44 protein-coding genes, 1 rRNA gene and 1 pseudogene are annotated in these 57,671 nt (G+C 53.9%); 23 read left to right on the forward strand and 23 right to left on the reverse strand.

Annotation, left to right across the window (positions count from 1 at the left end; all coding sequences use genetic code 11):
• The first annotated feature begins 40 nt into the window (after window positions 1–40).
• A 5S ribosomal RNA gene (rrf, locus tag N512_RS0104550) occupies window positions 41–156 on the forward strand.
• Between the two features lie 421 nt (window positions 157–577).
• Here the strand turns inward: rrf and N512_RS24625 are convergent.
• The 10 genes and pseudogenes from N512_RS24625 to nadC all read right to left on the reverse strand — a co-directional run.
• Window positions 578–829, reverse strand: a pseudogene (locus N512_RS24625) (transposase); the annotation flags it as partial.
• A 70-nt stretch (window positions 830–899) separates the two neighbouring features.
• Window positions 900–1,298: an 8-oxo-dGTP diphosphatase MutT gene (mutT, locus tag N512_RS0104565; RefSeq protein WP_028779561.1), complete on the reverse strand. Its 399-nt coding sequence runs from the start codon at window positions 1,296–1,298 to the stop codon at window positions 900–902.
• Window positions 1,298–1,510: a DNA gyrase inhibitor YacG gene (yacG, locus tag N512_RS0104570; RefSeq protein WP_025886789.1), complete on the reverse strand. Its 213-nt coding sequence runs from the start codon at window positions 1,508–1,510 to the stop codon at window positions 1,298–1,300. Before yacG ends, mutT begins: the two co-directional genes overlap by 1 nt.
• A 44-nt stretch (window positions 1,511–1,554) precedes the next feature.
• Window positions 1,555–2,295: a cell division protein ZapD gene (gene zapD / locus N512_RS0104575; protein ID WP_028779562.1), complete on the reverse strand. Its 741-nt coding sequence runs from the start codon at window positions 2,293–2,295 to the stop codon at window positions 1,555–1,557.
• A complete protein-coding gene (coaE, locus tag N512_RS0104580) occupies window positions 2,292–2,903 on the reverse strand; it encodes a dephospho-CoA kinase (RefSeq protein WP_028779563.1) in 612 nt (203 codons plus the stop codon). Before coaE ends, zapD begins: the two co-directional genes overlap by 4 nt.
• Window positions 2,904–3,818, reverse strand: coding sequence for a prepilin peptidase (locus N512_RS0104585; RefSeq protein ID WP_028779564.1), 915 nt, complete (start codon window positions 3,816–3,818; stop codon window positions 2,904–2,906).
• 69 nt (window positions 3,819–3,887) lie between these two features.
• Complete coding sequence (locus tag N512_RS0104590) at window positions 3,888–5,153, reverse strand: type II secretion system F family protein (RefSeq protein ID WP_028779565.1); 1,266 nt, start codon at window positions 5,151–5,153, stop codon at window positions 3,888–3,890.
• A gap of 149 nt (window positions 5,154–5,302) precedes the next feature.
• Entirely contained in the window at window positions 5,303–7,009 is a 1,707-nt protein-coding gene (gene pilB / locus N512_RS0104595; RefSeq protein WP_028779566.1) for a type IV-A pilus assembly ATPase PilB, read from the reverse strand.
• Window positions 7,010–7,055: 46 nt separating this feature from the next.
• Window positions 7,056–7,487 (reverse strand): prepilin-type N-terminal cleavage/methylation domain-containing protein, encoded by a 432-nt coding sequence (locus N512_RS0104600; protein WP_028779567.1) that lies wholly within the window; start codon window positions 7,485–7,487, stop codon window positions 7,056–7,058.
• An 870-nt stretch (window positions 7,488–8,357) separates the two neighbouring features.
• On the reverse strand, window positions 8,358–9,218 hold the full coding sequence (gene nadC / locus N512_RS0104605; RefSeq protein ID WP_025012052.1) for a carboxylating nicotinate-nucleotide diphosphorylase: 861 nt from the start codon (window positions 9,216–9,218) through the stop codon (window positions 8,358–8,360).
• A 158-nt stretch (window positions 9,219–9,376) separates the two neighbouring features.
• Between nadC and ampD the strand changes: the two genes are divergently transcribed.
• The 9 genes from ampD (at window position 9,377) to N512_RS0104650 (ending at window position 27,335) form a co-directional block, all read left to right on the forward strand.
• Window positions 9,377–9,955: a 1,6-anhydro-N-acetylmuramyl-L-alanine amidase AmpD gene (gene ampD, locus N512_RS0104610; protein ID WP_051472658.1), complete on the forward strand. Its 579-nt coding sequence runs from the start codon at window positions 9,377–9,379 to the stop codon at window positions 9,953–9,955.
• A gap of 53 nt (window positions 9,956–10,008) precedes the next feature.
• On the forward strand, window positions 10,009–10,860 hold the full coding sequence (ampE, locus tag N512_RS0104615) for a beta-lactamase regulator AmpE (RefSeq protein WP_025012050.1): 852 nt from the start codon (window positions 10,009–10,011) through the stop codon (window positions 10,858–10,860).
• A 274-nt stretch (window positions 10,861–11,134) separates the two neighbouring features.
• A complete protein-coding gene (pdhR, locus tag N512_RS0104620) occupies window positions 11,135–11,887 on the forward strand; it encodes a pyruvate dehydrogenase complex transcriptional repressor PdhR (RefSeq protein ID WP_025886793.1) in 753 nt (250 codons plus the stop codon).
• A 72-nt stretch (window positions 11,888–11,959) separates the two neighbouring features.
• Window positions 11,960–14,626 carry a pyruvate dehydrogenase (acetyl-transferring), homodimeric type gene (gene aceE, locus N512_RS0104625; protein WP_028779569.1) on the forward strand — a complete coding sequence of 889 codons (2,667 nt, stop codon included), beginning with the start codon at window positions 11,960–11,962 and terminating at the stop codon, window positions 14,624–14,626.
• A 13-nt stretch (window positions 14,627–14,639) separates the two neighbouring features.
• Window positions 14,640–16,622, forward strand: coding sequence for a dihydrolipoyllysine-residue acetyltransferase (gene aceF, locus N512_RS0104630; RefSeq protein WP_028779570.1), 1,983 nt, complete (start codon window positions 14,640–14,642; stop codon window positions 16,620–16,622).
• A gap of 157 nt (window positions 16,623–16,779) precedes the next feature.
• On the forward strand, window positions 16,780–18,210 hold the full coding sequence (lpdA, locus tag N512_RS0104635) for a dihydrolipoyl dehydrogenase (protein ID WP_025009237.1): 1,431 nt from the start codon (window positions 16,780–16,782) through the stop codon (window positions 18,208–18,210).
• Window positions 18,211–18,381: 171 nt separating this feature from the next.
• Complete coding sequence (locus N512_RS22255; RefSeq protein ID WP_037474276.1) at window positions 18,382–22,824, forward strand: EAL domain-containing protein; 4,443 nt, start codon at window positions 18,382–18,384, stop codon at window positions 22,822–22,824.
• Between the two features lie 88 nt (window positions 22,825–22,912).
• On the forward strand, window positions 22,913–25,129 hold the full coding sequence (locus N512_RS0104645; RefSeq protein WP_028779571.1) for a patatin-like phospholipase family protein: 2,217 nt from the start codon (window positions 22,913–22,915) through the stop codon (window positions 25,127–25,129).
• A 151-nt stretch (window positions 25,130–25,280) separates the two neighbouring features.
• Complete coding sequence (locus N512_RS0104650) at window positions 25,281–27,335, forward strand: M13 family metallopeptidase (RefSeq protein ID WP_028779572.1); 2,055 nt, start codon at window positions 25,281–25,283, stop codon at window positions 27,333–27,335.
• Between the two features lie 55 nt (window positions 27,336–27,390).
• On the opposite strand, the gene hxpB is transcribed toward N512_RS0104650, so the two are convergent.
• Window positions 27,391–28,053, reverse strand: coding sequence for a hexitol phosphatase HxpB (hxpB, locus tag N512_RS0104655; RefSeq protein WP_028779573.1), 663 nt, complete (start codon window positions 28,051–28,053; stop codon window positions 27,391–27,393).
• Between the two features lie 392 nt (window positions 28,054–28,445).
• Between hxpB and acnB the strand changes: the two genes are divergently transcribed.
• Window positions 28,446–31,043, forward strand: coding sequence for a bifunctional aconitate hydratase 2/2-methylisocitrate dehydratase (gene acnB, locus N512_RS0104660; protein WP_028779574.1), 2,598 nt, complete (start codon window positions 28,446–28,448; stop codon window positions 31,041–31,043).
• Window positions 31,044–31,159: 116 nt separating this feature from the next.
• Here the strand turns inward: acnB and N512_RS0104665 are convergent, their stop codons facing one another.
• A complete protein-coding gene (locus N512_RS0104665) occupies window positions 31,160–31,642 on the reverse strand; it encodes an Rsd/AlgQ family anti-sigma factor (protein ID WP_025009241.1) in 483 nt (160 codons plus the stop codon).
• A 634-nt stretch (window positions 31,643–32,276) separates the two neighbouring features.
• On the opposite strand from N512_RS0104665, the gene hemE reads away from it, so the two are divergent.
• Entirely contained in the window at window positions 32,277–33,341 is a 1,065-nt protein-coding gene (hemE, locus tag N512_RS0104670) for a uroporphyrinogen decarboxylase (RefSeq protein ID WP_028779575.1), read from the forward strand.
• Between the two features lie 49 nt (window positions 33,342–33,390).
• Here hemE and N512_RS0104675 read toward each other — a convergent pair whose 3' ends face one another.
• The 3 genes from N512_RS0104675 to N512_RS0104685 form a co-directional block, all read right to left on the reverse strand.
• Window positions 33,391–34,107, reverse strand: coding sequence for a response regulator transcription factor (locus N512_RS0104675; RefSeq protein WP_028779576.1), 717 nt, complete (start codon window positions 34,105–34,107; stop codon window positions 33,391–33,393).
• Between the two features lie 92 nt (window positions 34,108–34,199).
• The gene (locus N512_RS0104680; RefSeq protein ID WP_051472659.1) at window positions 34,200–34,943 is read right to left on the reverse strand and encodes a spondin domain-containing protein; all 744 of its coding nucleotides are present in this window, start codon (window positions 34,941–34,943) and stop codon (window positions 34,200–34,202) included.
• 11 nt (window positions 34,944–34,954) lie between these two features.
• Window positions 34,955–35,656: a spondin domain-containing protein gene (locus N512_RS0104685; protein WP_028779578.1), complete on the reverse strand. Its 702-nt coding sequence runs from the start codon at window positions 35,654–35,656 to the stop codon at window positions 34,955–34,957.
• 31 nt (window positions 35,657–35,687) lie between these two features.
• On the opposite strand from N512_RS0104685, the gene N512_RS0104690 reads away from it, so the two are divergent.
• From N512_RS0104690 to N512_RS0104700, 3 genes are all read left to right on the forward strand, one after another.
• The gene (locus N512_RS0104690) at window positions 35,688–35,915 is read left to right on the forward strand and encodes a hypothetical protein (RefSeq protein ID WP_133087278.1); all 228 of its coding nucleotides are present in this window, start codon (window positions 35,688–35,690) and stop codon (window positions 35,913–35,915) included.
• A 97-nt stretch (window positions 35,916–36,012) separates the two neighbouring features.
• Window positions 36,013–38,610 carry a putative bifunctional diguanylate cyclase/phosphodiesterase gene (locus tag N512_RS0104695; protein ID WP_028779579.1) on the forward strand — a complete coding sequence of 866 codons (2,598 nt, stop codon included), beginning with the start codon at window positions 36,013–36,015 and terminating at the stop codon, window positions 38,608–38,610.
• Window positions 38,611–38,636: 26 nt separating this feature from the next.
• Window positions 38,637–39,440, forward strand: a complete 804-nt coding sequence (locus N512_RS0104700) for an SDR family oxidoreductase (RefSeq protein ID WP_025009247.1) — start codon at window positions 38,637–38,639, stop codon at window positions 39,438–39,440.
• 52 nt (window positions 39,441–39,492) lie between these two features.
• On the opposite strand, the gene N512_RS0104705 is transcribed toward N512_RS0104700, so the two are convergent.
• Complete coding sequence (locus tag N512_RS0104705) at window positions 39,493–39,717, reverse strand: hypothetical protein (protein WP_025009248.1); 225 nt, start codon at window positions 39,715–39,717, stop codon at window positions 39,493–39,495.
• A gap of 74 nt (window positions 39,718–39,791) precedes the next feature.
• The gene (locus N512_RS0104710; protein ID WP_025886800.1) at window positions 39,792–41,435 is read right to left on the reverse strand and encodes a methyl-accepting chemotaxis protein; all 1,644 of its coding nucleotides are present in this window, start codon (window positions 41,433–41,435) and stop codon (window positions 39,792–39,794) included.
• 339 nt (window positions 41,436–41,774) lie between these two features.
• Here N512_RS0104710 and uvrD point away from each other — a divergent pair, with 339 nt between their 5' ends.
• The 5 genes from uvrD (at window position 41,775) to torT (ending at window position 47,839) form a co-directional block, all read left to right on the forward strand.
• Window positions 41,775–43,940: a DNA helicase II gene (gene uvrD / locus N512_RS0104715; protein WP_028779580.1), complete on the forward strand. Its 2,166-nt coding sequence runs from the start codon at window positions 41,775–41,777 to the stop codon at window positions 43,938–43,940.
• 102 nt (window positions 43,941–44,042) lie between these two features.
• Window positions 44,043–44,903, forward strand: coding sequence for a 4-hydroxybenzoate octaprenyltransferase (gene ubiA, locus N512_RS0104720; protein ID WP_028779581.1), 861 nt, complete (start codon window positions 44,043–44,045; stop codon window positions 44,901–44,903).
• A gap of 149 nt (window positions 44,904–45,052) precedes the next feature.
• Window positions 45,053–46,093: an NAD(P)H-dependent flavin oxidoreductase gene (locus N512_RS0104725; RefSeq protein ID WP_028779582.1), complete on the forward strand. Its 1,041-nt coding sequence runs from the start codon at window positions 45,053–45,055 to the stop codon at window positions 46,091–46,093.
• Window positions 46,094–46,232: 139 nt separating this feature from the next.
• Window positions 46,233–46,661, forward strand: coding sequence for a hypothetical protein (locus tag N512_RS0104730; protein ID WP_025009251.1), 429 nt, complete (start codon window positions 46,233–46,235; stop codon window positions 46,659–46,661).
• 155 nt (window positions 46,662–46,816) lie between these two features.
• Window positions 46,817–47,839, forward strand: a complete 1,023-nt coding sequence (torT, locus tag N512_RS0104735; protein WP_028779583.1) for a TMAO reductase system periplasmic protein TorT — start codon at window positions 46,817–46,819, stop codon at window positions 47,837–47,839.
• Here torT and N512_RS0104740 read toward each other — a convergent pair.
• The 5 genes from N512_RS0104740 to argS all read right to left on the reverse strand — a co-directional run bounded on the left by N512_RS0104740 (window position 47,823) and on the right by argS (window position 52,918).
• The gene (locus tag N512_RS0104740; protein WP_028779584.1) at window positions 47,823–48,395 is read right to left on the reverse strand and encodes a nucleoside triphosphate pyrophosphohydrolase family protein; all 573 of its coding nucleotides are present in this window, start codon (window positions 48,393–48,395) and stop codon (window positions 47,823–47,825) included. The genes torT and N512_RS0104740 overlap by 17 nt on opposite strands.
• 108 nt (window positions 48,396–48,503) lie before the next feature.
• On the reverse strand, window positions 48,504–49,829 hold the full coding sequence (gene hslU / locus N512_RS0104745) for an HslU--HslV peptidase ATPase subunit (protein WP_028779585.1): 1,326 nt from the start codon (window positions 49,827–49,829) through the stop codon (window positions 48,504–48,506).
• A 21-nt stretch (window positions 49,830–49,850) separates the two neighbouring features.
• Window positions 49,851–50,375, reverse strand: a complete 525-nt coding sequence (hslV, locus tag N512_RS0104750) for an ATP-dependent protease subunit HslV (protein ID WP_025009255.1) — start codon at window positions 50,373–50,375, stop codon at window positions 49,851–49,853.
• Window positions 50,376–50,599: 224 nt separating this feature from the next.
• Window positions 50,600–51,169, reverse strand: a complete 570-nt coding sequence (locus N512_RS0104755; protein ID WP_028779586.1) for an SPOR domain-containing protein — start codon at window positions 51,167–51,169, stop codon at window positions 50,600–50,602.
• 3 nt (window positions 51,170–51,172) lie between these two features.
• Window positions 51,173–52,918, reverse strand: a complete 1,746-nt coding sequence (gene argS, locus N512_RS0104760; RefSeq protein ID WP_028779587.1) for an arginine--tRNA ligase — start codon at window positions 52,916–52,918, stop codon at window positions 51,173–51,175.
• A gap of 281 nt (window positions 52,919–53,199) precedes the next feature.
• Between argS and N512_RS0104765 the strand changes: the two genes are divergently transcribed.
• Entirely contained in the window at window positions 53,200–53,877 is a 678-nt protein-coding gene (locus N512_RS0104765) for a DedA family protein (protein WP_028779588.1), read from the forward strand.
• A 54-nt stretch (window positions 53,878–53,931) separates the two neighbouring features.
• Here the strand turns inward: N512_RS0104765 and priA are convergent, their stop codons facing one another.
• Window positions 53,932–56,127 carry a primosomal protein N' gene (gene priA / locus N512_RS0104770; RefSeq protein WP_028779589.1) on the reverse strand — a complete coding sequence of 732 codons (2,196 nt, stop codon included), beginning with the start codon at window positions 56,125–56,127 and terminating at the stop codon, window positions 53,932–53,934.
• A gap of 227 nt (window positions 56,128–56,354) precedes the next feature.
• Here priA and N512_RS0104775 point away from each other — a divergent pair, with 227 nt between their 5' ends.
• Window positions 56,355–57,236 carry a FimV/HubP family polar landmark protein gene (locus N512_RS0104775; RefSeq protein WP_197021430.1) on the forward strand — a complete coding sequence of 294 codons (882 nt, stop codon included), beginning with the start codon at window positions 56,355–56,357 and terminating at the stop codon, window positions 57,234–57,236.
• Window positions 57,237–57,361: 125 nt separating this feature from the next.
• Complete coding sequence (rpmE, locus tag N512_RS0104780; protein WP_025009259.1) at window positions 57,362–57,574, forward strand: 50S ribosomal protein L31; 213 nt, start codon at window positions 57,362–57,364, stop codon at window positions 57,572–57,574.
• Window positions 57,575–57,671: the final 97 nt, after the last annotated feature.

Below are 57,671 nucleotides of genomic sequence, written 5' to 3' on the forward strand. Positions count from 1 at the left end.
AACAATACCGTCAGACGGACAATTAACCAGTAAGAATATGTCTGGTGACAATAGCATTGTGGTCCCACCTGATCCCATCCCGAACTCAGAAGTGAAACGCAATCGCGCCGATGGTAGTGTGGGGTCTCCCCATGTGAGAGTAGGTCATCGCCAGACGCCTAATAAAACGATGGATCCCCAACACTTTGTGTTGGGGATTTTTCGTTTTAATTGCATTTTGAAATGTCCACTCTCACATGGGGAAGATAAAGAGTCCGAACGTAGTGAGGCACAATCCCATGTGGAGTAGGGTGAGGTTGTCGCGTTCATCAAACTCAGTTTGATGCGACAGACGAACGCGGAGAGCTTGCTCGAAGCTGGCCATCGCCAGACGCCACTTTTGTCTCCAGCGAGCACGACTTAACATGCAGCCCAAAGCTGCTGGCGCAGTGTGTGCCCCTCAGCTCGCAGCCAAGCTGCTTCGCGCTACAGCCATCTATCAAGCTGTGCTTGATGAACAGATGTCTTTCGCCCCCATGTGAGATGGTGCTGTGGAGATATTGAGAATAGATTGACCCGCTTGTCTGGGCAGATTCATCCAGTCTCTGAAGCACAGAGATTTCACCCGACCAGTATCCTCAATGAAGGTATTCCAGGCTCGGGATACTTGCTCAACAATTTGCTCGTAGCAATCGAATACTCGGTTGGAAAGACAGTGTTGTCTGAGCCATTGCCAAACTTGCTCCATTGGGTTCAGCTCTGGGGAATAGGCGGGTAACTTAATCAAAGTGAGATTTGAGAAAGGTATTATCGTATCCATAGTATGCCAACCTGTGCCATCAACGATGAGGGGATTTGGGACATCTGAATCTGAAAGATAGGGATAACAAGAAAGCCAGCTTAGGCGGCTGGCTTAGGGGTTAGTTTGAAAACTCTGTAAGGATTTTATCAAGAATCGGTTGGTTGGCATCCGGGAAAGTATATTCCTGGAGTTTATCCAAGTGCACCCATTCGACTTCCTGTCCTTCTACGCCATAGGCATTGCCACTGAATTCAGTGACCAGGTGAATATCCAGTAACACTTGCTTATCTGGATAGTCATAAGACAACAGCATAAAAGGGGTAGAGGCGGCTATGTTAAGCCCGACTTCTTCTGTCAGTTCTCTGGCTAAGGCTTGGGTGACGGTTTCGCCGGTTTCGACTTTACCTCCTGGAAATTCCCATTTTCCTCCCTGGTGCAGATGCCCATGACGCTTGGCCAATAGGATCTGCTCGCCGGATTTAATGATACCGACCGCTACATGTACTCTTTTTGTCATTACTGATCCTTGAAGAAATTACCTTCATCGTAGCCCAGTTCATCCAGCAGTTGTTCATCAAACTCTGGCTTGACCGGGATGGCATGTTTTTCCGAGGCCCAATCACCGAGATCGATGAGTTTACAGCGCTCGCTACAGAAGGGCTTGAATTTGGATTCGGGGGCCCATTCCACCTCTTTTTGACAGGTGGGGCACTTAACAGTGATAGGCATTTTTGTATCTCTTGGGCTAACTGATGGCGCCCATGGTAAAGAGTTTAGCCGCAGGTCGCCAGTAGGAATTTGACGGTTTTGTCGGAATGCTTTTGTTGTTCGAACTGCACAAAATGAATGGCAAAGCGGTTTCTGTGACCACTAATGGTGGGGTAGCAGCCTTGCTCTGCATCCAGCTTGACTCTGACCAGCGACAAGCTTTGTTGGCTGTCGCCTTGGTAAAAGCCGGCATGGGCTACAGCATCACGATATTCACAGCTCATACGGGTAAGTTGCAACAGCAGACTGATGGGCTGTAGTAGGCTGCTGAAGTGACTGGTCCATTGGAGGTACTCCTGACAGCGTTCTTCCCAAGGCTTAGCCAGCCAAAAGTGCAGTTGTGGCAGATCGAAGTTACAGCAAGCACCAGGCATGCTGAATCTTTGTCTGAGCGCCGATATGAATCTGTCTTGCTTAAGCTGACTGCCGGGGCGCTGTGGACGTTGCAGTTCTTCTCTGGCATGGGAGAATTGCTCGAGATAGTACTGGAGTTGCTGCTGATCTACATCGTCCTGCTGTTGCCAGCTTTGCAGTTGGATTAATTGGCGGTCGATATCTTTGATGACTTCGCTGCGGTAATCACAGCGTTCGGTGAGTTCACAGAGGGAGAATAGTGGGTAGAAGCATCTATGTTGATGATCTTGCTGGAGGTTATTGTCCAATTGACGGGCGAGATATTCCAGACGCAAATAGCTGCGGATCTTTTCATTTAACGGCTGTTCGAATATCAGTTCTGTCGTGTTCATGGGTGTATAGGATCTGCCAGCTGTAAGTATTTATTATGCAGCGCCAGTACTTGAGCTTGTAGCGCAGTGATTTCTCCCTGATTGTCAATCACATCATCAGCTTTGTTGAGTCGGCTATTGCGGTCGCTCTGGCTATTGATAATGTTTTGAACCTGTTCCTTAGACACCTTGTCCCGCTCAATAGTTCGCTGTAACTGTAATTTGGGTGAAATATCTACCACCAGAGTGCGATTCACCAGTTTATCCAGGCCATTCTCAAAAAGCAGAGGCACCACCATGATGACATAAGGGGAGTTTGCCGCCTTAACCTGTGCCAACATGCGAGAGCGTATCATGGGATGCAACAGGGCATTGAGCCATTCCCTGTCTTCCGGATGATGAAATATCTGTTCCCTCAGCGCCGCTCTATTCAGATTGCCTTCGGGTGTCAGCATCTGAGGGCCAAATTTATCGCCAATTTGCCTGAGGCCATCAGAGCCTTTGGCGACCACCTCCCTGGCAATGATATCGGCATCGACCAAGACGATTCCCTGTTCGGCAAACAGATTGGCGACCGTAGTTTTGCCGCTGCCGATACCGCCGGTGAGCCCTACAATAAATTCGGCCATTTAGAGTGTTCCCAAATACCAGTCGACAATCTGTAGCCCCCACACCAAAGCGACCCAACCTGCGATAGCAATATAAGGGCCAAAGGGGATAGGGTTACCCCGATTAAGGTTCTTGAACAGAATAAGTAACACGCCTACTAGGGCACCGACCAGAGAAGAGAGCAGAATAATTAGAGGTAACATTTGCCAGCCAAGCCAGGCGCCAAACAATGCCATCAGTTTGAAATCGCCATAGCCCATGCCTTCCTTGCCGGTGAGCAGTTTAAATAGCCAGTAGACCGACCAGAGGCTTAAATAGCCGGCAGCGGTCCCTATGGTGGCATCGGTCAAATTAGTAAAGGTGCCTGAGATATTAACCAGTAAACCAAGCCACAGTAGCGGCAGGGTAATCTGATCCGGCAGCAGCATTTCATCCAAATCTATCCCGCTGAGGGCTATCAATCCAAAGGTGAGAATAGTGGCGTAAACAAACTGCAGTGTCGGGCCAAAATACCAACCTAGAGTACTGATAAGCAGGGCGGTCAGCAGCTCAAATATTGGGTATCTCGCGGAAATAGCTGTGTTGCAGGAGGCGCATTTACCGCCAAGCAACAAATAGCCGATTATGGGGAGGTTGTGCCAGGGTTTGATATGGGCGCCACATTTGGGGCAGGCAGACTTCGGCAGTATCAGATTGTATTTGGCCGGATAGTTATCTATCGGTGCATTAAGCTTGGCTTCACCCAGCTGTTTGGCGAATTCGGGTTGATATTCCTGCAGGTATTGATTGCATTCCTGCTGCCATTCGCGCTTCATCATTACCGGCAGGCGATGGATCACCACATTGAGAAAGCTGCCTATTACAGAGGCAAACAAAAAACAGAGAACAAGAAAGAGCCACTGGTTGTGGCTCAATACAGCAATAAATTCTGACATGCGATATTAAGCGACCCTAAAAACAGTTAAGTGTTGGTTTTATTATTACACTTCGGCGAATAGCCAGGCTTAACCTACCACTTTACCCAAATTGAAGATAGGCAGATACATGCCGACGATAAGTCCGCCGACTATAGTGCCGATAACGACCATCATAATAGGTTCTATCAGGCTGGAAAGGCCATCTACGGCATCGTCTACCTGCATCTCATAGATATTGGCGACTTTATTGAGCATATTATCCAATGAGCCGGATTCTTCACCTATCATCACCATTTGGATCAGCATGTCGGGAAAAAGCTTGGTAGTGCGCATAGCCACATTCATCTGCATACCGGCCATCACTTCGGTGCGCACATTCAACAGTGCCTTGCGGTAAACATAATTACCGGATGCGCCGGCGGCAGACTCCAAGCCATCAATCAGCGGCACCCCAGCAGCAAAAGTGGTGGCCAGAGTGCGGGCAAAACGGGCCATGGCTCCTTTATGGAGGATATCTCCTATCGCGGGGATCTTCAGCACTATTTCATCGATACGGTTGCGGAAATTTTCTGAATTTCGATGAGCACGGACAAACAGCCAGACACTGATAACGATACCGGCCAAAAATAGATACCAAGTGCTTTGCAAGCCTCTACTTAAACTAACAATGAATTGAGTAAAAGCTGGCAATTCTGCACCAAATCCTCTGAATACCTCCTCAAACTGAGGTACTACAACCACCAATAATAAAGCAGTAACAGCAATAGCGACCACAATCACAGCTGTGGGATAGAACATGGCTTTTTTGATCTTGGATTTTAATGCTTCGGATTTTTCCTTGTAAGTGGCGATACGGTCGAATACGGCGTCCAAAGAACCTGAATGCTCGCCGGCAGCCACCAAGTCGACATAGAGGTCGTCAAAATAAACTCTGTGTGGGCGTAGGGCATCGGAGAGTGGAATACCGGCTTGGATATCGGCCAGCACAGTGCCGAGTAGAGTACGAACCTTATTTTTTTCATGGCCGCGAGCGATCAACTCAATAGTTGTTACCAGTGGTACGCCGGCAGCCAGCATAGTAGCTATCTGACGGGTGATCACTGCGATATCCATCGGCTTGATCTTTTTATCGCCAAACATAGACGCTGATTTTTTACGTACCGTCTTGGGGTTGATCCCCTGCCCCTTAAGCAGGTTTTTTACTTCGGTGATACTGGTGCCGCGCAGTTCGCCGGAGCTGAGTTTGCCGTCACGATTGAGTCCCTTCCAGGTAAAGGTATGGATCTTGGGCTGGGGTTTGGCGCCTTTGTTTTTGGCTTTATTGCTTTTTGCTGTTGCCGTTGCGGTTGCCATAATTGTTCCTTGCAATATGCTTCTTTGCTAGTTTGCAGTTAATTTTAGCCAGACTCGCGGGAGGTTGCCTGTTCACAGGTTGTTATCTATTTGGCTAGTTCCAGCGTTATATCACCTTCGCCGGACGGCTAATTGGCCTAATAATTCAATCAGTAGCTGGTGACCCGATTTATCTCGGCGATACTGGTGACGCCTTGAATCACTTTTAAAAGGCCGGAAAGGCGCAGGTCGCGCATCCCTTGTTGTTTGGCTGTGGTGGCAATCTGCAGCGAGTTGCCGCCTTCCATAATGGTTCTGGCGATTTCGTCGGACATTTTCATTACCTCATAGATACCGACCCGGCCCTTGTAGCCACCGGAGCAGAACTCGCAGCCACAGGGCTTGTAAGGGGTAAAGCCTGCGTTTATCTGCTGCTGAGTGAAGCCCAGTTGCAGCAGTTCATGCTCGGGGATATCTTCCGGTTGGCGGCATTCGGGGCAAAGGCGGCGGGCCAGCCGCTGGGCAATAATCAGATTGACTGAACTGGCAATGTTATAACCAGGGACACCCATGTTGAGCAGGCGGGTGAGAGTTTCGGCCGATGAATTGGTATGCAGGGTTGAGAGTACCAAGTGGCCAGTTTGCGCCGCCTTGATGGCGATTTCGGCGGTTTCCAGGTCGCGAATTTCCCCCACCATCACCACATCCGGGTCTTGACGTAAAAAAGAGCGCAGCGCCGAGGCGAAGGTCAGTCCAGCCTTGGGGTTGATATGTACCTGGTTGACTCCTTCCAGGTTGATTTCTACCGGGTCTTCGGCAGTGCTGATATTGCGCTCTTCGGTATTTAGGATATTGAGGCCAGTATAAAGGGATACGGTTTTACCAGAGCCGGTAGGGCCGGTGACCAAGATCATCCCCTGGGGTCTTGCCAGCATCTCCAGGTAGGCTTGTTTTTGGTCTTCCTCATAGCCGAGTTTTTCGATTCCTAATTGCGCGGAAGATGAGTCGAGGATCCGCATTACTATCTTTTCACCCCAGAGGGTGGGCAGGGTGCTGACCCGGAAATCGATACTCTTGTTGCGGGACAGCTTCATCTTGATGCGGCCATCCTGAGGTACCCGGCGCTCGGCGATATCCAGTTTGGACATTACCTTCAAGCGGGCTGATATACGGCCCGAGAGAGAAATTGGTGGTTCGGAAACTTCGTGGAGGATGCCATCAATACGAAAACGGATGCGGTAGCGTTTCTCGTAAGGCTCGAAATGCAGATCCGATGCGCCCTTGCGGATGGCATCGGTCAAAATCTTATTGATATAGATGACGATAGGCGCATCGTCTTTGCCTTCATTTTCTTCCTGTTGACGTTTGTCGGTATCGCTGACTTCAATACCGGCGAGGGATTCCTCGTCGAGGCCATCCAGATCCAATGAACTCAAGTCCTCTTCAAGCACTTTTTCCAGCGCTTTACTGAGCTTATCTTCCTCTACCAGTATCGCTTCGGCATGCAGGCCTGCACTGAACTGAAAATCTTCCAGAGCGGCAATATTGGTTGGGTCTGAAGTGGCGATATAGAGACGGTTGCCACGTTTGAACAACGGCAGGCATCTATGCTTATCGATCAGCTTTTTATTGAGAAACTCTTCCGGAATACTGCCTAAATCAAACTCATTGAGATCCAGCAGCGGGGTGCCGTATTCTTCATAGCAGAGTTCGGCGATAGTTCGTGCTGACAAAAGTTGACTGGTCACCAGAGTAGTGACCAGTGTTTGCTTGTTCTTTTGCGACTGCTTAATGGCATCCGAAAGGCTACCCTCATCGAGTAGCCCTTTACGGATAAACAGAGTGGACAATCCTAAATGTAACCCAGAAGTAGGCATGCCTATCTCATCTGTTCCCAATAATAATCAGCGTATTTAACTGTTATTAAATTCCTGCACCTTTTTTACAGATCGCTAAATCATCATCTGTACCGCTTGCGCCTTTAGCCATTGCAAAGCTTAAGCCAGGAGTAGTAGCAGTAGGGGCTGCGAATGTTGCTGTCAGAACACACTTTGGTTCAGTCCATACTAAAGTACCAGCTGCGCCTTCTGCAAAAGTTATTGTTGTGGTTAACTTGGCATTCCCATCGATCTCTTTGCCAATAGTGTCGCATCCAATACCTGTTTCAATACAAGTTTGAACCTTTTGCGTAAATGCTGTGATACCTTTCATAGCAGCGCCACCTTGTGCAGAAGTGACATAGTCCTTGTAAGCAGGCAGTGCGATTGCCGCGAGAATACCGATAATGGCTACTACGATCATCAGTTCGATCAGGGTGAAGCCCTGAGCGCGTTTGTTAAGTTTGATACCTTTCATTTGCTTTCTCCATCGTTGCCGTCTTGAGCGAATCGGTAACTTAGTCCCTGTTACTCTTATTCCTTACCAGCCCGAAACCTGTTCAGTTTGTGTTGCTGGCGATTCCAGCTCGAGTGGCTTTATGCCCCAGAGCGTGTTGGATCAGACTCAATCAGTTCAGCAAAACCATTTAAGTTTATCGTATGTCGTTCCGGCAAACCGCACCTCAAGGAACTGAGTATTTACTCAAAGCATGTATTTTACAGTTGTAACTGCGTTATGCCATAAACAAATATCAGTTTGGGTGGTTACCTTGTCGGTGAGGTTGGCCAAAAACGGCCATCTCGCCTGCTATAAAAGTTAGTATAAAGTTACTGAAAATGGAATCCACAATCGGTAAAAAGCAGCGTAAATTTCGGAAAAAAATCAAAAATGTTACTGAACACCAAGTTTTACCGGCAACAGTATTTTGACAGTTGCTGAAATAAGTGTCAGGGAAGTGGCGTTGTCAAAAAAACAGGTAATTTTATCATTTGCTTAAATACAAATGTTGCAATTTTGTTTCTTGGTGATTGGGTGGGTTGTGAGCAAGCATTTACCTGTTTGCAACCGGTATCAGAACTGGCCAAGCAGATGGTAGAGAGCATCATTGACTGATGCTTACTGACATATTGCTGAATAGCTGTTCTAGCTATTTGAATATGGTGGTGTTTTGTCGATTATGAGGGGGCCAGTATGGCAAAGTTCACCTTGGTACGACTTCTTGGAACTTATCGATTTGCGCCAAGTACTTTGCCACGGCTTGCTTCAGCTGCAGGTTTAACCGCTATCCGTTGGGCCCAGACTGGAAAGGCATACCCATAGATATCAGGGTATGCCTAAAAGAGGTTATCAGCCCTTGAGGCGCATGGAGAGATCCATGGCTCGCACATGCTTGGTCAGAGCTCCGACCGAGATGTAGTCGACGCCGGTTTGGGCGAAAGCCGCTATGGTTTCCAGCGTGACATCGCCGGAGACTTCGAGTTTGGCGCCAAGCCCTTTGGCCTTGAAACCGTTATTGAGCTCAACTGCCTGCAGCATCATAGTCACATCGAAGTTGTCCAACATGACTATGTCGGCGCCGGCTTCCAGTGCCTGAGCCAGTTCTTCCAGATTCTCTACTTCCACTTCCACAGGTTTTTCGGGGCGTAGCTCACGGGCTGCGGAGATGGCATTGGCGATACTGCCACAGGCCATAATATGATTTTCTTTGATCAGGAAGGCATCGAACAAACCGATACGGTGGTTTTTGCCGCCGCCGCAGGTGACGGCATATTTCTGCGCTGTGCGCAGGCCGGGAAGCGTCTTGCGGGTATCGAGCAAGCGGCACTGGGTGCCGACCAGCTTGTCGCAGTAGACTTTGGTCAGGCTGGCTACCCCTGAGAGAGTTTGAATAAAGTTCATCATGGTGCGCTCGCCGGTGAGCAACAGGCGCGCCGGGCCGGAGAGTTCACACAGCAGCTGATTGGGCAGCACAAGGTCGCCATCATCCACATGCCAGTGCAACGCCACTTCACCTCCGAGCTGATTGAATACCTGCTCGGCCCAGGCCTTACCGCAAAAGACACCTTCTTCGCGGGTAATAAGGGTAGCTTCGGCGTGTTTATCTTCGGGGATCAACAGGGCGGTGATATCGCCCTCGGAGGCCTTCTGGTGGCCAAGGTCTTCGTCCAGTGCGGCTTTGACACTGACCCTGATATCATTTTCGAGCATGATGCGCGTCCTTGATTGACTCGGGATTATTGGGGAAATTTATGCCGCTAGATTAGCATAATAAGGGGCGCTGCTGGTATTGTGTTGGAGGCACAATTGGCTGTGGCTAGGCTCGAAGTTATTTTGAGCCAATGTGACTGCAGCCAAGGTGCTGCTGTATGTATGGTTATTCGAGTCAGGAGAGTGAGCATTTGGCGCATAAGCTATGGGTTGAAGGCTGGTATAAAGAGGCTGAGCCCAGCCCTTCACCTCACTTTAATCACAGGCCCAATGGCGAGGTGAGCCTTTTGGTGATCCATAATATCAGTCTGCCGGCCGGCCGCTTTGGTTTGCCTTATATAGAGCAGCTATTTTTGGGCACTCTGGACATTGAGGCTGATGCCAGTTTCGCCGGGCTGAAAGGGCTGGAAGTTTCGGCACATTTTCTGATTCGCCGTGATGGCGAGTTGCGCCAATTTGTTTCTGTGGATCAGCGCGCCTGGCATGCCGGGGTATCAAACTTTGAAGGTCGCAGCGGCTGCAATGATTTTGCCGTTGGTATAGAGCTGGAGGGCACAGATGATTCCGGCTTTACCGAAGAGCAGTATCATAAACTTACTACCCTGACCCAGAGTTTGCAGCAGGCTTACCCGGATATCACCAAAGAGAGAATAGTGGGTCATAGCGATATCGCGCCGGGGCGCAAGACAGACCCTGGCCCGGGATTTGATTGGCAAAGATATTTACAGGCGTTGTGACTGGTGTAGCTCTGTTATGGCCGCAGGCCTCAAGATAGCAAGGAGAAGAAAAGATGGCACTGTTTTCCCTGTTGGTCGCAATTATTGTTGAACGTTTGAAGCTCTTGCCTGCCCGCTGGCAGTTGGACAGCGGGCTGCGCTGGTATCAAAAGCAGATGTTTACCGACAGCCAGTTGGGTACTGTGGGCGGTATGATACTGGCGCTGCTATTGCCTGCCGTGACAGTGGCAGTGGCACTATGGGTAGTGAATGGATGGTTCTGGGGTTTGCCTTCGCTGCTGTTGTGGGTGGCACTGGCGGTAGTGTGTTTTTCCCATCAGTATCAAAGACGCCTGTTTAAGCGTTATGTGCAGGCTGCCTGCCGTGGTGATGTGCAGGCCAGTTTTCATTTTGCCGGTGAGCTGGATTGCAGTGAGTGCCTGGATGCGGTCAGCGAGCGTGAACTGGGCAGCCGGGTGGGGCAGAGTGTAGCCTGGCTCAACTATCGTTATTATGGCGCCGTGGCGCTGTTCCTTATCTTGTTTGGCCCAGTAGGCGCCGTGTTTTATTGCAGCGTGCGTTTTTTTGATGAAAGGCGTCAGCGCCTTGGCAAAGAGTGGCCCGTGGTACATACCCTGCTGTATTGGCTCGACTGGTTGCCGGCACGGATAATAGGTTTTGGCTATGTGCTGTGCGGCCATTTCAGCAATGCTTTTCCCCGTTGGTGCCAACTGGCGTTGAGTCTGGACTCTAAGCCGAGAGAAATAGTGACAGAAGTGGCCCTGGCCGCCGAAACCCTGCCGGAAGATGAAGATGTGCCGGTTTCAGTACAATCTACCTTGGCGCTGCTGGCTCTCAGTAAGCGCAACTCGACCTTGCTGATCACTATTTTGTCGCTGTTGACCATCTTTGGTCTGGTCAGTTAAACAAGCCCTGAACCGGCTTGGGCGTTTTGATGGGTTAACTGCTGCAGGGAAGGTGAGTTTGTTGCAACTTTCCTAGGTTGAGCAGCGGTGAAGGAATAGGCTGGTTGAGGCTTGTTAATTGGTCTGACCCCAGAAGAAAAAATATAGGCTATGCTCACACATCGTGAGTTGACTTGATGCAGATCACTAACTGGACTTTAAAAGTGTGATTTGATAAAGTGCGCTCACTCGTAGAAATTGGTAAGACCAATTTACAATAGGAGCTGAGGGCCAGATGGCTTATAGCAAAATCAGTCAGCCAAAGATTTCTGACGTCATCATGAATCAGTTGGAACAGATGATCCTTGAAGGCAGCCTACAGCCGGGTCAGAAGTTACCTCCTGAGCGCGAGTTGGCGTTGCAATTTGAAGTCTCCCGCCCCTCACTGCGGGAAGCGATTCAAAAGCTGGAAGCCAAAGGATTACTGCTGCGCCGTCAGGGCGGTGGTACCTACGTCAAAGAACAGTTATGGCAGAGTCTTGCCGATCCCATAGTCGAACTTATGCAGGGTGATCCGGAGAGTCAATACGACTTGCTGGAGTTCCGTCATGCCACCGAAGGCATGATGGCCTATTTTGCTGCCCTGCGCGGAACAGACGCCGATATGCAGAATATCAAGCGGATGATCCAGGAAGTGGAAGACGCCGAGGGTATCGAAGCGCAAGCCGCTGCCATTGTGCATTTTTACCGGGCTGTGGCCGAGGCATCACACAATGTTGCCATGTTGCATCTGGTACTGAGTTTAACTCCTGTGCTGCATCAAAATGTGGCGCAAAACCTGGAGCTTCTGAGCCGTCGCGAAGAAGCTTCTTCCATGGCAAATGAACATAGGCGGGCCTTGTTGGCCGCAATTGTTCGCCGCGATCCCGAAGCCGCGCGTGAAGCATCCAATGACCACTTGAGTTATATCGAGGAAGTCATGTTGTCGGTACGGGAAGAAGATAGCCGGTTGCAGCGTAGCCTGCGCCGTTTGAAGAGCGGCGTGTAGCCCAGGGGCGGCCCAGTGCCCACCTTAGGACGTCGTAATCACTATTAATACAATGTATAGAAGGACAGTGTCATGTCTGAAAATATGCTACAAGACTTGGATCCGTTAGAGACACAGGAATGGGTAGAATCCCTGCAGGCCGTATTGGAGCAGGAAGGTCCCGAACGTGCTCATTACCTGTTGGAAAAGCTGATCGAAAAGGCTCGCCGTAACGGTACTCACCTGCCTTACACTGCCACTACTGCTTACCTGAATACCATTCCTGCCGGGCAAGAACCTCATATGCCGGGCAACCAGGAGATGGAACGTCGCATTCGCGCCATTGTGCGTTGGAACGCGTTGGCCATGGTACTGCGTGGTTCCAAGAAAGATCTGGAGCTTGGTGGTCATATTTCCAGTTTCTCATCCAGTGCCACTATCTATGATGTGTGCTTTAACCACTTCTTCCGTGCTCCCAACGAGAAAGATGGCGGCGACCTGGTTTACTTCCAGGGACACATTGCCCCCGGCATCTATGCCCGCTCTTTCCTCGAAGGTCGCCTGAGCGAAGAACAGCTGGCCAACTTCCGTCAGGAAGTGGATGGCAAAGGCCTGTCCTCCTATCCGCATCCCAAGCTGATGCCTGACTACTGGCAGTTCCCTACGGTTTCCATGGGGCTGGGTCCTATCCAGGCCATCTATCAGGCGCGCTTCCTCAAGTACCTGACTGACCGTGGCATTAAGGATTGTTCCGAGCAAACCGTATATTGCTTCCTGGGCGACGGCGAGTGTGACGAGCCGGAAGCGCTGGGTGCCATCGGCCTGGCCGCTCGTGAAGAGCTGGATAACCTGGTGTTTATCGTTAACTGTAACCTGCAGCGTCTCGACGGCCCTGTGCGCGGTAACGGCAAAATCATCCAGGAGCTGGAAGGTGAATTCCGCGGCGCCGGTTGGGAAGTGGTCAAGGTTATCTGGGGTCGTTACTGGGATCCATTGCTGGCCCGTGACACCAGCGGCAAGCTGCTGCAACTGATGAACGAAACCGTTGACGGTGAATACCAGAACTGTAAAGCCAAAGGCGGAGCCTGGACCCGTGAACACTTCTTCGGTAAGTATCCTGAAACTGCCGAGATGGTAGCCAACATGTCAGACGATGACATCTGGCGCCTGAACCGCGGTGGTCACGATCCGGTGAAAATTTACGCCGCGCTCGATAAAGCCAAGAAGACCAAGGGTCGCCCAACCGTGATCCTGGCCAAGACAGTGAAAGGTTATGGTCTGGGTGATGCCGGTGAAGGCAAGAACATTGCCCACAACGTCAAGAAGATGGATATTGAAGCCATTCGTCACTTCCGTGACCGCTTCAACATTCCAATCCCTGACGACAAGCTGGAAGAGATCCCCTTCTACCATCCGGGACCGGATTCCGAAGAGGTTAAATACCTCAAGGAACGCCGTGAAGCCCTGATGGGGTATCTGCCAGCCCGTAGGCAGAAGTTCAGCGAAGAACTGCAAGTGCCTTCACTGAAGATTTTCGATGCAATTCTCAAAGGCTCCAACGGCCGTGAGATCTCTTCTACCATGGCCTTTGTGCGGGTATTGACCGCCTTGCTGAAAGACAAGGGCATAGGTAAGAAGATAGTACCTATCATCCCGGATGAGGCCCGTACCTTTGGTATGGAAGGTCTGTTCCGTCAAGTGGGTATTTACGCTCACGAAGGCCAAAAATATGTGCCTCAGGATGCGGATCAGGTTGCTTACTATCGTGAGGACAAGTCCGGTCAGGTACTGCAGGAAGGGATTAACGAGCTGGGCGCCATGTCCTCTTGGGTATCGGCTGCCACCAGCTACTCGGTCAATGATACGCCGATGATCCCTTTCTATATCTATTACTCCATGTTCGGCTTCCAGCGGATCGGCGATCTGGCTTGGGCCGCCGGCGACATGCGCGCCCGTGGCTTCCTGGTAGGAGGTACTTCCGGCCGGACTACGCTGAACGGCGAAGGCTTGCAGCACCAGGATGGTCACAGCCATATTCTGGCCAACACCATTCCTAACTGCATCAGCTATGACCCAACCTATGGTTATGAGATTGCCGTTATCGTTCAGGATGGTATTCGCCGCATGTATGGCGAAGATCAGGAAGATATCTTCTACTACCTGACCACAATGAACGAGAACTATGTTCAGCCTGAAATGCCACAAGGCGTGGAAGAGGGCATAGTCAAGGGTATCTACAAGTTGGAAAGCGTTGCCGGTTCCGGCAAAGGCAAAGTCCAGCTGATGGGTTGCGGCACTATTCTCGAGCAAGTGCGCAAGGCGGCACAGGCGCTGGCGAAAGACTTCGGTATCAGCACAGATGTGTTCAGCGTTACCAGCTTCAACGAACTGGCGCGTGATGGTCAGGCGGTTGAGCGCTGGAACATGCTGCACCCAACAGAAACCGCCAAGGTGCCTTATGTGAGCACAGTGCTGGCCAAAGATGCGCCTGCCATTGTGGCGACCGATTACATGAAGATCTACGGCGAGCAGCTGCGCGCTTACGTGCCTTGTGACTACAAGGTGCTGGGTACCGACGGTTTCGGTCGCTCTGACAGCCGTGCCAACCTGCGTCACCACTTCGAAGTGGATGCCAAGTTCATCGTGGTTGCTGCGCTCAAGTCGCTGGTGGACAGGAACGAGCTGCCGGTAGATGTTCTGGCCAAGACCATTGCCGAATACGGCATCGACGCCGACAAGAACGACCCACAGCACGCGTAAGAGGGGAAGCAGAATGGCTGATATGAAACAAGTACTGGTTCCCGATATTGGCGGGGACGAGGTACAGGTTATTGAGATCTGTGCCAATGTGGGTGACAGCCTGGCGGCTGAAGACTCCATTATTACCGTTGAAAGCGACAAGGCGACCATGGATATTCCTGCGCCATTCGCCGGTGTGCTCAAAGAGCTGAAAGTGGCCGTTGGCGACAGCGTGTCTGAAGGCACATTGATAGCCTTGATGGCCGCCGAAGGCGCAGAAGCTGCACCTGTTGCAGAAGCGCCCAAGGTTGAAGCCGCGCCTGCCCCGGCAGCGGCTCCCGCTCCAGCACAGGCGGCGCCAGCCGCACCTGCAGCCGGCGGCAGCCAGGTCATCGAAGTGACTGTGCCGGATATTGGCGATGCCGCAGATGTCGATGTTATTGAGGTGCTGGTGAGCGAAGGTGAGGCTATCGAAGCCGATGCCGGGTTGATCACTCTGGAAACCGATAAGGCGACCATGGATGTACCTTCGCCTCAGGCGGGTACAGTCAAGTCACTGAAAGTGAAGGTTGGCGACAAGGTTTCGCAGGGCTCTTTGGTGTTGCTGCTGGAAGTTGGTGCTGCTGCCGAAGCACCGCAAGCACCGCAAGCAACGGCTTCTGAAGCCGCACAGCCGGCGGCCGCTCAGGCAGCTGCGCCTGCCACAGTCGAAGTGAAAGAGATTGCGGTTCCCGATATCGGTGATGCTGCCGATGTGGACGTTATCGAAGTGCTGGTAGCGGTAGGTGATGAGATCAGTGCCGATCAGGGGCTGATCACTCTGGAAACCGACAAGGCGACCATGGAAGTGCCAGCGCCCTTCGGTGGCAAGCTGGTTTCTCTGACCGTCAAAGTGGGTGACAAGGTGTCTCAGGGCAGCGTGATTGCCACGGTTGAGACCCAAGGCGCCGCTCCCGCAGCAGTTGCTGCACCGGCAGAAGCCCCTGCTCAGGCGGCTCCAGCCCCCGCACCGGCTCCGGCGGCCGCGCCTGCAGCGCAGAGTCGCCCACCTGTGCCGCATCATCCGAGTGCCGGTGCCCAGCCTAACACAGGTGCGGTACACGCTTCTCCGGCGGTACGTCGCCTGGCCCGTGAGTTCGGTGTTGACCTGACTCAGGTGAAAGGTACAGGTCGCAAGGGCCGTATCCTCAAAGAGGATGTGCAGGCCTATGTGAAATATGAACTGTCACGGCCCAAGGCTACGGTGGCGACCTCAGTCGGCGGCGGCAGTGGTCTGCAGGTTATCGATGCACCTAAGGTGGACTTCAGCAAGTTCGGTGAAGTGGAAGAAATACCACTGACCCGGATCCAGAAGATCTCCGGCCCTAACCTGCACCGCAACTGGGTGACCATTCCCCATGTGACTCAGTTCGATGAGGCTGATATCACAGAGATGGAAGCTTTCCGCAAGCAGCAGAACGAACTGGCTGCCAAGCAGAAGCTGAATGTGAAGATCACTCCGCTGGTGTTCATGATGAAGGCGGTTGCCAAGACGCTGCAGCAGTTCCCGGTATTCAACTCCAGCTTGAGCCCGGACGGTGAATCGCTGATCCGCAAGAAGTACTTCCACATCGGGGTGGCGGTCGATACGCCAAACGGTTTGGTTGTGCCTGTGGTGCGTGATGTGGACAAGAAAGGCATTATCGAGCTCAGCCGTGAGCTGACCGAAATTTCGATCAAGGCCCGCGACGGCAAGCTCAAGGCAGCCGACATGCAAGGCAGCTGCTTCACTATCTCAAGCCTGGGGGGTATTGGCGGTACCGCGTTTACGCCTATCGTCAACTATCCGGATGTGGCGATTCTCGGGGTGTCCAAGTCTGAGATCAAGCCCAAGTGGAATGGCAAAGAGTTTGAGCCAAGGCTGATGTTGCCACTGTCACTGTCTTATGATCACCGGGTGATCGACGGGGCCCTGGCGGCGCGCTTCAGCGTCACTCTGTCAGGTATCTTGTCCGATATTCGTACAATGATCCTCTAACACAACAGGCTGCCCCTCGGGGCGGCCTTTTGTTTATTGTGATCAGTGTCAAACACGGGTTAAAATGCGCCCACCTTACGAGACAAGCACTTTCGAGCTGGCGCATCGCAGGTTGGGCTGGCAGTCCCCAACGGAATGAAAGAAATCAGAGGAAAAAATGAGTAACGAAATCAAAACTCAGGTAGTGGTATTAGGTGCTGGCCCTGCTGGCTATTCTGCGGCTTTTCGCGCGGCAGATTTAGGCCTGGAGACAGTGATTGTTGAGCGTTTCAGCACTCTGGGTGGCGTATGCCTGAATGTGGGTTGTATTCCTTCCAAAGCCCTGTTGCATGTAGCCAAAGTGATTGAAGAGGCCAAAGCGGTATCGGATCACGGTGTTGTGTTCGGCGAGCCAAAGATAGATCTCGACAAGCTGCGTGGCTTTAAAGAGAAAGTGATCGGCCAACTGACCAATGGTCTTGGCGGCATGTCCAAGATGCGTAAAGTTAAGGTGGTTAACGGTTTCGGTAAGTTCACTGGCCCCAACAGCCTCGAAGTGAAAGGTGCCGACGGTGAAACCACAGTGGTTAACTTTGACAACGCCATCATAGCTGCCGGCTCTCGCCCAATTCAGTTGCCTTTCATTCCTCATGAAGATCCACGTATCTGGGACTCTACCGATGCACTGGAACTGAAAGAGATCCCAGGCAAGATGCTGGTCATGGGCGGCGGTATCATAGGTCTGGAAATGGGTACTGTGTACTCGTCTCTGGGCAGTGAAATCGACGTGGTTGAAATGTTCGACCAGGTGATCCCTGCGGCCGATAAAGACGTGGTTAAGGTCTTTACCAAGCAGATCAAGAAGAAATTCAACTTGATGCTGGAAACCAAGGTAACAGCGGTTGAAGCCAAAGAAGACGGTATTTATGTGTCTATGGAAGGTAAGGCTGCGCCTGCCGAGCCAGTGCGTTACGACGCAGTGCTGGTGGCCATTGGCCGTACTCCCAATGGCAAGCTGATCGATGCCGACAAAGCTGGGGTCAAGATTGATGAGCGTGGCTTTATCAATGTCGACAAGCAGCTGCGTACCAATGTTGCCAACATCTTCGCCGTGGGCGATATCGTGGGTCAGCCAATGCTGGCTCACAAAGGTGTGCATGAAGGCCACGTGGCTGCAGAAGTGATTGCCGGTATGAAGCACTTCTTCGATCCTAAAGTCATTCCATCTATCGCTTACACAGATCCTGAAGTGGCCTGGGTTGGTCTGACCGAGAAAGAAGCCAAAGAGCAGGGCATAGCTTACGAGACTGCTACCTTCCCATGGGCAGCCAGCGGCCGTGCTATCGCTTCCGATGCCAGCGAAGGTATGACCAAACTGATTTTCGATAAAGAGACTCACAGAGTGATTGGTGGCGCCATTGTGGGTGTCAACGGCGGTGAGTTGCTGGGTGAAATCGGCCTGGCCATCGAGATGGGTTGTGATGCCGAAGATTTGGCGCTGACCATCCACGCTCACCCGACTCTGCACGAGTCTGTAGGGCTGGCAGCCGAGATCTACGAAGGTTCAATCACAGATCTGCCTAACCCAAAGGCAAAAAAGAAAAAGTAATCTGCTGATTGGGCGTTTGTCCCCAGGAAGTATTGAAATCGGGCTCAGTTGACTGGGCCCGATTTTTTTGTGCTTTGGCTCGGGTATGTAAATGAATTGTTGTTTGCAAGATGAAATTCAGCGTCCTAGCTGGTACATTCAAGATTGGTCACCAAGGTTATTCATCAGCCGATGATAAGAAAACTAATAACAGCAGGTCTTGGGTTATTGCTCTGCCTTTGTTTGGGGGCAGCACCGACATGCGCCGATGAGTTGGTTAAAAGGGTGTTCTCCTCCAGAGACGGCTTGACCAATACCAGTATTCTCGACATCAGTATGGATGAGCGGGGATTTATCTGGCTCTCCACCGAGCAGGGGTTGTATCGCCTCAGTAACGCCAGTATCCGCCGTTTGGACCGCGACGGCCTGGAATCGCGGATGGCCGATGAATATCTGCCCCTGGTCAAGTCTCTCGGGCAGCAGCAGATGCTGGTGAGTACCTTATCGCACGCTTACCTCTTCCACACTGCCGATAACCGTTTCCGTCAGTTTGGCAGCGATGAGCTGTTCCCCAAATATCAAGGCGGCGGACTGACGAAGAGCCTGAGGTCGGTTACCGGAGACTGGCTGTTGTTAACCGAAAAAGGCCAGGTTTGGCGCTTGAGTCAGGACCTGCAACAACTGCAGAAACTATTTGACCTACCCTACGACAGTGACCTGCCTTGGAGTCAAATCCAGCAGCTTGAGAACGGCGACTTGCTGCTGGGTAACGCCTATGGTGTGGAGCTGAGATCGCAAAATGGCAGTGTCAAGCAACGTTTACCCTGGCAGGAGAGCTATGGCCGCCTCAATGCCCTGTTTCTCGACAGCAACAAACAGATTTGGATGGCGGCCAGTAAAGGCTTCTATCGGGTTAACCTCGAAAGCAACCGCATAGAGGGTGTGGCAGAAATCCCCTTTTTCACCAGTGTGATCACCGAAGATCTCAAGGGTAACCTGTGGATTGCCAGCAAGCAGGGACTGCTGAAATGGTCCCCGCGTACCCGCAAATTAAAACAGTTCAAAGAGCAGTTAAAGCTCAGGGCCGATATCGAATATATCAAAGCCCTGCAGGTGGACAGCAATGGTTTGATCTGGGTCGGTGGCACAGGACACTCGTTGGCCGTGGTGGCCGACTCCCCCGAGTTTTTACTGGATAGTTTCAGCGCCTCTGAACCCTATAAGCTCAGTGATGAAATGGTGTGGACCATATTGGCCGACGACGAGATGTTGTGGCTGGGAACCGACTCGGGCGTGATTGCCGTTAACCGCAAGACTCAGCAGACCAAAACGGCAGTTCCCAGAGGGATGGAGGTCAATGACAGCATCTACAAGATAGATAATCTGGACTCTGAGCACCTGCTGCTTTCCTCCACCAACGGTTTGTTTGTGATGAATAAGCAGACTCTGGAAGGTCAATCCTTGGGTGATTGGAACGGCAGCGGTCAGTCCTTGAGTCACAAGATAGTATTCAATACCTTGCACGAAGGTAATCTTTGGTGGTTTGCAACCAGCAAAGGCCTCTTTGAATGGGATCAGACCCAAGGCAGCATCAACAAAAAGGACTTGCCGGATGCCGAATACAGCGGCAGTAGTCCGGTGATCTATGGCGTCTATCGCGACAGCAGTGAACGTTTGTGGATCGGCGGCCAAAAGTCATTTGGTTATCTGGAACAGGGTGGCGGTTATCGTTCATTGGTGACTGCCTTTGACGAATTGCCGCACATTCCGGCTGTCAGTCAGTTGCTGGAACTCAGTCCGGATCGTTTCTGGCTGGCTACAGGTCAAGCTGGTCTGATAGAGCTGGACTTGCAGACCATGAAGATTCGGCGGCTGACTAAAGAGTGGCAGTTGGACTGCAATACCGTGTTTTTCCTGCAGGATACCGGCGACTACCGTATGGTTGGCTGTACCTATGTGCTTATCCGTCAGGACAAGCACAGCGGTGAAATCAAGGTATTCAACGATGACGATGGCTTGCTGGGTAAAGAGCTGAATGAGGACGCCTATTTCTTTGAGCCGCAGCGGGGACTCTATGTCGGCACGCCGGATGGGGTGATGTTGTTGGATGTCGCCGCCATGGTTAATCGTATTCCCAGACATGAGGCTGTTCTCGAATCCATTGCCGCCTACTATGACAACAAGACAGAGCTGAGTCTGGTGCCTACGCCGGGACAGCTCATTGCCCCGGGGGCCAGAATGCTCAGCTTTCAGTTGACCAGTATGGATTATCTGGACGATGCGCCTATCAGCCTCAAGTACCGTTTACGACGTCCCGGCGAGGATGAGCTGAACTATTTACTGCTGGAAAATCAGTCACAGATCAACCTTTCAGGGTTGATCCCCGGTGCCTACCAACTGGAGGTGCTTAGCCAAAATAACGGTATCTGGCAGTCGGAACCTTTCCGTTTTCCTTTCACTGTTGACCTGTTCTGGTGGCAGAGTCGTTGGTTCAAAGGACTGTTGGTGGTGGCATTGTTGGCTATGGTGTTCACCATAGTCTTGCTGCGTCAGCGTCAGGTGCAGCGTTTTATGACTATGAACCTGGCGCTGCGCCAGAGTGATGACAGGCTGAGGCAGTCGCTCAGGGGCAGTGAATCGGATCTCTGGGAGTGGCGCCGCGATACAGGCCTGTTTCATCTGGATAATCGCGGCGGCGTGCTGGGGAGTGATGAAGACTTTATTCTTATCGCCATAGACAAGCTGCCGGTGCATCCGGACGACCAGGCCACTGCGCTGGATGAATGGAACAAGATGGTCGAAGGAGAGAGCGACAGGTTCGAGTCTGAATACCGCTATCGCCGCCGTGATGGCAGTTGGGGCTGGCTCAGGGTGCGCGGCAGGCCTGTTAGTCATGATCCGGTGTCCGGCAAGGTCAGCAAGGCTGCCGGGATTTACTCTGACATTACCATCAAGCGCCAGTTGGAAGACGAAGTCGAGTTGCTGGCTCAGGCGTTTGAAAACACCTCTGAAGGGGTGTTTATTCTGGATGCCGATGAGGTCATCAAGGTAGCCAACAGAGCGGCTGAGTCGATAGTGGGTCAGGATAGACATAGCCTGCAAGGACGGCACTTCGGCGAGCTGGTGGTTAGCGAAAACTTCCACAAAGACAATGTTGCCACTCTGCTGCAAGGGGTGGAATCCTGGACCGGCGAGCTGGAAATTGTCGGCGTGGCCGGGTCGCGTTGTCCCGTGTGGCTCAATATCTCCTCTATGCAGGATCTCAAGGAACGGGTGCAGCACTATGTGGTGGTGTTCTCCGACATCACAGAGCGGAAACGCACCGAAGCCGATCTGCGCCGTCTGGCCAACTATGATGTGCTGACCGGCTTGCCGAATCGCTCGCTGTTTGCCAACCGCTTGCAGCAGGCGATAGACAGAGCCGATGACAAACAGCAGAAACTGGCCTTGCTGTTTCTGGACCTGGACAGGTTCAAGCATGTCAACGACTCTTACGGCCACAGTATGGGGGATGCCCTGCTGGTGGAGGCGGCCAATAGGCTGCAGTCTGTGATGGATCAGGAGCAGGTGCTGTGTCGTTTTGGTGGTGATGAGTTTGTGATCCTGGTGAATGAAGCCGAGATAGATAAGCTCAACCGTCTGTGTGAGCGCCTGTTGGCGCAAATAGCTCGGCCGTTCGAACTCTATGGGCGGGAGTTTTTTATTTCCACCAGTATAGGGATCAGCATCTGGCCCGACGATGCCAGGCAGCCGGAGGCGCTGATCAAGAACGCCGATCAGGCCATGTATCATGCCAAGGAAGAGGGGCGCGGCAACTTCCAATACTACTCTTGTGAGCGTAATGCCGAGGCGCTGTACCACTTGAAATTGGAGGCTATGTTGCGCCACGCCATACAGCAGGGCGAGTTTGAGCTCTATTATCAGAGCCAGTTTGATGTCAAGGAGCAGCAAAAGTTTATCGGCATGGAGGCCTTGCTGCGCTGGCATCATCCGAGTGAAGGTTTTGTGCGGCCGGATATTTTCATCAAGGTGGCCGAGTCCTGTGGTTTGATTGTGGCCATTGACCGTTGGGTACTGCGCCAGGCCTGTGAGGACGGTGCCCGCTGGAGCCAGAGTGCGGCCGAGCCGTTCAAGTTGTCGGTGAATGTCAGCGCCGTGCATTTCCGTCACCCGGAGTTTATCAGTGGCGTGCTCAATATCCTCGAAGAAACCGGGATGCCGGCCGAATATTTGGCGCTGGAGATCACCGAAGGGGTGTTGATGAAAGAGCTGCAGATTGCTCGCCAGCATCTGAAACAGCTGAGAGCCCACGGCATAGAAGTCGCTATCGATGACTTTGGTACCGGCTACTCCTCTTTGGCTTATCTGCGCCACTTTGAAGTCAACACTCTGAAGATAGATCGCTCTTTCCTCAAAGATATTGCCGGCAACAGTGCCGATCAGGCGATTGTCAGCAGTATTGTCGAGTTGGCCCGTAACCTCAGGCTCAAGGTCGTGGCCGAAGGGGTGGAAACCCGGGAGCAGTTGCAACAGGTCACTCACAGAGGCTGCCACATCATTCAGGGGTATTACTTTGCCAAACCTGTGCCGGCCGCCGAACTGGCATCCTGGTTTTACGAGACGCACCACCAATAATCGCTGCTTATACTCACTTGGAACTTTCTCTTTACTGTAAATTCTTTGTTAGAATATGCCGACTCTAATTCTGGAACTCTTGCTAGGTATGAAGACCTCTCTGCGCTTACTGGTTTTGATAGGCACTCTGTTGAGTGTGGCTGCCGTGGCGGCCGAACGTCCCAAAGTGGGCCTGGTTCTCAGTGGCGGTGGTGCCAAGGGCGCGGCGCATGTCGGGGTTCTCAAAATGCTCGAGGCCAACAATATTCCGGTCGACTACGTCGCCGGTACCAGCATAGGCGCCTATGTCGGCGGCCTTTATGCGCTGGGTTACAGTGCCACTGAAATTGAAACCATCATGATGAATGAAGACTGGTCCAAGGGGTATTCGGATACCATTCCGCGCCAGGCCATGAGCTATCGTGATAAGCAGCAAAGAGATCAATACAATATTCCGCTTAACCTGGGGATCCGCGGCGGTGAAGTACAGTCGCCAAGTGGCGTGCTCCTCGGGCAAACCATGTCGCAGCTGTACCGCAACACCACAGATCTGGTGCGGGAGTTCAACAGTTTCAACGAATTGTCCATTCCCTACCGGGCAGTGGCCACCGACTTGGAAACCAGTCTGCCTGTGGTGATCAGCAGTGGCAGCATAGTGGAAGCGATGCAGGCTTCGGCCACAGTGCCGGGAGCGCTGCAACCGGCTGAAATCGATGGCAAGTTGCTGGTGGATGGTGGCATTGCCAACAATATGCCTGTGGATGTGGTCAAGGCCATGGGCGCGGATGTCATTATTGCCGTCGATATAGGTTCGCCATTGGTGAAAAAGGATCAGCTCAACGGCACCATAGCGGTGTTGAACCAGCTGTCCACCATGCTGACCAATGCCAGTACAGAGCGGCAAAAGGCCTTATTGACCAAAGACGATATCCTGATCCGTCCGGCCATAGATAAGCTCAGCACCACAGACTTTGCTGATATGCCCAAGGCGCTGGAAGCCGGGGTGACGGCCGCGGTGCAGCATACGGCCAGGTTGGGCCAACTGGCGGTGCCTCCCGAGGAATACCGTGCTTATGTGCAGCAAAAGCGCGACGCCAGTCGTGACTGGCTCGATAATCTGGAGAGACCCGTTACCCGCATAGTCCTTAACAATCAGTCCAAAGTCAGTGATTCGCTGCTGGATGACATACTGGATATCGAGGTGGGTGACAGAGTCACCAAGCAGCAGTTGAACGAAAGCATTGCCCGGCTTTACTCGCTGAACAAGTTCGAGCGGGTCAGCGCCGAGTTTCAGGACACAGATGAAGGCCGGGTGTTAACCGTGACCACCAAGGCCAAGTCCTGGGGCCCCAACTACTTCCAGTTTGGTTTTAACTGGGAAGACGACTTTTCGCTGGACTCGGCAGTGACTCTGGATGCTGCTTTGACCATGACAGACCTCACCGAAAATGGCGGTGAGTGGCGCAATGAAGTGAAGATGGGCTTCGAGAAGTTGCTCGGCACCGAGTTTTATCAACCTCTGGACCGGGATCAGCAGTTTTATGCCCGCGCCCGTTACCAATACGAGATCAAGAGCTGGGATCTGTTTGATGCCAACAAGCTCTACTTCGAGTTGGATCGCAAGAGCCACAGAATCGACCTGGGTTTGGGGTACAACTATGTCAAACAGGGCCGGATTGAGCTGGGGCTGACAGGTGAGTCGGGGGTGGTGTCCAACGAGGCCTTCTTTGAAGATCTCAAGTTCAACACCTACGGCGCCTATTTCAAGTTTGGCTACGACACTCTGGACAGCATCAGCTTCCCTACCTCGGGCAATCGCTTCACCCTGAATATCTACCTGCGCAATGAGGAGTATGAGGAGGGCGACTTCAAGACAGACCCCGAGCACTCGCTGCAGATTGAAGCAGACTGGAAAGGGGTGGTCAGTGTCGGCAATCACTCCTTCGTCGGTAAGGCCTCTTATTCAACCGTGGATAAAGATGGCAACTTTACTCTCTATGTATCGGACCTCGGCGGTTTCCTTAATCTTTCCGGCTACCACAAGAACTCTATTGCCGGCGCCCAGAAGGTGTTTGGTGCCTTTATCTATCAGTATGATCTCGGCCGTGATGCGCTGGGGATGAAGGACTTCCCTCTATACCTGGGGGCCAGTCTGGAAGCGGGTAATGTCTGGGGGCTGGATGAACATGTGATGTTTAACGATCTCATCTATTCCAGCAGCCTGTTCCTGGGTACAGATACCCAACTGGGGCCGGCGGCACTGGGCTTTGGTTTCAGCGATAATGGCGAAAATGCTGTCTACCTGTTTATCGGCAAAAACTTCTAATGCGGGCCTGGCCCGTCTGTGACCCGCTTTGTAGTGTTCATAGATATTTACAAAAATCCACTACAGACTGGTCACAGGGAGTGCTAAGGTTTGAAACTGGTATCTTTGTAACAATATAACTATCTGAACAATCACAAATTCGGGGAAGAAAATGAGCAAAATAAGCACCCTGGCATTGGGCATCGCCCTCAGCCTTGGTCTGGCTTCCTGTGCCAGCCAGCAAGCGCCGCAGTCGCAAGTAGAAGTGAAAAAGGCCTCCGGTATTGAGCTGGAAAACTTTGACCATCAAGTTCGCCATCAGGACGATTTCTACTACAGCGTCAACGGTAAGTGGTTGGCCACTACGCCTATCCCGGCCGACAAATCCAACTATGGTGCTTTCTCTGTTCTTTACGAAGAAAGCCAGGCAGCCCTGAAACAGATTATCGAAGAAGCCGCCGCCAAGCCCAATAAGGCCGAAGGTTCAGTGGAGCAGAAGATAGGCGATTTCTATGCCGCCTATATGGATAGCACTCTGACTGACCAACTGGGGATTGCGCCGCTCAAAGGGCAACTGGCAGATATCGCCAAAACCGCCAGCCACGCCGATATTGCCGCACTGATGGGCAAACTGCTGACCGATGGCTCCGGCATTCCCTTTGGTTTTTACGTTAACAACGATGCCAAGAATTCCAGCCAGTACGGGGTTTACCTGTACCAGAGCGGCCTGACACTGCCGGATCGTGATTACTACCTCAAGGACGATCCCAAGTTTGTCGCCAACCGCGAAGCGATGCGTGAATATGTCCGCAATCTGATGAGCGCCGCCGGTTACCCTCACGCGGATGCCGCCGCAGCCAATGTCGCCAACATTGAACTCTTTATTGCCCAGAGCCAGTGGAGCCGGGTCGAGTCTCGCGACGCCAACAAGGCCTACAACAAGATGAGCCTGAAAGAGCTGCAGCAGTTGATGAGCGGCTTTGACTTTGACGGTTTCGCCAAGGCTGCCGGTCTTACCGGTAAGACCCAGGACGTGATAGTGCGTCAACCTTCCTACTTTGAGAAGCTGGGCGCCGAGTTCGGCAAGTTCCCTGTTTCGGCCTGGCAAGACTACCTGGCATTCCATCTGGTGGACTCCTATGCCGGCTTGCTGAGCCAGCAGTTTGTCGATCTGCACTTTGATTTCCACAGCAAAACCTTGATGGGTATTCAGGAGCAAAAACCACGCTGGAAGCGGGCCGTCGATGGCGCCGATCAAGTGATTGGTGAGCTGGTGGGTAAAGAATACGTTGCCCGTCACTTCCAGCCGGAAGCCAAGGCGCGGATGGAGTCGATGATCAAGAACTTGATCAAGGGCTTTGAAGTCAGCATTGATGAGTTGGAGTGGATGACACCTGAGACCAAGAAAGCGGCTCAGGAAAAACTGTCCAAGTTTACCTACAAGATAGGTTATCCGGACAAGTGGAAAGACTACAGCAATCTGGAGATCAAGGCCGACGATCTGGTGGGTAACTACCAGCGTTATGCCCGTTTCGAGTACCAGGACATGCTGGCTAAGCTGGGCAAGCCAATCGATCGCAGCGAGTGGCACATGACACCGCAAACGGTGAACGCCTACTACAACCCTGTGATGAACGAAATCGTGTTCCCGGCCGCCATTCTGCAGCCGCCTTTCTTCAACATGGAAGCCGATGACGCAGTGAACTATGGTGGCATAGGCGCGGTGATCGGCCACGAGATCAGCCATGGTTTTGATGATCAGGGCGCCAAGTATGACGGCGACGGTAACCTGCGCAACTGGTGGACAGACAAAGACCGCGAAGAGTTCCAGAAGCGCGGTGCGCAGCTGTCTGCCCAGTACAGCCAGTTTGAAGCTCTGCCTGGCAAGTTCGTCAACGGTGACCTGACTCTGGGCGAGAACATAGGCGATCTGGGTGGCTTGACCGTTGCCCTGCGCTCTTATCACCTGAGCCTCAACGGTAAAGAAGCACCGGTAATGGACGGCCTGACCGGCGATCAGCGTTTCTTCGTCGGTTGGTCACAGGTGTGGCGCCGCAACTACCGTGACGAGGAGCTGGGACGTCGTCTGCTGACTGACCCGCATTCACCCAGCCACTACCGCGCCATGGGCACTCCCCGCAACGTGGAAGGTTTCTACAAAGCCTTTGACCTCAAGCCGACTGACAAGATGTATCTGTCGGAAGAGGACAGAGTGAAGATCTGGTAAGGCGGATTATCAGAAAACAGAGCCAGGCAGATGCCTGGCTCTGTTGTATTCGGGCTTACAGGGTATCAAGCAGTGTCGGCAGGGCTTCCAGGCTATCACGCTGATAATGCGCCGCAGCCCAGCGGGGATCCTGGCGCTGCTCGGCTGCCGGGACTATCAAGGTCTGCATATTGGCGGCGCGAGCGGCTATCAGGCCATTGAAAGAGTCTTCCACCGCCAGGCAGCGGCTTGGTGGCAGTGCCAGTTTGGCGGCGCAGGAGAGATAAACCTCAGGGTGGGGTTTACCGAGTGGAAAATCCTGAGCCGATTGTATCGCATCGAAGGCTTCTGTGATGACGAGTTTGCCAAGTACGGCATCGATAATATCCCAGGAGGATGAGGTGGCCAGGCCCACTTTCAGGCCTCGGCTGCGACAGGCGCTGAGGGCATCGACAACGCCGCGCATGGGCTTGCCATCGCGGCGGATATAGGCGATTACCGCCGCTATGATTTGATCGGCGATATATTGAGGTTCTACTTTGACCTCGGGAAAGCGCTGTAACCAGAAGTCCACCACCTGATCGATTCGCAGGCCAGTGGTTTGCTGTATGGCTTCACGGCTGACAGTCATCCCCAGCTGCTGCAAAACCTGATACTCGGCTTGCTGCCAGACGGGTTCTGAGTCGATCAATATCCCATCCATATCAAAAATAACGGCCTGTATTGCGGGTGCTTGCATGTAAAAGTCTCAAAAACGGCGCGGATTTGGACGCAGGATAACGAAAAGCGGCCCCGGGATGCAAAATTATCCCGGCAGGGGAGATTAGGAGATGCTTGGCTGAAGGCGTTTGAATTTAATTCGATTACTACAATCTAATTATTTGTATTTAAATGAAAAAATCATTTTTTCAAACTATTGTCTAATTTCCTTTGTTTAATGAGGGGCTTAGTGTGTCGCCGACCTTGGGATTTTGCCACGATTTCTCAGTTGCCTTAGTGTGATCTCATTCATACTTTTGCAAAGCTGTAGTATACTGCAGGCCGGAATTTACGGGTCGATCCTGTGGGGCTGTCAGCTTCATTCATGAAGACGTGCAGTCGTAAGAGCGCCTAACAAAGAGGAATGTTGCCGTGCTAGAAGCATATCGTAAACACGTCGAAGAGCGTGCTGCTGAGGGCGTAGTCCCTAAGCCATTGGATGCACATCAAGTGGCTGAGCTTGTTGAATTAGTGAAAAACCCACCTGCAGGCGAAGAAGAATTTATTCTTAACCTGCTCGAAAATCGTATTCCCCCAGGTGTTGACGAAGCCGCCTATGTTAAGGCCGGTTTCCTGGATGCCGTTGCCAAGGGTGAGGTGAAATCCCCAATCCTGAGCGCTGAGCGTGCGCTGGAACTCTTGGGTACCATGCAGGGCGGTTACAACATCGAACCCCTGATCCGCCAATTGGACAACGAGCAGATGGCCCCGCTGGCGGTTAAGGCTCTGTCCCACACCCTGCTGATGTTCGATGCCTTCCACGATGTGGTTGAGAAGATGAAGGCGGGTAACGCCTATGCCAAGCAAGTGGTTGAGTCCTGGGCCAATGCCGAGTGGTTTCTCAGCCGTCCCAAGCTGGCCGATAAAATCTCTCTGACCGTATTCAAGGTCACAGGCGAAACCAACACCGACGACCTGTCTCCGGCTCCTGATGCCTGGTCACGTCCCGATATCCCACTGCACGCCCTGGCGATGCTGAAAAACGCCCGCGACGGTATTGAGCCGGATCAGCCAGGCGTAGTAGGCCCAATCAAGAAGATTGAAGAACTCAAGACCAAGGGCTTCCCACTGGTTTATGTGGGCGATGTGGTTGGTACAGGTTCTTCCCGTAAGTCGGCGACCAACTCTGTGCTGTGGTTCATGGGCGATGATATTCCGTTCGTGCCCAACAAGCGTGCCGGTGGTTTCTGCCTCGGTGGCAAGATAGCCCCTATCTTCTTCAACACCATGGAAGATGCCGGTGCTCTGCCGATTGAGCTGGATGTGGGCAATATGGAGATGGGCGATGTTATCGACATCTACCCTTATGCCGGTAAAGTGACCCGTCACGATAGCAACGAAGTTATTTCTGAATTCAAACTCAAGACTGATGTGCTGCTGGACGAAGTGCGTGCCGGTGGCCGTATTCCATTGATCATCGGCCGCGGTCTGACCGACAAGGCCCGTGAAGCTCTGGGTCTGGAAGCCTCCGATGTCTTCGTGCGTCCAGGTGACGTTGCCGATACCGGCAAGGGTTACACCCTGGCGCAGAAGATGGTAGGTAAGGCCTGTGGCGTAGAAGGTATCCGTCCCGGCCAATACTGTGAACCCAAGATGACTTCTGTCGGTTCTCAGGATACTACCGGCCCTATGACACGTGACGAGCTGAAAGACTTGGCCTGTCTTGGTTTCAGCGCCGATTTGACCATGCAGTCTTTCTGTCACACTGCCGCTTATCCCAAGCCTGTTGACGTGAATACGCACCACACTCTGCCTGACTTCATTATGAACCGCGGCGGTGTTTCCCTGCGTCCAGGTGACGGTGTTATTCACTCCTGGCTGAACCGCATGCTGCTGCCTGATACCGTAGGTACAGGTGGTGACTCGCACACCCGTTTCCCAATCGGTATCTCTTTCCCAGCTGGTTCCGGCCTGGTGGCTTTTGCCGCCGCTACCGGCGTTATGCCACTGGATATGCCTGAGTCTGTGCTGGTGCGCTTCAAGGGCAAGATGCAGCCTGGTATCACTCTGCGTGATCTGGTGCATGCGATTCCGCACAAGGCCATCGAAATGGGTCTGCTGACCGTTGAGAAGAAGGGCAAGAAGAACATCTTCTCCGGTCGTATTCTCGAAATCGAAGGTCTGGAGCACCTCAAGGTTGAGCAGGCATTCGAACTGTCTGATGCGTCTGCCGAGCGCTCTGCCGCCGGTTGTACCATCAAGCTGGATAAAGATCCTATCATCGAGTACCTGAACTCCAACATAGTCATGCTCAAGTGGATGATTGCCGAAGGCTACGGCGACCGTCGTACCATAGAACGTCGTATCAAGGGCATGGAAGAGTGGTTGGCGAACCCTGAACTGATGGAAGCCGACAAGGATGCCGAGTATTCAGCGGTTATTGAGATCGATCTGAATGAGATCAAAGAGCCTATTCTGTGTGCACCGAACGATCCCGATGATGCCGTGTTGTTGTCTCAGGTCGCCAACACCCAGATTGATGAAGTGTTTGTCGGTTCCTGTATGACCAACATAGGCCACTTCCGCGCCACGGGTAAGATGCTGGACAAGTTCGCCAAGACGCTGCCGACTCGTCTGTGGATTGCTCCGCCAACCAAGATGGATAAGGATCAGCTGACCGAAGAAGGTTACTACGGTATCTTCGGCCGCGTCGGTGCCCGTATTGAGATCCCGGGTTGTTCTCTGTGTATGGGTAACCAGGCACGGGTTGCCGAAGGCGCGACTGTCGTCTCGACTTCTACCCGTAACTTCCCGAACCGTTTGGGTACAGGTGCCAATGTGTACCTGGCCTCTGCCGAGCTGGCTGCCGTTGCAGCGCTGCTGGGACGTTTGCCAAGCCCTGAAGAGTATCAGGAATATGCCAAGGAACTGGACGCAACTGCGGCCGATACCTACAGATACCTGAACTTCGACCAACTGGAGTCTTACACCAAGAAGGCCGGTGAAGTGATCTTCCAGTCAGCGGTTTAAGTTATCGCAATAACAAAAGCCAGCTTATAGAGCTGGCTTTTTTGTGTCTGAAACGAGCTGAAAGCGAGTGCAATAAGACGCAAGGAACGGCGATAAGCTGCAGACTCGTTAAGGGATCAGTTGATGGTCGGTGCCAACTTCTTATTGTGCAGCACTTCCAACATTCTGTCTTCCAACTGGAAGCGGGTCTCCAGGGCGTGCACCAGTTCGGCGAGATCTTTATCCAGCTGGTAGAGCAGATCGTCGCTTTCCAGCTCGGAATACTTGTCGCTGAAGTCCAGGGCCTGATCTGTGGTCTCGACAATCTTCGGCAGCAACTGCTGTGCCAGTGCCTTGTTCGATTGTCCCTGTTCGTCACAGGCGTCGACTACCTTGTTGAAGACTTCGAAATGACCTTCCGAGACATAATCCACCAGCAGATTGCAGAAGCTGCGAACCTGATCGACACAGGGCAGGGACTTGTCACGGTTTTCATAAGGAGCCAGTCCGGCCAACTTACAGTAATAAACCAGTAACTTTCTGCGGTTGTTCAACCATTGATCTACCAGAGCATTGGCTCCGCCCCATTTTTGCTCGGCCTGTTCAAGTTGTTTCAGCATGATCTTCTCATCCTTATCGCCGCACTTGTTCCTAATTTAGGTGACAAGTTAGCCAGTGATCAACTCTTTTCGGTGTGTAGACGACTTTTTTACACATGGACAAACCAGTTGTTTTGTATACAAAAACAACTCAAATGTTAAATTGTGTATCCAGGCGTGGAATGGGAAATAAAAAGCCCAGCGGTAGAAACTACAGCTGGGCGAGGAAAGTTTTAACAGGCTCGATGTGACGAGCTTCTTGATTGTTCTTGCTAGCGCAGACTTTTTATACCAAAGGGTGGGAACCTGTGCAACTTTTTTCTGTCATAAGACATTAGTCTGACGCCTCAATCTTTATACTTTTGTTGTGAGAATGTGATCCCGGGCCGATTGTGTCGGCAAGTCTTGAGCTTCATCAAGTTCCCCTGTATTCCGTTTATCTGTTTGATTACTGCTTTTGGTTCACACCCATGGCTTGGTGCCTATCAGTTTGCCTGTGGAGCGGCCTGGATGGCTTGGCAGTACGCAAACTTCTCACTGGAATAGTATTTATCCATGCCTGTGGTCACATAAATACTCAGACACAGGTTACAATACAGCCGCAAATGCTAAACTACCGCCCCAGCAGATCTCAATCGGAGTAGGAATAAGCCCAATGGCAGAATTAAAAAACGATCGTTATTTACGTGCGCTGCTCAAGCAACCTGTTGATGTTACCCCAGTTTGGATGATGCGCCAGGCTGGCCGCTATCTGCCAGAATATCGCGCTACCCGCGCCGAAGCCGGTGATTTTATGGCGCTGTGCCGTAATGCCGAACTGGCTTGTGAAGTTACCCTGCAGCCGCTGCGTCGTTTTGAACTGGATGCGGCAATCCTGTTTTCCGATATTTTGACTGTGCCTGATGCCATGGGGTTGGGCCTGTATTTCGAAGCCGGTGAAGGCCCTCGCTTTGAGCGTCCAACCGACACCATTGAAGCCATCAAGAAGCTGGCTATACCGGATCCGGAAGATGAGCTCGGTTATGTGATGAAAGCCGTCAGCACCATTCGCCGTGAACTCAAGGGTGAAGTGCCATTGATCGGTTTCTCCGGTTCACCATGGACACTGGCCACATATATGGTTGAAGGCGGTTCCAGCAAAGCTTTCGAAAAGATCAAGCGGATGATGTATGCCGAGCCTGCCGCCCTGCACATGCTGCTGGACAAGCTGGCAGATTCCGTAACCCTGTATCTGAACGCCCAAATTGCCAACGGCGCTCAAGCCGTGATGATCTTTGACTCCTGGGGCGGCGCGCTGTCTCATGCGGCCTATCGCGAGTTCTCACTGCGTTACATGCAGAAGATAATCGATGGTCTGAACCGTCATGCCGAAGGCCGTCAGGTGCCAGTGACCCTGTTTACCAAAGGCGGTGGTCTGTGGCTTGAAGCCATGGCTGAAACCGGCTGTGATGCTCTGGGTCTGGACTGGACCATAGATATTGGCGATGCCCGCAAGCGTGTGGGTGACAAGGTGGCCCTGCAGGGCAATATGGACCCATCGACTCTGTACGCATCTCCTGAGCGTATTCGTGAGGAAGTGGCACAGATCCTGGCCAGCTATGGTCAAGGAACGGGCCATGTATTCAACCTGGGCCATGGCATCCACCAGCATGTGGATCCTGAGCACGCCGGAGCCTTCGTCAAGTCGGTACACGAGCTGTCTGCCCAGTACCACAAGTAAGCATTCGCTCAATAAAAAAGCCCGCATTGCGGGCTTTTTTATTGCTTTTTCAGTAATGGCTGGCCTGCTCGGGTGGTGAAAACTTGTATCCCACACCCCATACGGTAGTCACTATGGGCTCACTCTTGGGACATGCGGCCAATTTGGTGCGCAGGCGATTGATATGGCTGTTGACCGTGTGTTCGTAGCCCGCATAATTTGAACCCCAAACGCCTTGCAACAGTTGCATCCGGCTGAATACCTGTCTCGGCCGCTTGGCCATAAACAGCAAGAGATCAAACTCTCTGGCGGTTAACTGCAGTGGCCGGCCAAAGGCCTTGACCTCGCGGGTAGCGCTATTGATGCTGAGGCCGTTGAATTCGAGTTGCTGACCCGGCAGCTTGATGTATTCGCCCCGTCTGAGCCAGGCCCTGATCCGGGCACGTATCTCCAAAGTGCCACAGCTTTGAAGCAGGTAGTCATCGGCACCGGCCTCAAGAGCCAGAACCACATCGGCCTCGTTGTTGGACTCCCCCAGAAGCAATAGCGGCAGATTCGGATACTCTTGCCTGAGCATCTGACAACGGCCGAGCATGTCACCATCAGGCAGTTGGCGTGTCATGATCAACAGGGCCAGAGGTTTACTCGCCAGCAGTCTTCTGGCCTGTTGAAAACTCGTCGCTTGCCATAGCTGGCATCCCAGAGTCTCGAGATTGAGGCGTTGGATATCGGCCAGGCTCTGATCATGGGCAAGCAGCAGGATCTGCGGTGTGCTGGAAGGGATCATCTTGGGCTCCGAATCAACTCTGGGTATTGGAGTTGACCCGGCGCCGCGGGGTTTTCTTTCAGGCTCTTATCTTGGGAGCAAAGCGCTGAAGACTAGGACTTACGGTAGATCACTATCTTGAGCACCGGATTATCGAACCTGTGCGAGGGCGCCAAGACCGAGTCGGCCAGACCGTCATCGGCCGAGATAATCCCAGGATGGAGATGCACTCTATCGACATCATCCCTGGCACGGTTAAAGCCTTCACCGCCATCGGCCGGGCCGGGTATACTGCCTTTGGTTTCTGAGTTGGCTTCGGTGCCGGCATCATAGGCGGGAGCAAGCAGTTGCAAGCTCTCATTGGCTACCAGGTTACTCAGGTCTACCTGCTGAATGCCACTGAAAGCGTCATTGGTATTCACCAGCATAGTGACCAGGGCCAAGGTCATATTCTCTTCTGAGGTCAGGTTCAGGCTGAAGTCCTGGGTCATCCCGGGGGCCAGCGGAGCTTCGGCGCTCATCAGTGTGTGGACTCCGCTGATATTGGCCAATTCGCTGTTGTCGCCACCTTCTGCGAGTCGCTCGAGTGCCAGGCTTGCCGGCGAGCCGTTTTGCCAGAGTTGCAGCTCTTTGTCGGTAGTCAACAGGGCGATAGGTGATAGAGGTTGGTTGGCGGTCAGGTTGGTCACCCGGATATCTAATTTGCTGGTAGCAGGCTTAGGTTCCGGTGGCTGGGGTGACGTGCCGGGATGGTCATTGTCCGAGCAGGCTGTCAGCATTACCAGTGCCAGTATCAGCACCAGGGGCAGGGCAAAGACTCGGGCCTGAGTCGGTTCTCTAGGGCTTGTAGTGTTCATCTGCCGCTCCTTTATTTGACGGTAACGACCAAGGCGGCGACCGGATTCAGCCAACGATGGATTCGGCTGTCGACATCGCTGATGCCGCCATTGGGATCTGTATCCCCGAGTAGTCCCGGGTGGATATGCACCCTGTCATTGCTCGAGTCGTCCATCACGCCGGTGCCGTTCTGGCCGCCCATACCATCGGGCGCCGCCGGAATGCCGGGAACTCCAGGCGCGCCGCCACCGGTTATCTGCTCGTCGTTGGCTTCTGTCCCGGCATCATAGGCATTGAGATAGAGGGTATAGCTGCCCGGAGTGCTGGGTATTTCCCAACCGTCCAAGCCGACAAAGGCATCATTGGTGGGCAGCAGCATGGCCACCAGGCTTAGATGGGTCAGGGCGCCGCTATCCAGCATTACCTTTTCAACCTTGGCGCCAGGGGCCAGTAAGCCGGCGGCTGGGTTGGCCACAGTCACGCCGCTGTTGGCTGTGACTGCCTGTTGCAGTTCGCTGATATCTCCGCTTTCGGCCATCTTCTGCAGGGCAGAGCTTGCGGGCTCTCCGGCTTGAAACAGGTGACTGTTGCCGTCATGGGCGGCGATAAGCAAGGGGGTAAAGTGGTTGCCATGGGTCAGGTTGTTGATACTGATCTCCAACTGGGCGGCTTGGGATAACTGGCTCAGTGGCAGTGTGCTCAACAGCAGTGGCAGTAGTAACTTGGGTTTCATCGGCTTGCTCCTTCTTATGGGGATAAGTCCAGTGTTTACCCTGGAGTTCACCTCAAGGTCGCCGGTTTATCACGAAAGCTTCACTTTTTCGGGGCGGGGAATGGCTAATCTGCGGCGATTGGGATTTTCAATTTTGCAAATTGTGCTCAAAAGCACATACCTAACCGCCTTTTACTGCGCCAAATCAACACAATTGGATAACAGTCAGGGCAAGCTGGTGCAGTTTGTCGCGGGCAAAGTGGCGGCAAACGGGCAATGACGCCAGTCAAGAGTTTTAACCGGACGTTAAATGAGGTATGTTGCCTGCCGGAGTCCGGCCATTCTTGGTATCCGGTAACAATCAGCCGTGGTTTAAGATGCACATTGGCAAAAAAATAGGCGTATTTATCCTGGGGTTTTGTATTCCTGCCCTGCTTGCGGTCGCCTACAGTTTGAATTTTTGGTTTGAATACAGTCTGGGTCAGTTCCGGCAGCAAACGCTGGAGCATGAGTATGTCGGAATTGAGCAGCAGTTTACCCGTGAGTCCAGGCGCCTGTTACAACTGGCGCGCCTCTATGTTCCCATTCTTCAAACGCCGGGCGAGTCGCTGCTGAAAGGTTGGCTGGAGGGGTTGCAGTCTTCCAATATCAGTTTGTTTCATCTGCATCAGGGTAAGGTGACGGCGCTGGCAGACGGCAAGACCCGGGTGTCCGGGCAGATAATCCCTCCCGCCGGACTCTTCTCCACCCTGGACAAGGAAGCCTTTGGCGCCGTGATAGTCAATGAGCAACCTTTGCAGCTGGGGTTCTATCGTTTCGATGATGACGAGGCTCTGATCGTCACTCGTTTACTGACCCCTGCGCACCTGCAGAGCCTGGGACAGGCTGACCTTATCCATTCCGTGGCGCTGGCACCGCTGCAACAGCAGGTGAGCCCGGGGCAACATCTTAAGCTGGCCAGTCAAATCCAAGTGCCCACCCTTATTGGGCCTGTGCTGGCGCTGCAGGTTAAACAACAAAGAGACGCCTTCGAGCGGCTGGAATGGCAAAGCCTGTTGGTTGTCATGCTGCTGTTGCTCGGCGGCATGCTGATGGTGGCCGCCGGTTATCTCTGGCTGCGACGCGGCTTGCTGAAACCTTTCGACCGTTTGATGACAGAGCTGAAGGAGATAGATCCCAGCGCCAGACGCTATACCCATGTCAGCGGCAGCGGCGGCGCCGAGTTCAAGGTGTTGGCCGACAGGATCAATAACCTATTGCTGCGAATTTTTCAGCAGAAAGAGCGTTCCCGAATCACCCTGGAATCCATTGCCGAAGCCGTGATCCTCACCAACAATAAGGCCAGGGTTATCTATCTCAATCCTCAGGCGGAATCCCTACTCGGGCTGCGCAGTCAACAGGCTTTGGGGCGGACTCTGGATACCCTGCTTAAGAGCGATAATCAACTGGACGAAGAACTGCTCAACTTTATGTCCAGCGGCAGCCGGGTTCCCGAATACAGCAAGGTCACGCTGCAGATGCAGCAGCCGAGAATCATGGAGCGGGCGGTCAGCAACCTCTGCAATCACAAGGGCCAGGTGATAGGCGTGGTGACTGTGCTGCGGGACATTACCCAGGAGGAAACCCTCAAACAGCAACTGAGGTTGAAGGCCAGTGTCGATGGTATTACCGGGCTTTACAACCGCAGCGCCTTTGAAGAGCGGCTGCCGGGATACGCCGAAGGCGCCGAGACCCTGGCACTCTGTTATCTGGATCTGGAGCAGTTCAAGCTTATCAATGACAACTGCGGCCATGACGCCGGCGATCAGATGCTGGTCATGGTTGCCAGAGCCATAGAGTCCTGTCTGCAGGGTGACGAGATGTTGGCCAGACTCGGTGGTGATGAATTTGGCTTGGCTATCCGTAACCGCAGTGCTCTGGAAGTTGCCAGGTTCTTAAAGCAGGTGGTGAGGCAGGTTTGTCTGCAGATCTTGCCCTGTGGCGGCGCCCATTACCGAGTCGGGGTCAGCTGTGGCGTGGCCTTCCATAGAGGCCCTTGCTCTGCGCCCGCCGAGCTGCTCAAGGATGCCGATATCGCTTGTCTGGCGGCCAAGCGCAAGGGCAGTAGTCAAATTCACTTCTTCGATGATCGCAACAAAGAGCTGGCCAATGAACGCAATGCCCCCAAGTGGGCGGTGCGTATTGCCAGAGCCATAGAGGATAAAGAGCTGCTGCTCTATTTCCAGCCGATTAAAGGACTCAACGGCTGTTGTCGCCGTCAAAGGCTGGAGATCTTGCTGCGGATCCGAGACAACAGTGGTCGTATTCTGCCTCCGGCACAGTTTATTGCGGCGGCGGAGCGTTTCAAGTTGATGCCGGAAGTCGATAGGGAAGTGATCCGCAAGGCATTTCTCTGGCTATCCGAGCATTCTCAGCTATGGCCGGAGATCTGTATCTCCATCAACCTTTCGGGAAACAGCCTGGGCAGTGAAGGTATGCTGGATTACATCGCCGAGATGCAGGGACGCTATGGCATTCCCAGTTCCTGTGTCTGCTTTGAGATCACAGAGACCAGCGCTATTCAGAACCGAACCCGGGCGATGGAGATGCTCAACCAATTGCGCCGCTTGGGATTTGCCTTTGCTCTGGACGACTTTGGCAGTGGCTTTGCCTCATACGGCTATCTGCGGGAGCTGCCGGTGGATTATGTGAAGATAGATGGCTGCTTTGTCCGGCATCTGGCGACCAATGCCAGGGACTATGCGATAGTCAAATCGATTCACGATGTGTGCCGGGTTATGGGCATAGAGACAGTGGCTGAGTTTGTCGAAAACCAGGAGATCATGGATAAGCTGCTGGAGATAGGGGTCGACTATGCCCAGGGGTACGCCATAGGGCGCCCCAAACCTCTGGAGCAGTTTTTGCAGTGGGAGAAGCGCCACGAGCGCCGGCAGCAGGGATTGCACTTGCAGGAGGAGTATGCGAGCTTAGCCTGATAACTTCGACTGACAATGGACTGCAGATGGAAGGACTTGCTGATAAGGTCATAGTGATTACCGGCGCCTCGGAAGGTATTGGGCGGGCGCTCGCTCTGGCACTGGCGCCGCTTGGCGGACAACTGGTACTCAGTGCCCGCAATGAGTCCAGGTTGCGTACCCTGGCGATGGAGGTCGAGTCGGTTGGCGGTGCGCCACTGGTGGTTTGTAGTGATGTCGGGCGACAACAGGACTGTGAAGCCTTGATAGCCACGGTGATCGAACGCTTCGGCCGGCTGGATATACTGATCAACAATGCCGGCATGACCATGTGGAGCCGTTTCGATGAGCTCAAGCAGCTGGACATACTCGAACAGCTGATGCGGGTCAATTATTTGGGACCGGCCTGGCTGACCCATGCAGCACTGCCGCATCTGAAGGCTTCCCAAGGACAAGTGGTGGTGGTGGCTTCCGTGGCCGGTTTGACCGGGGTGCCAACCCGCAGTGGTTATGCCGCCTCCAAACATGCTGTCGTGGGTTTTTTTGATTCACTGCGAATCGAGTTGGCCGAGGACAATGTTGCTGTGACCGTGATATGTCCTGACTTTGTGGTCTCCGAGATCCACCGGCGGGCGCTGGATGGAGAGGGTAAACCGCTCGGAACTTCTCCCATGGCAGAGAGTAAGATCATGACCGCCGAAGAATGCGCGCAGATGATGCTGCCGGTCATAGCCGGGCGGGGGCGAATGTTGATCACCTCCTGGCGTGGTCGTCTGGGGCGTTTTGTCCGCCTTATCGCTCCAGCCTGGGTGGATAATCTTGCCCGTAAGGCAATAGCGTCCGGGCACTAGCCCAAGAATAAATAAGCCTCCGCGTGGGAGGCTTATTTAGGCGTTCCAGAGGTTACTTCTTGTCGTTGAGGTGCTGGACTATGGTGGCCTTAGCCTCCTCATGGCTGGCCTTGGCGGCTTTGGCCTGAATATGGGCCGTTGCCTTGTGGCCGGTTATATCCTCGGCGATATGCAGCCAATCCGGATGCCAGTAAAACTGGCTGCCTTCCAGTGTCGACCAGTTGTGCACCCCGTGAGTTTCACCGTTATATACCAAGTCTTTGATTGAATATCCCATAGTCAGTCTCTCCAAGTTGGAATGGTATTATCATGCGGCCGTCGTGGCCGCATGGGTGTGACAAAGATCTCATTTTAGGTGCGGAAACGGCTGATCAAATGCGCCAGGTTGTGGGCCAACTGACTCAGCTCCTGGCTGGATTGAGACACATGCCCCGTCCCCATGGACACCTTGGAGGCGGCATCACTGATATTGGTGATGTTGACCCCCAACTCACCGGTAACCGCTGTTTGCTGCTCGGTGGCACTGGCCACCTGAATCGCCATGTCGTTGATGATGCCGATAGCGGCACTGATCCTTTCAATCGCATCGCTGGCCTCATTGGCGCAGCGAACACTGCCCTGCATCCGCTCGCGGCTCTTTTGCATCACTTCGTTGGCGTGCAGAGCTCTTTGCTGCAGCTGTTCTATGGTGCCTTTGATTTCCAGCGCCGAGCTTTGGGTACGGCTGGCGAGTGTGCGCACCTCATCGGCCACCACGGCAAAGCCTCTTCCTGCCTCACCGGCCCTGGCGGCTTCGATGGCGGCGTTGAGGGCCAATAAATTGGTCTGCTCTGTTATTTGGGCGATCACTTCCAGCACCATGGCAATGGAATCTGAGTCTTTTTGCAACTGGCCTATCACTTCGCTGGCGGCGGTGATTTCCGCATCTGAGCTTTGAATGGTATCCAGTGTCTGCAGCACCACTTGTTGGCCCTCTGTGGTGGCCAGCACCCCTTGGTTGGCCTGATCGGCGGTTTGGGTGGTGTTGCGGGAGATATCGGCAATCGAGCTCTGCAGCTCTGTCATGGCGGTAGCCACCTGATCGACCTCAGAGCGCTGTTGCTGCATCTCTTCGGCGGCTTCGGCGGCGACTGTAGTCATCTCTTCCACGGCGGCGGCCAGTTGCACCGAGGCCGCGCCTATCTGGGAAATCATCTCATGCAGAGTGTTACGCATCTGTCCCAGGGTTTCGGCCAGGTGTTTGAACTCGCTGCTGCTGAATTTTTCCATCGGAATTTCGGTTGCGAGATCGCCAGAGGCTATCTGCTCCAGCACTTGGGTAGTGGCGCCAAGGGGGATAAAAATTCGCCGCAGCAGGAACCAGCCGGCTCCCAATGCCAGAGTCACAAAGAGGCAGAAGACGATGACCAGACTGCTGCTGAGGGATTGAATTGCCTGTTCACTGGCGCTTCTGGCAGAGCTGACCTTATTGGTTTCCAGTTCCATCAAGGCTTTGAGTTCGGTCTCGACATTGTTGTAAATATGCCAGGACTCCATGGAGGTCAGCATGTTGGCGGTGTTTTCCGGCAGGTCGCTGCTGTCTCGATCCAAAAATTGTTTATGCAGTCCCATAAAGGCCTGCAGTGGCGCATCCAGCTTGTGCAGTTGCACCAGGGTATCTTGCCCGGCACCCTGTTTCAGTTGCGCCAGCGCCGAGTTGATCGCCAGGGTCTGATCCTGCAGGTACTGACGTGACTCCTCACTCATGGGGGCATTCAGTACCCGTCTCAAGCTGTATCCCAGCTGTTCCCGTCTGAGGCCGGATACCAGTTGCAGCAAAGAGGCGGCCTGATCATTGCTGTGGTACTCCCGCTCCAGCAGGCTTATCTGGCTTTTCACCTCCTGCAGGTGATAGGCAATGGTGCCCAATGACAGGCAAAACAGCGCCAGCAGCGCGGCGAACAAGGTGATCAACAACTTGCGCAAAGAAAGATTGGAAAAGATGGCTTGGTTCACAACCCGGCTCCAAAACAAATGTATGAAATATATAGTGAATGTTTCAAGATCCTAGGTGTTTGTCCGGATGCAAACTGTGAGTTGTGGCAATTTAATAGGTAATTGTTTTAATTTTTAGTATTTTTGATTGTTTATATTGTTAAGTCATTATTTAGTAATGATTTAATATCAATGCCAAATGCAGTGTCTTGTTTGTGGTCAAAGCAGGAGGAATACAGATAGAGCCGACTCTGCTGTGCCCCCTGCATCAGAGTCCAGTTCTGTCAGTAGCCTGCCAAGGCGCGTAGGAGCTATGGGTCTTTCCTGCTATAATGCGCGCTCGTTTTTGTGGAGGCGCGAATGGACGTATCTTCTTTATTGGATGGCCTGAATGACAAGCAGCGTGAGGCGGTAGCCGCACCTCAATCCAGCATGCTGGTGCTCGCCGGTGCCGGCAGCGGCAAGACCCGGGTACTGACTCACAGGATTGCCTGGCTGCTGCAGGTGGAAAACCAGAGCCCATACTCCATTATGGCGGTGACCTTCACCAATAAGGCGGCCGCTGAGATGCGGGAACGGGTGGAGAAGATAGTCGGCAACCATATGGGCCGCATGTGGATCGGTACCTTCCATGGTCTGGCCCATCGTCTGCTGCGCACTCACTGGCAGGATGCCGGCCTGCCGCAAAATTTTCAGATCCTCGACTCGGATGATCAACTGCGGCTGCTCAAGCGCATCCTCAAAAGCCTGAATCTGGATGAGAAACAGTATCCGCCGCGGATGGTGGCCGGCTATATCAACGGCAAGAAGGATGAAGGGCTAAGGCCGAAACATCTGGATGGCGGCCTCTTCCCCATGGAGCAGAAGCTGGTGCAAATCTATCAGGTGTATCAGGAATCCTGTGACCGCGCCGGGCTGGTAGACTTTGCCGAGATACTCTTGCGGGCTCACGAGCTGTTTCTCAACAAGGAGCATATTCTGGTTCACTATCAGGATAGGTTCCGCAATATTCTGGTGGATGAGTTTCAGGACACCAACGCCATTCAATATGCCTGGATCAGAGTATTGGCAGGCAAGAGCGCCAATGTGATGATAGTGGGCGACGACGACCAGTCCATTTATGGCTGGCGCGGCGCCCAAGTGGAAAACCTGCACAAGTTTTTACAGGACTTTCCCAATGCCGAAACTATTCGCCTGGAGCAAAACTATCGCTCCAGCGGCAATATTCTCAAGGCCTCCAACGAACTTATCGCCAACAACCCGGATCGGCTGGGCAAACAGCTATGGACCGAAGATGTCGATGGTGAGCCGATCTCAGTTTACTGTGCCTTCAATGAGATGGATGAAGCCCGCTTCATCATAGGCCGCATTGGCGACTGGCAGGACAAGGGTGGCAGTCTCAGTGACTGCGCCATCCTCTATCGCAGTAATGCTCAATCACGGGTATTGGAAGAGGCCTTGCTGCACAAGGGGCTGGCCTATCGCATCTATGGCGGCTTGCGCTTCTTCGAGCGTCAGGAGATCAAGGATGCCATGGGATACCTGCGTCTGATTGCCAACCGCGACGATGACGCCGCCTTCGAGCGGGTGGTCAACACTCCCGCCCGAGGTATAGGTGATCGCACTTTGGATATTCTCAGAACCACGGCCCGGCAGCAGCAATTGACCCTGTGGCAGGCCTGCGTCCGTTTGTTGGAAGAGAAGGTCTTGGCCGGCCGCGCCGCCAATGCGGTGCGCAGCTTTATGGACTTGATAGTGCAGTTGCGCAGCGACACCGAAGAGCTGCCCCTCTATCGCCAGGCGGATATAGTGATCCAGGACTCCGGGCTCAAGGCCATGTATGAGCAGGAAAAGGGCGAAAAGGCTCAGGCCAGAGTGGAAAACCTCGAGGAACTGGTCACTGCGGCGCGCACCTTCGAAGTGCCGGAAGAGCTGGTTGACATGGGTGAGTTGAATGCCTTCCTGTCCCATGCGGCGCTGGAGGCGGGAGAAGGCCAGGCTGATGCTCACACAGATGCGGTGCAGTTGATGACGCTGCACTCGGCCAAGGGGCTGGAGTTCCCGCTGGTGTTTATGGCCGGTGTCGAAGAAGGGCTGTTCCCCAGCCAGTTGTCGTTGGAAGAGGGCGATCGTTTGGAAGAAGAGCGGCGCCTGTGTTACGTGGGCATGACCCGCGCCATGCAGCAGCTGTATATCACCTATGCCGAGTCACGCCGCATCTATGGCCGTGAAAACTACTCACGGCCATCGCGCTTTATCAAGGAGATCCCGCCTCAGTACCTGCAGGAGATCCGTCTCAAGGCGCAGGTGGCAACTCCCATGGCCAATAACAGGTTTAGCAAGTCGCAAAGCAGCTTCAATGACACGGGCTTCAATGTTGGCCAACGGGTGCTGCACCCCAAATTCGGTGAGGGGATAGTGACCAATTTTGAAGGCCAGGGAGCACAGGCCAGGGTGCAGGTGAATTTCGATGACTTCGGCAGCAAGTGGTTGGTGGTGGCCTACGCCAAGTTAACTGCTTGTTGACAGCCCGGGTAGGAAAATTCGCGTTTTGCGGTGTCAATCACACTGTTGCTGAGTCATAATGCTTGGCAAATTTAAGGCTGAGATGTGTTGGAGAGCCTACCGATGAACTTGAGGGAAAAAATTGATGTCTATGCCCGTCTGTCGCGTCTGGACAGACCCATAGGAACTTTTCTGCTGCTGTGGCCCTGTTTAATGGCGCTGTGGCTGGCGGCCGGGGGCTTACCGGATCTCAAGGTGCTGATCATCTTTATCGTAGGTGTGTTTGTGATGCGTGCCTGTGGCTGCATCATTAACGACTATGCCGACCGCGAGCTGGATACCTATGTCGAGCGCACCAGGTCCAGGCCCTTGGCCAGTGGTGAGGTCACGGTCAAAGAAGCGCTGGGCCTGTTTGTGGTCATGGGGCTGTTTGCCTTTGGTTTGGTGCTGTTGCTCAACCCTCTGGTGGTTAAACTCTCCCTTGTCGGCATGCTGCTGACCATTATCTATCCCTTCACCAAGCGCTACACCAATATGCCGCAGATGTTCCTCGGCATAGTCTGGAGCTGGTCGATTCCCATGGCCTATGCCGCCCAGACAGGTGAAGTGCCTGTCGAAGCCTGGTGGCTATTTGCCGCCAACTGGTTCTGGACTGTCGCCTACGACACCATGTATGCCATGGTCGACAGGGACGATGACCTCAAGGTGGGGATCAAGTCCACCGCCATTCTGTTCGGCCGTTACGACAGGCAGATCATCGGCCTGTTTCAGTTGGCAGCGCTGGCCTGCTTTATGACTGCAGGTTATGTGGCCGAGCGAGGTGCCCTCTATCTGGTGGGGCTGCTGGCCTTTATCGGCTTTGGGCTTTATCAGCAGAGGCTGATTTACGACCGGCAGCGGGCTCCCTGCTTCAAGGCATTTCTCAACAACAACTGGGCGGGTATGGCCTTGTTTGTCGCCTTGGGGATGGATTACCTGCTCTGAACGACACTGAGTTTGACTGTCAACGCCGCGATTATCGCGGCGTTTTTGCTGGCGCAAACAACCGCCAACCGTTAGTCTGAACAGCCGGATGATTGAACCAAGCAGCGGGAATAGCGCCGCTGAGGACTGAAGCAAGAAGGAGTCTTGGTATGTTGATAGAACAACTCTTTGGTATTGAATTGCCGCTTATTCAAGCCCCCATGGCCGGTGCCCAAGGCGTGCCGCTGGCATTGGCCGTCGCTTCCGCCGGTGCGCTTGGTTCTATTCCCTGCGCCATGTTATCCCATGACAAACTCAAGCTGGCGCTAGAGAGCTTCAGGCGCCAGAGTGACCGGCCGGTAAACCTCAACTTCTTCTGCCACAAGCCACCCGAGGAACAAGTCGAGCGTTTGCATGCCTGGCTGCAGCAACTGGCGCCCTATTACCGTGAATTCGAGGTCGAAGATCTCGGCGGTGGCGCCGAGCGGCGTCCCTTTGATGCCGAGGTCGCCGCGGTTATAGAACCCTTTCGTCCCGAAGTGGTGAGTTTTCATTTCGGGCTTCCCTCCACCGAGCTGATGCTCAGGGTCAAGAGCTGGGGCACCAAGGTGATTGCCTCGGCAACCAGCGTCGCCGAGGCCAAGTGGCTCGAATCCAGAGGTGTGGATGCCATCATAGCCCAGGGCCTGGAAGCCGGTGGTCACAGAGGCCATTTCCTCAGTGATGATTTGACCGAGCACAGTGGTACCTTTGCCCTGCTACCGCGCCTGGTTCAGGCGGTGAAAGTGCCCGTGATTGCCGCCGGAGGTATTGCCAACGCCGCCGGAGTGCAGGCGGCCATGGCTTTGGGAGCGGCCGGGGTGCAGGTGGGCACGGTCTATCTCTTGTGCCCGGAGGCCGAGATCAGTGAACTGCATCGCCAAGCGCTGAAAGATCCGCAAATGAATCGCCATACGGCGCTGACCAATCTCTACAGTGGCCGTCCGGCCAGAGGCATAATGACCCGTTTGATGCGTGAGCTGGGGCCTTTGGGGCAAGCGCCGGATTTCCCATTGGCGGCCAATGCCATTGCGCCGCTGCGCGCTGCGGCAGAAGCACGTGACTGCAGTGATTTCAGCCCGCTCTGGTGTGGTCAGAATCCGGATGGATGTCGGGAAATTCCCGCCGCCGACTTGACCCGTGAGTTGATGGCGGCCTTTATCAGGGCTTGAGCTTTTTCTGGTCTAGTGTATGTAACTGCCTGTATCATTGCGAATTAGTCACTTCTGCAACCGGCGGAGTGACCCTATCTTTAGATGGACTGCAATCAAAGCTTTGACTGCGGCGTGGAGCCGCAATAGGGAGATATAGATGAAAAAATCACTTGCTCTGGCGCTGCTGGCCCTGATGGTCAGTGCCAACGCCGCGGCCCGCGACACCATAGCCCAGTATCCGGTGCAGGAACTGCTGCAGACCGAGAAGGCCAAAGAAGCCCTTTACGATGTGCCACTGTATTTTGCCACTCAGGCTCACCCGGAGATCAGCAAGAGCTATGGTGAGGTGATCACCAATAAAAAGACCAATGCCTTTGGCAAGTCGGATCGCGAAGCCTGTGAGTGGGTGATGTTGAGTGCGCTAAAGGCGTTGCAGGAGCGCGCCGAGCGTGAGGGGATGGACGCTGTGGTCAATATCCAGTCCTATTACAAGAAGCGTGAGTTTGCCAGCGAGACCGAATATGAGTGTGGCGCCGGTGCCATCATGGCCGGGGTGGCACTGAAAGGGACCCTAGTGAAGTTCTAACCACTTTAACTCACTGACAAAGCAGACCAGGAGGTCTGCTTTTTTTGTAGCTGAATTCTGCTTCTCTTTCGTCCCGAGTCAGTCGAATGCGCGATCAAGGCACCACTTTATGGCGATTGGTATAAGGTTAATAGAGTGACTCTCGGGAATAAAAGATGAAATATCTCCTCTGCAGTTTATTGCTGCTGGTTTTTCCTGCCACGGCAACCTGGTATCCGGTCAAGGTGCGTGCCGATGGTGAAGCGCAATTGTATAAGCCGCTGGTGCGGGCCAACAAAGCCTGGCGCCTCTGTGCTCTTTTACCCCACGGTAAAGATCATTATTGGTGGGGTGTCGCCTGGGGCTTGGCCGAGGAGGCGGACAGGCTGGGCGTCGAGATAGGTATTTATGATGCCGGTGGCTACACTGAGGCGGAGCGGCAACTGCGCCAGCTAGATGAATGCGAGGCCCGCGGCGCCCAAGGTTATATTCTGGCGGCAGTCTCGGCGGAGCTTTTCAACGCTGAGTTGCCGAGGCTCAGGGCCAAGGGCGCCAAAGTTGTGGATCTGGTCAATGGCATTAACAGCAATCAGGTAGACAGTCGCTCGTTGGTGTCTTTTGTCGATATGACTCAAGCCGCGGTGCAATATCTGTTTGCCGCCAGTGGCAGACAGGATTTCAGCCTGGCCTGGTTTCCCGGCCCTTCGGGAGCGGCTTGGGTGATGGATGCCGAGTTGGGACTAAAACAGGGGCTTAGCGGTTCACAAGTCGAGCTGATTGAAGGCGGTTATGGTGTCACTGAAACCTTTGTGCAGGCCGACTTGGTGCGGGCGCTGACCCGGCGCTTTCAGGCCGATTATCTACTGGGCAATGCGGTGGCGGCCACTGTGGCGGCCAGAATGTTTCCCGGGCGGGTGTTGGCATTTTACAGTAATCCGCAAACCATGGCCTTGGTTGAGCAGGGCAAGTTGATGGCAACAGTGACAGACTCACCTGTACTGCAGGCGAGAATTTCGGTTGATTTGGCGGTGAGGCTGCTGCAGGGCGAAAAAGTGCCTGGGCGGGTCAGCCCGGAGATCCGGGTAGTCACCCCGCAAAACATCTCTGAGCTGGACATGAGTCAGACCTTGCCCCCTGAAGGACAATGGATGACCTACAGGGAGCTGAGCAAACTCGAGGGGGCTAAACCAGAGCCTTGAGGTTGGCCGGACGATAATAGACAGACTTGAGCACTTTGCCCTGGCGCACTGTCTTGCCGGTCATTTCCACATCTTTGGCGCACTTGGCTATCAGGAAATCGCCCTGACGGCTGCCGACAATTTCCACCCCTTGCTTGGCATAGTGAGCCACAGTATCCGCCAGTTCCTGCTCATTGCGGCACACCTTGCTCATGTTGCTGGCATGTACCTCATCCCAGCAGGGCTCAAAGTCGATTGCCTTGTTGGCGGCAACCTGCAGCAGCAGATCTATCAGGTAGCTGATCTCCAGTCGCTCTCCGACTTGGGTGCAGCCCAAGTGTACCAAGCGGCCCATCAACACATACACGCTGTCGACTATGGCGTCAGCCTGTTCAACTTTATCGCCGGCCTCGGCCAGTTCGGTCAGCTCTTCGCTGATAAGTGAGGTGTGCAGTGTGTCTGCCTTGGCATCCAGGGTGTCAGGAGAGTTGACCGGCAGGTCGAAAGTGGCGCGAAATTCCTGAATATCACGGTAGAGCTTGCTGTACAGCTCTTGAGTCAGCAGAGTCAGTTTCATAGCTTGGGTTCCAGCTTGGGCAAAGGAGAGGATGATAAAGAATGCGCGCGCCGAAGGCAAAAAAGCGCCGTAAAAAAGCCTCCCGAAGGAGGCTTTTTGAGGTGAAAATCAGAGAATGAAGCGACTCAGATCTTCATCCTGAACCAGGTTGTCCAGGTGAGCATCGACATATTCGGCATCGATAACAAACTTGCTGCCGGACTTGTCGCTGGCCTCGAAAGAGATGTCTTCCATCAGCCGCTCCATCACAGTGTGCAGACGACGGGCGCCGATGTTTTCGGTACGCTCGTTGACTTGCCAGGCGGCCTGGGCAATACGCTCGATACCGGACTCGGTAAATTCGATACTGACTCCTTCGGTGCCCATCAAGGCCACATACTGCTCGGTGAGCGAGGCGTGGGGCTCGGTGAGGATCCGTTTGAAGTCGGAGGCGGTCAGGGCATCCAGCTCGACCCGAATCGGCAGACGGCCCTGCAGCTCGGGGATCAGATCCGATGGCTTGCTCATCTGGAAGGCGCCGGAGGCGATAAACAGAATGTGGTCTGTCTTCACCATGCCGTGCTTGGTGTTGACAGTGCAGCCTTCCACCAGAGGCAATAGATCACGCTGTACCCCTTCGCGGGATACGTCCGGGCCTGAGGTTTCGCCGCGCTTACAGATTTTGTCTATCTCATCGAGGAACACTATGCCGTGCTGCTCGACCAGCTCAATGGCCTGCTCTTTGAGATCTTCCTGGTTGACCAGCTTGGCGGCTTCCTCTTCGACCAGCAGCTTGTAGGCATCCTTGATCTTGAGTTTCTTGCGCTTGCTCTGTCCCTGACCCATGTTCTGGAACAGGCTCTGCAGCTGGTTAGTCATCTCTTCCATGCCGGGAGGCGACATGATTTCGACGCCAATTTGCGGCGCCGAGACATCGATTTCGATCTCTTTGTCGTCCAACTGGCCTTCACGCAGTTTCTTACGGAACACCTGACGGGTGTGAGACTTGTCCTCGGTTTCCTGATCCCATTCACTCTTTGGCTTGGGCAGCAGGGCATCGAGAACCCGCTCCTCGGCGGCTTCTTCGGCGAGGGAGCGGCACTTTTTCATCTGCTGCTCGCGGGTCAGTTTGACCGCGGCGTCGGTGAGATCGCGGATGATCTGCTCCACTTCCTTACCCACATAGCCCACTTCGGTGAACTTGGTCGCTTCAACCTTGATGAAAGGCGCATTGGCCAGCTTGGCCAGACGGCGGGCGATCTCTGTCTTACCGACACCGGTTGGGCCTATCATCAGAATATTCTTCGGGGTCACTTCCTGGCGCAAGCCGGCATCCAGCTGCATGCGGCGCCAGCGGTTACGCAGGGCTACTGCGACAGAGCGTTTGGCCTTCTGTTGGCCTATGATATGCGCGTCCAGTTCGTGGACGATTTCGCGGGGTGTCATTTCAGACATAATGCTTCCTCACGCTCGGGATCAGTAATTCAGTTCTTCTATAGTCTTGAACTGGTTGGTAAATACGCAGATATCACCGGCTATGGTCAGCGACTTCTCGGCAATATCACGGGCACCCAGTTCGGTATTTTCCAGCAGCGCCAACGCCGCGGCCTGGGCATAGTTGCCACCAGAGCCTATGGCGATAAGATCATGCTCCGGCTGTACCACATCGCCGTTACCTGTGATGATAAGTGAGCTTTCATGATCGGCCACTACCAACATGGCTTCGAGTTTTCTCAAGGCTCTGTCGCTGCGCCAGTCTTTGGCCAGTTCGACCGCCGACTTCATCAAATGCCCCTGATGCATCTCCAGTTTGGCCTCGAAGCGTTCAAACAGGGTAAAGGCATCGGCGGTGCCACCGGCAAAACCGGCCAGTACCTTATTGTGGTACAGGCGGCGTACTTTGCGGGCATTGCCTTTCATCACAGTGTTGCCCAGAGACACTTGGCCGTCGCCGGCGACAACAACCTGATTATTACGGCGTACAGATACGATAGTGGTCACGATAGATCCTCTTCTCGGGCGGACGGCGCGTCCGTCATGGGTCAAATCCCCAGGGTCTGCTGCATGAAACGGCCCATTGGGGGCACAGCAAGGCCAACTAATGAGGTGATAGTTTTCTATATGGGGTTGGGGGCGGGAATATCAAGTGCCCGGCAGAGGCTTTCGTGCTGAAAAACAAAAAGGCTGCAAATCTTATTGTTTGCAGCTTTTAAATTGAGAGGAGTTTATTCTTCCCAGAACCAGATCATACAGCCGTTGAGACCGGCTCTTTGCAGCACGTGGCGCTGCCGCTCGGCATCGCGCTTGCTGTCATAGGGGCCGAGTACCACCTTGTACCAGACACCGCTGGTGCCTTGCACCTTGCGCACCTGGGCTTCTAGCCCCTGGAAGGCGATCACGGCTTTCATCTCGTCGGCCTGGGACTGCACCCGGAAGGAACCGCACTGCATCTGATAAGGGCGAGATGGCTTGTTGCTCTCTTCCGGCAGATCCACTTCTACCTGTTTGTTTTCCAGCTCCTTGAGGTAGGTCCACTCCTCTTTGGGCTTGGGCGGCAGGGCGTTGGGGTCTTTCTTCTGGGGCACCGGCTTAGTCTGTGGCTGAGGCTTAGCCACTTCGGCCTCGGGGGCGCTGCTCTTCAGGCTCCAGAGGAAATAGCCAAAGCCGGCCACCACGGCCACTACCACCACAAGCAACAGCACAGGAAAGCCTTGCTTGGGCTGCGGTTGCTTGCGAGCGCCCCGCTTGGCAGGCTTGCGGGGCTTGGGTTTGCTATTGGCGTAATCGCGTCCCATGGATTACATGCGCTCCAGGGTCTCGATACCCAGTAGTGACAGGCCCTGCTTGAGGGTCTTGGCGGTCAACTGAGACAGCAGCAGACGGCTGTGCTTCTGGGTTTCGTTATCGGCCGCCAGCACAGGGCAGGCTTCGTAAAAGCTGGAGAAGGCACCCGCCAGTTCAAACAGATAACCACAAAGCACATGGGGTTGGCCCTTGTCGACCATACGGGCAAGGATTTCACCGAATTGGGCCAGCTTGTTGCCCAGCTCTTTTTCCTTGTCGTGTTCCAGAGCGATAACGGCATTGCTCAAATCCACACCTTCGGCCCGCTTGAAGATCCCGGCAACCCGGGTGTAGGCGTACAGCAGGTATGGCGCTGTGTTGCCTTCAAAGCTCAGCATCTGATCGAAGCTGAAGATATAGTCGCTGGCGCGGTTCTTCGACAGATCGGCGTATTTCACCGAGGCGATGCCCACTACCCGGGCAATTTCGGCCAGGGTGTCTTCGTCCATGTCGGGGTTCTTGCTGCGTACCAGCTCCAGCGCCCTGACATTGGCTTCATCGAGCAGGTCAACCAGTTTCACCACGCCGCCGCTGCGGGTCTTGAATGGGCGGCCGTCTTCACCGTTCATGGTGCCAAAGCCCATGTGTTCCAGTGTCATTTCCGGGCGCACAAAACCTGCGGTGCGGGCCAGGCTGAACACTTGCTGGAAATGCAGTGCCTGGCGCAGATCCACGAAGTAGAGGGCACGATCGGCATGCAGGGTACCCGAGCGATAGCGCATGGCTGCCAGGTCTGTGGTGGCATAGAGATAGCCGCCATCGGCCTTCTGAATGATTACCGGCAGGGCTTCACCGTCTTTGTTACGGAATTCTTCCTGGAATACCACCTTGGCGCCGTTACTTTCAGACAGCAAGCCTTGGGCATCCAGATCTTTGACCACCTGTTCCAGATCGTCGTTGTAAGCGCTTTCACCATGGACATCGGCGCGGGTCAGGCTGACGCCCAGGCGCTGATACACTTCATGGCAGTGGCTCAGAGAGATATCGTTGAATTCACGCCACAGCTTGTTGCAGTACTCGTCACCGGATTGCAACTCGACCACCAGTTGGCGGGCGCGGATGGCAAATTCGGCCGACTCGTCGAAACGCAGTTTGGCGGCGCGATAGAAGCTTTCCAGATCCGACAGCTCCAGGTTGGCGTTTTCACCATTTTGTGCCCGCAGCTCTTCCATATAGGCCAGCAACATGCCGAACTGGGTACCCCAGTCACCGACGTGGTTTTGGCGGATCACCTTGTGACCGAGAAACTCCAGCGCCCGGACAACGCTGTCGCCAATGATGGTGGAGCGCAGGTGGCCCACATGCATCTCTTTGGCGAGGTTAGGGGAGGAGTAGTCCACTACCACTGTCTGCGACTTGGGCAGGTTTATACCCAGATGCTCGTCAGCCAGTGCCGCCTGCAGCTGTTTGGCCAGGGCATTGTCATCAATAAAGAAGTTGATAAAGCCGGGGCCGGCTATCTCTATTTTGGCCACATGGCCGGAGGCCGGCAGATTGTCGATGATCAGTTGTGCCAGCTCCCGAGGCGGCTTGCCGGCAGCTTTGGTCAGCATCATGGCCAGGTTGGTGGCCAAGTCGCCGTGACTCTTATCCTTGGTTCGGTCTACCTGAATCCTTGGCGCAGTCTCTTCGGGGACCAGCCCCTGTTGTTTCAAAGTGGCTACTGTCTGTTCAAGCAAAGATTGGATATGTGATTTCATTGGCGTTTTATCGACACTGACTGATAAAGGTTAAAAGGGGAATAACCGCACATTCTAGCGCTTTCGGCGGTAACATTGCTATCACCTGTACGGTTTTATCAGCAAATTTTGTTGTTGCCTGAGTTTGCCGCAGCCGGGGGCCTTTTAAGATCACTATTATGGATGAATCTTTGTTTAAGAATCGCTGATCTTCATTTTGGGGGAGTATGATGTCTCTCCGATCCTTCTCGGATCCAAGATTTCCCCATCGGCGCGTGCCGATAGTTTTAATGGAGATAAAGATGCTGGACTCCATCACCACAGTGTTACAGGCTATTTGGCAGCAGGATTTTACCGCGCTACATGCTCCGGGTATCGCCCTGAGTATCTATGTTTGCATCTTCAGCTTTATCTTTCTGGAGAGCGCCTTGCTGCCGGCGGCCCCCTTGCCTTGCGACAGTGTGGTCATTCTTTCAGGTACCCTGGCGGCCATGGGGATCCTCAACCCCTTGCTGGTGTATCTGTTGCTGTTTGTGGCGGCCGCAGGCGGCAGCTATTTGGCATTTGTTCAGGGGCGGCTGCTCAATCGTCTGCCCAGGGTGCAGGGCTGGGTCTACAAGGTGCCGCCTGACAGCCTGGCGGCAGTGGATAAACTCCTTGGGCGTCATGGGCTGGTGGCGCTTTTCTGTGCCCGTTTCCTGCCGCTGGTGCGTTCGCTGCTGCCTTTGGTGATGGGCGTGCGCATGGCCTGTATCAAGAGCTTCTATTTTTTTGCGGCCCTGAGCGCCTTCTTCTGGGTAGGGCTATTGGTATCGCTGGGTTATATGATGCCGTTTCTGCCGGAGCGGATCAGCAAGCTGTTGACCATGGCGTTGATGGCGGCGCCGGTGATTACTCTGGTGCTGGCGCTCGGCAGTTGGCTGACCTATAAGCTACTGCGCAAGCCGCAGGACAAGCAGGGGCCTCACGGTCAATTCTGAGCCGGACTAAAGCCGTTCAAGGGAGTTACAGCAGATCCTGCGGACTCTTATCAGTTACAGCAGATCCTGAGGATCTCTATCCAGACTCCAGCGGCAGCGCTTGGCCTCGGGCAGCTGTTCGGCCTGGGGCAGCAGCTGTTCAAACACCTGTTGCAGCCTGCGTCTGTCCTTGGCCTGAGCCAACAACTGGCGCCGATACTTGCCGGCCTTGCGATCCAGCGGCGCCGGCAGTGGGCCTATCACTTCAAAATCCTTGTCCATGGGTAACATGGCGGCGAAGGCTGCCAGAAAGGCATCGGCATCCTCGGCGCGGTGGGATTCGGCGCGGATCAGTACCATATGCCAGGCCGGGGGTAGCAGTGCCTGCTGGCGTTCATTGAGCTGGCTGCGGGCAAACTCGCCATAGCCTCTGTGCATAAGATCCCTGAGTAAAGGGTTGTCGCTCTGATGGGTCTGTAGCAGCACAGTGCCCGGCTTGCTGGCGCGGCCGGCGCGACCGGCTACCTGGGTATAGAGCTGGCCGAAGCGCTCAGGGGCCCGAAAGTCCGCGCTGAACAGGGCGCCATCCACATCGAGCAGCCCCACTAGGGTGACATCGGGAAAGTGATGTCCCTTGGCCAGCATCTGGGTGCCCACCAATATCTTGTATTCGCCGCGATGAATGGCGCTTAAGTGCTGTTCCAGCGAGCCTTTGCGGCTGGTGGTATCCCGGTCGATTCGCACCACTGGATACTCGGGAAACTCCTTGCTGAGCGCCGCCTCCAATTGTTCCGTGCCTATGCCCTGGCCCTGCAACATGGTGCTGCCGCAGTTGTGGCACTGGCGTGGAATCGCATACTGGTTGCCGCAGTGGTGGCAGCGAATTTCGCCGAGAGATTGGTGCAGGGTGAAAAACGCATCACAGCGATCGCACTCGTGCAGATGGCCACATTCGTGGCACAGCAGGGCAGGGGCAAAGCCGCGGCGATTGAGAAACAGCAACACCTGGTTGCCGGCCTGCAGATGCAGGCGCATCTCGTTCAGCAGCGGTTGTGACATGCCGGCCTGCAGTGGTTGGTTGCGGATATCGATCAGTCCTTGGCGCACCTTGAGGGCATTGCCTGCCCGCTCTCCCAATTGCAGATGCTGATAGCGGCCGCTGAGGGCGTTTTGCAGGCTCTCCAGCGACGGCGTCGCGCTGCCCAGCAGTACAGGAACTTGCTCCAGATGGCCGCGCATGACGGCCAGATCCCGGGCGTGATAACCCACGCCTTCCTGCTGTTTGAAACTGCTGTCGTGTTCCTCATCGAGAATGATGATCCCGGGCCAGGCCATGGGAGTGAACAGCGCCGAGCGGGTGCCGATTATGATAGCCGCCTCGCCACTGCGGGCCAGGCGCCAGGCGTCGAGGCGCTGCTTGTCGGTCAGGCCGGAATGGATCACGGCAACCGTGACTTTGAATCTGCGTTTGAACCTGTTGATGGTTTGCGGCGTCAGGCCGATTTCCGGCACCAGGATCAGCGCCTGCTTGCCAGCCTTGAGTATGGTTTCCAGTACCGCCAGATAGACCTCTGTCTTGCCTGAGCCCGTGATCCCTTCAAGCAAGCTGCACTGATAGCCGCTCTGGGCATTGAGGCTGGCGACCGCCACGGCTTGCTCCGGGTTGAGCCTGTGAGGTTCTTCCCCCAGCTCTAGCTGTTGCCGCCATTCAAGATTGGCGCTGACTGACCGCTCTCGTTGCTCGGCCCAGCCCTTGTCCAGCAGCCCCTTGATGGCACTCTTGCTCAGCTCCAGCGCATTGACCTCTTCAGTAGTCAGTTCCCCCTGTTTGAGCTGTTGCAGCAGTTTGCGTTGGGCGGGAGCGCGTTTCAGCGACTCCAGTGTGGCCTCCTGGCCCGCACTGGTCAGACACAGATAACTGATTTTCTCCGGCGCGGCATCGGCACCCTTGCGCAGCGCCACCGGCAGGGCCTGGGTCAACATCTGCCCCTGGCTGCAGAAATAGTATCTGGCGGCCCAGAGGGTCAGTTGGTACAGCGCTGGTGGCAGCAATGGCGCGCTGTCCAGCACTTGATATACCGGCTTGAGTTGTTTGGGTTCGAGTTCGCACTTATCACTCAGGCCTGTCACCAGGCCTATTAGTTGCTGGCGGCCAAAGGGCACGCGCACCCGCATTCCCGGCTCGAGTGGCCAGGGGCAAGCTTTGGGCATCAGGTAACTGAAGTTCTGCCGCATGGGAACGGGAAGGGCAACTTCTACAAACTGCGGCATAGTCAGAGTTTTCGCAAATAATCACGGCACATGTTGCCCGTCAGTTTACTCAGGCTAGAATGAGAGAACCAGTCCCGGAAACAAAAAGCCGCAAAAACCGCAGCTTGAACGTGCTGACTTAACGAATCCAAACCAGAGACCCTAAGTCAGAGAACCTAAGCCGGATAACCTAAACTGGGTAACGACAAATCGAATTAGAGAGGATATGGATGAGAGCGGGTTTACTGATGCTTGTACTCATGTTGCTAACGTCTGTTGCCAGAGCAGAAACCGCCCATGTCAGTATCAATCAAAGAATGTTTGAACTCGGGCATCTGCCGCTGATCAAGGTCAACGTGGTGGCCGACAGTGAGGATATGACCCGGCTTGAGTTTATTGTCAGGCAGCAAGGTGCGGCGGAAAAACTCATGGTGCAACCCATCAACCGTTACATGGTGCTGCTGCTGGGGATAGATGAAGTGACCGACAAGCAGGCCGAATTGTTGGTGCGGGAATACCGAATCAATCGTTGGCATGAACTCAAACGCTTGCCCTTGTTCGATACCTCAGTGCCTGTGGCGCTGCGCTCCAACCGGGCAAGAGTCTTTGCCGAGCAGATACCGGGTGAGCCACCGCAGGTTGCCGTGTCAACCCAAGCTTTAGAAAACAAGGCCATAGAAAACAAAACGATAGAGGCCAGAGCTGTGCCAGCCACAGTCGTATCAAGCAAAGTCGTGCCACCGCCAGCCGTTCAAGCTCAAAGGGTTAAAGAAGTCGCCGGTCAACCCCAGAGTGAGCCTCAAAGCCTTGGTGTGCCCTCGGCATCTCAAGCGGTTGCCGCGCCGGGGCGTCAGGTGAAGGCACAGCCAATTAATAATCGTGAGCCGGGGTGCATGCTGGATTTCGATGGTACAGAAACCCTTTGGCGGGTGGCCAGCCGTTATGCACAGAGCAGCCATACCCATGTCTATGGCGCCATGCTGGCCATTTTTGATGCCAATCCCAAGGCCTTCAGTCGCGGTAATATTCGCAACCTTCGCAGTGATGCCAAGTTGCACTGCCCCAGTAGTAGCTTGCTGGAGTCCTATGGAGATAAGACGGCCGCTAAAGAAAAGTTCGAGCAGATGTAGTCGCCTACTTGTCAGCGCTGGGTAGATACTGTACTATTCTGCGCCCTGAACTTTTGATATTAACCGCATGTGGTGTCCGACTTCGGGTTGGAAGAGCGACATGGCCTTAACTTGAGGTAACCCCAATGAAACCAGGTATCCATCCTGAATACGCAGAAATCACTGCAACTTGTACTTGTGGCAACGTCATCAAAGTAAACTCTACTGCAGGCAAAGCTCTGCACTTGGACGTTTGCGGTGCATGTCACCCTTTCTACACTGGTACTCAGAAAGTTGTTGATACCGGTGGTCGTATCGACAAGTTCAACAAGCGTTTCGGTATGCTGGGCAAAAAGTAATTGCCACTGCAACCAATCGAAAAGGCGTCCATGGGACGCCTTTTTTGTTGCCTTTACCCCGTCCTGAATATTCCTCATGGGGCTATGAATTAAGTTC

Origin of the sequence: Shewanella sp. 38A_GOM-205m, assembly GCF_000518445.1 — a bacterium.
GTDB classification, from domain to species: Bacteria; Pseudomonadota; Gammaproteobacteria; order Enterobacterales; family Shewanellaceae; genus Shewanella; species Shewanella algae.

What these genes read in the sequence shown, in the direction of transcription:
- coaE (WP_028779563.1), bottom strand. Translation starts at nt 2,903, where the DNA reads ATGGCCGAATTTATTGTAGGGCTCACCGGCGGTATCGGCAGCGGCAAA.
- N512_RS0104700 (WP_025009247.1), top strand. Translation starts at nt 38,637, where the DNA reads ATGGAAGGACTTGCTGATAAGGTCATAGTGATTACCGGCGCCTCGGAA.
- ampE (WP_025012050.1), top strand. Translation starts at nt 10,009, where the DNA reads ATGGCACTGTTTTCCCTGTTGGTCGCAATTATTGTTGAACGTTTGAAG.
- N512_RS0104725 (WP_028779582.1), top strand. Translation starts at nt 45,053, where the DNA reads ATGTTGATAGAACAACTCTTTGGTATTGAATTGCCGCTTATTCAAGCC.
- aceE (WP_028779569.1), top strand. Translation starts at nt 11,960, where the DNA reads ATGTCTGAAAATATGCTACAAGACTTGGATCCGTTAGAGACACAGGAA.
- N512_RS0104740 (WP_028779584.1), bottom strand. Translation starts at nt 48,395, where the DNA reads ATGAAACTGACTCTGCTGACTCAAGAGCTGTACAGCAAGCTCTACCGT.
- N512_RS0104775 (WP_197021430.1), top strand. Translation starts at nt 56,355, where the DNA reads ATGCTTGTACTCATGTTGCTAACGTCTGTTGCCAGAGCAGAAACCGCC.
- aceF (WP_028779570.1), top strand. Translation starts at nt 14,640, where the DNA reads ATGGCTGATATGAAACAAGTACTGGTTCCCGATATTGGCGGGGACGAG.
- nadC (WP_025012052.1), bottom strand. Translation starts at nt 9,218, where the DNA reads ATGCTCGAAAATGATATCAGGGTCAGTGTCAAAGCCGCACTGGACGAA.
- ubiA (WP_028779581.1), top strand. Translation starts at nt 44,043, where the DNA reads ATGAACTTGAGGGAAAAAATTGATGTCTATGCCCGTCTGTCGCGTCTG.
- N512_RS0104695 (WP_028779579.1), top strand. Translation starts at nt 36,013, where the DNA reads ATGCACATTGGCAAAAAAATAGGCGTATTTATCCTGGGGTTTTGTATT.
- rpmE (WP_025009259.1), top strand. Translation starts at nt 57,362, where the DNA reads ATGAAACCAGGTATCCATCCTGAATACGCAGAAATCACTGCAACTTGT.
- yacG (WP_025886789.1), bottom strand. Translation starts at nt 1,510, where the DNA reads ATGCCTATCACTGTTAAGTGCCCCACCTGTCAAAAAGAGGTGGAATGG.
- N512_RS0104585 (WP_028779564.1), bottom strand. Translation starts at nt 3,818, where the DNA reads ATGTCAGAATTTATTGCTGTATTGAGCCACAACCAGTGGCTCTTTCTT.
- N512_RS0104675 (WP_028779576.1), bottom strand. Translation starts at nt 34,107, where the DNA reads ATGATCCCTTCCAGCACACCGCAGATCCTGCTGCTTGCCCATGATCAG.
- pdhR (WP_025886793.1), top strand. Translation starts at nt 11,135, where the DNA reads ATGGCTTATAGCAAAATCAGTCAGCCAAAGATTTCTGACGTCATCATG.
- priA (WP_028779589.1), bottom strand. Translation starts at nt 56,127, where the DNA reads ATGCCGCAGTTTGTAGAAGTTGCCCTTCCCGTTCCCATGCGGCAGAAC.
- hemE (WP_028779575.1), top strand. Translation starts at nt 32,277, where the DNA reads ATGGCAGAATTAAAAAACGATCGTTATTTACGTGCGCTGCTCAAGCAA.
- N512_RS0104730 (WP_025009251.1), top strand. Translation starts at nt 46,233, where the DNA reads ATGAAAAAATCACTTGCTCTGGCGCTGCTGGCCCTGATGGTCAGTGCC.
- mutT (WP_028779561.1), bottom strand. Translation starts at nt 1,298, where the DNA reads ATGACAAAAAGAGTACATGTAGCGGTCGGTATCATTAAATCCGGCGAG.
- N512_RS0104755 (WP_028779586.1), bottom strand. Translation starts at nt 51,169, where the DNA reads ATGGGACGCGATTACGCCAATAGCAAACCCAAGCCCCGCAAGCCTGCC.
- N512_RS0104590 (WP_028779565.1), bottom strand. Translation starts at nt 5,153, where the DNA reads ATGGCAACCGCAACGGCAACAGCAAAAAGCAATAAAGCCAAAAACAAA.
- hslU (WP_028779585.1), bottom strand. Translation starts at nt 49,829, where the DNA reads ATGTCTGAAATGACACCCCGCGAAATCGTCCACGAACTGGACGCGCAT.
- N512_RS0104665 (WP_025009241.1), bottom strand. Translation starts at nt 31,642, where the DNA reads ATGCTGAAACAACTTGAACAGGCCGAGCAAAAATGGGGCGGAGCCAAT.
- zapD (WP_028779562.1), bottom strand. Translation starts at nt 2,295, where the DNA reads ATGAACACGACAGAACTGATATTCGAACAGCCGTTAAATGAAAAGATC.
- N512_RS22255 (WP_037474276.1), top strand. Translation starts at nt 18,382, where the DNA reads ATGATAAGAAAACTAATAACAGCAGGTCTTGGGTTATTGCTCTGCCTT.
- torT (WP_028779583.1), top strand. Translation starts at nt 46,817, where the DNA reads ATGAAATATCTCCTCTGCAGTTTATTGCTGCTGGTTTTTCCTGCCACG.
- lpdA (WP_025009237.1), top strand. Translation starts at nt 16,780, where the DNA reads ATGAGTAACGAAATCAAAACTCAGGTAGTGGTATTAGGTGCTGGCCCT.
- N512_RS0104705 (WP_025009248.1), bottom strand. Translation starts at nt 39,717, where the DNA reads ATGGGATATTCAATCAAAGACTTGGTATATAACGGTGAAACTCACGGG.
- N512_RS0104645 (WP_028779571.1), top strand. Translation starts at nt 22,913, where the DNA reads ATGAAGACCTCTCTGCGCTTACTGGTTTTGATAGGCACTCTGTTGAGT.
- N512_RS0104685 (WP_028779578.1), bottom strand. Translation starts at nt 35,656, where the DNA reads ATGAAACCCAAGTTACTACTGCCACTGCTGTTGAGCACACTGCCACTG.
- N512_RS0104600 (WP_028779567.1), bottom strand. Translation starts at nt 7,487, where the DNA reads ATGAAAGGTATCAAACTTAACAAACGCGCTCAGGGCTTCACCCTGATC.
- hxpB (WP_028779573.1), bottom strand. Translation starts at nt 28,053, where the DNA reads ATGCAAGCACCCGCAATACAGGCCGTTATTTTTGATATGGATGGGATA.
- N512_RS0104765 (WP_028779588.1), top strand. Translation starts at nt 53,200, where the DNA reads ATGCTGGACTCCATCACCACAGTGTTACAGGCTATTTGGCAGCAGGAT.
- pilB (WP_028779566.1), bottom strand. Translation starts at nt 7,009, where the DNA reads ATGCCTACTTCTGGGTTACATTTAGGATTGTCCACTCTGTTTATCCGT.
- ampD (WP_051472658.1), top strand. Translation starts at nt 9,377, where the DNA reads ATGTATGGTTATTCGAGTCAGGAGAGTGAGCATTTGGCGCATAAGCTA.
- N512_RS0104680 (WP_051472659.1), bottom strand. Translation starts at nt 34,943, where the DNA reads ATGAACACTACAAGCCCTAGAGAACCGACTCAGGCCCGAGTCTTTGCC.
- N512_RS0104650 (WP_028779572.1), top strand. Translation starts at nt 25,281, where the DNA reads ATGAGCAAAATAAGCACCCTGGCATTGGGCATCGCCCTCAGCCTTGGT.
- argS (WP_028779587.1), bottom strand. Translation starts at nt 52,918, where the DNA reads ATGAAATCACATATCCAATCTTTGCTTGAACAGACAGTAGCCACTTTG.
- uvrD (WP_028779580.1), top strand. Translation starts at nt 41,775, where the DNA reads ATGGACGTATCTTCTTTATTGGATGGCCTGAATGACAAGCAGCGTGAG.